The organism is Priestia aryabhattai B8W22, from assembly GCF_000956595.1.
Lineage (GTDB): Bacteria > Bacillota > Bacilli > Bacillales > Bacillaceae_H > Priestia > Priestia aryabhattai.
In genome coordinates, this window is record NZ_JYOO01000016.1 from 1 (window position 1) to 57,671 (window position 57,671).

Consider the following 57,671-nt stretch of genomic DNA (forward strand, 5'->3'; position numbering starts at 1 on the left):
ATGGTTTCATCTTTTCTAAATATGTTACGGCATCCGAAAATGAATCTACGGGTACAATTTTCATATCACTGTTTATTTTTTTAGCTGTCTTCACCGCTTCTCGGTAGTTAGAGCCAGCAGCTCCTTTTTCATTTGGTGCAAAGAAAATCTCTGCTCCTTCTTTATCTGCGGCTACAATCTTTTGCGAAATACCTCCGATTGGTCCTACCTCTCCTTTATCATTGATCGTCCCTGTACCTGCAACGCGGTGGCCTTTTGTCATGTCCTCTTTAACAAGCTGATTATAGATTTCAAGCGAGAACATCAGTCCTGCTGAAGGCCCTCCTATTTTTTCAGTATCAATATGTATACCTGGCTTGACTTTTAATTCTTGGTTCGTTTCTAAGGCAATTCCTAGGCCTACTCGTTTCGGCTCGTCAGGAAATGCTTTAACTTTTAAAGTATGTTTGCTTTCTTTGCCATTTCTTTTTACATAAATTGATACTGAATCTCCTGCTTTTTTAGTCGATACATAGTTGATTAAGTCCTCAGCAGTTTGAATTTTTTTCTCGTCTACTTTCGTCACTACATCTCCAACATGAAGTTTTCCATGTGCAGGCATATTTTCTACAACATATGTAACATATACGCCTTTATTGTGATAGGAAACGCTCTTTCCAGCTGCTTCATATGCTACTGAAATAGCGGCATTTTTTGACGTATCCATCATATGTAATTGCCTTGTCGAGTAATCTTCATCGCTTTCACCCTGCTGCAAAATTTGCTTTGTAGGGAAAATTTCATGAAAGTCCTGTATTTTCGCAAGACCATATGAAAGAGGAGTTGCTCTGCCCATTCTTACAGTTGTAAGCATAAACGTCCCTTTTTCATGGTATCCATCTTCTACCTTAATAATAGGCGCAAGTTCTTCTGCCATTCCAGGCTTTGTAATGTAGTACGGCAATGGATAAAAACAAAGCATTGCCACCACTGCAATAACAGCCAAATATACCAAAATTCTAATTCTAGATTTCACTTTTTTTGTTCTCCTTCCAATGATCAATTGCTTGTAGAATAGAAGGCAACTGCTCATGCGCTGCTTGTTCACCAATTGAAATCATTTCTTGAATGTTTGTAAACGCCCTGGAACTAAAGGTATCGAGATTAGGGCGAATCATAATGTCTGAAGCAATGGTCCGATGAGCTACTAGCTCATCTTGCAAAATATCTAAACTTTGCATAATGACATCAAAAATGGAGCTGATTTCTGCATTCACTTTCGCTTTTGATACATCGACTCCAATGACAATATCAGATCCCATCTCTTTTACAACAGATACAGGAATACGGTCCACTACCCCGCCGTCTACAAGCAATCGCCCATCAATTACTTCGGGAGCAAAGATTCCTGGAATTGAAATACTTGCTCTCACTGCTTCAGCGATAGGTCCTTTTTTAAACACCACTTTCTCTCCTGTTTTCAAATCTGTCGCTACGATGGCAAACGGTATAGATAACTGTTCAATGTTTCTATTTTGCGTAAAGGTGCGAACCAACGACTTTACTCTGTTGCCCGTAATAAATCCCATTTTGGGCACGGTAAAATCCAAATAATACTTTCGTTTGAACGTTAGCGCCATTTTATAAAGAGTTGCCAGTTCAATACCTGACGCATATAGTGCACCAACTAAAGCTCCCATGCTGCTGCCAGCTAGAAAATCAATAGGAATGTTATTTTCTGTTAGCGTTTTGATTACTCCTAAATGTGCAAAACCTCTAGCTCCACCTGAGCCTAACGCAACTCCTATTTTTGGGCTTTCCACTTTACCTGCCCCCTCGTTTTACCTTATAGACTTCTAAAAATGTAAAAACATTTGATGAGCTTCTCTATCATTGTTGCCCTGTCTTCAGTAGGACTATTCTTCATTTTCTATTTGTTCATTTGGTATGAAGCTAAAGATATGTTTTGCTCAATCCACGGTGGTTATTAAGCATTATACTATACTGAAGGTTGTTTTAAGAAATTCTTACTCTTCTCTTGCTGCGTATACGTTTTTTTACTCCTTGACTATCCTAGAGGTGCATTGATTTATGTATATGAATTGTATTTCCAAATGTGACAAGACGCCTTTTTATTCAGTATGAATTTATTTTCTCCTTACACATAGGCATAAAGTCGATGCATAGCTTCGTATATTGATATATAGAAGAACTTGTACATTTGCCTAAAACTCCTCATTTCATTCATATCAAAATGACGTGAGCTTAGAAAAGGAGATGAATCGTTCGTTGAATAAATCGATGGTGAAAACACTTCTGCTCGGGACGAGCGTAACACTTCTCGCTATTGCGCTTATCGTATATCCAAAAGAAGCGCTAGAAGGTTCAGTAAGAGGTCTCAACACATGGTGGAAGGTCGTCTTTCCTTCTCTCCTGCCCTTTTTTATTGTTTCAGAAATGCTTATTGGGTTTGGCGTAGTGAAGTTCATTGGGATCTTATTAGAGCCGTTTATGAGGCCTTTATTCCGAGTACCTGGAGTAGGGGGTTTTGCTTTAGCCATGGGCATGGCTTCTGGGTTTCCTTCCGGTGCAAAAATCACTTCCCGGCTGCGCCAAGAAAAGCAGCTAACAGCTACTGAAGCTGAAAGACTCGTATCATTTACTAACTCATCTAACCCTATTTTTATTTTTGGAGCTGTGGCAGTTGGCTTTTTTCACAATCCAGCTGTCGGTATCATATTAGCTCTCTCTCATTACATAGGGAATATTTGTGTAGGACTGGTGATGCGTTTTTATGGATCAGCAAAACCTAAAGGACAAGTAATTCAAAAACCTTCTTTATCGTTAGCTTTTCATGAAATGCATAAAACGCGATTAAAAGATAAGCGTCCTATCGGGAAGCTTTTAGGAGATGCGGTTACTTCTGCAGTTCAATCTCTCTTAATGATTGGCGGTTTTATCATTTTATTTTCTGTATTAAACAAACTTTTATATGTTACTCATATCACGGCCGTTTTAAGCAGTGGTCTAGCTTATTTATTTTCCCTTTGTCATATAGGGACTGAACTGAGCCTGCCCTTTATTTCGGGACTTTTTGAAATCACGCTAGGAAGCCGCCTAGCAAGCGAAGCACCGGACACGCTGCTGTTTCATCAAATTATTATCGTTAGCTTTGTATTAGGCTTTAGCGGTTTCTCCGTTCAAGCACAAGTGGCTAGCATACTCGCCGAAACAGATATTCGATTTTTCCCGTTTTTTATTGCACGCATTTTCCACGGGTGTTTTGCGGTAGTATTCACTATCTTTCTATGGGGTCCTCTTCGAGAATCCATTACTACTTTTCAAGCATCTGAAGGAGCACTGCCGGTTTTTTCTCACTTGGAGTCCGTTACGATTCTATCGCAGTGGCTAAACGTGTACGGTCCGCTCTTAACGATTTTTACGCTGTGCTGCTATATTTATATATATTCAAAACGAGCGTTTCTTCATCGTTCCTAGTAAAAAAGAACGTGACGTTTTCTTATCGGCAAAGAAAACGTCACGTTCTTTTTTTATCTTATTTTTGAGACAGCTGTTCAAATTTTTCCGCAAGCGCTTCTCTAACAGGGGGAGGAACTAATTCAGAAATATTCCCGCCATATTTAGCTACCTCTTTTACAATACTAGAACTCAAAAACGAGTATTGATTATTTGTCATCATAAATAATGTTTCGATTTCTTTATCTAATACGCGATTTACAGATGTGATTTGCATTTCGTACTCAAAGTCCGATACTGCACGCAAACCTCTTAAAATGGTCTTTGCCTGCTTTTCTTTTGCATATTCCATTAATAATCCACTGTACGACTCTACTACCACATTAGGAAGTGATTTTGTTACTTCTTTCAGCAAAGCTACTCGCTCTTCCCCTGTAAATAGAGGACTTTTTGAGGAGTTATTTAAAACAACCACATAAATCGTATCAAATACATTTGCGCCTCTTTTAATAATATCAAAATGTCCATTTGTAACTGGATCAAAGCTTCCTGGACAAACAGCTATACTGCCCATACGTATCCCCTTTCTACATCTAACAGCTCATTGATTTATTCAACTGATTCTTCTTTTTTGTATGTATAAATAGAAACACCAATGATACCGTACGTTTCGCTTTTTATTTTTTCAAATAAACCAATCTCATTATCTAAATGTACATCATGAGAATGCTCCGCTACAATAATTCCTGTTTTTTCTAGAAGATTTTCTTCACTTACCGTTTCGATAAGCGCTTTCAACTTTTGTGCTTTATACGGTGGATCAAGCAAAAGTAAATCGACAGTCAGCTCCCTTTTCTTTATCGCTTTCAGTGCACGCTCTGCATCATTTCGATACACTTCAGCGCGGTCTTCTAAGCGGCAGGATGCTAAGTTTGCTTTAATCGTCTGAATCGCTTTGCCATCCCGATCCACAAAAATGACTTTATCTATTCCTCGACTTAGAGCTTCAATTCCCAAGCCACCGCTTCCACCGAACAAATCAAGAGCTGTTCCACCTTCAAAAAACGGTCCAATCATATTAAAAATAGCTTCTTTCACCTTATCTGTTGTAGGGCGGGTTGAGTATCCTGGAACCGCCTTTAACGCATGGCCTTTATATAAACCTGCTACTACTCTCATCCTTATCACTACCTTACTTTTACTTCCTTATTCTTCATTATCCTAACATATTTTGAATTACAAAGACTAGCAAAAATCCTCAATTTATTCAATGCTGTATGCATTCTGTGCAATAACCCAGCAGCTTGCTTTTATGCTGGACTTTTACGACCGTGTCCTTAGATACACTGATTCTTTTCTAAAAGATACACCTATGCAGATCATTCAGCATTTCGTTCATAGCAGATTCCCTTTACTTTAATATGTCATCATAAACGTAAATTTACCCTTTTTTTCTGTCATATTATCAGTCTTTTATGTTTCAAAAGTGAATTTCACAAGACAGGTATATGAACGTTTAAAACGGACATACTGACTAGTAACAACATCATCTAACCGATGTTGTTGCCAACCGCGGAGAAGACTTACGTTTCCCCATAAGTTCTTCCTCCGGTTTCTCCTCTCCCTTTGCCTTCATCAAGGTGCTTGTAATCGCAGAGGTGATTACATCCCTTTGTTGAAGGGCCCTACAATGAGTAGTTGTAGGGATTTTTTTATTTACTCCTAAAATATTCAGTGATACATTAAACTACGTGAGTTTGCTTTTTTAATACATAGAGGGGGAAATACATATGATTCAGCGTTTTATTGAGCTCGGAGAAGGGTATTCAGATATTTATGAGCTGTTAGAGATTGTCAAAAGCAACAAACATCGTCTTGCTCATCTTATTATGCTACGAACAGTAAAAGAAGATCGACAAGTAGCTTCTTTTGTCGCTGTCTTGCATCCAACAGCTGAAGGGAATTTCCAACCGCTTTACGTTTGCCGAGAAGGAATTGTTTTAAAACAAAACGACAGCAAGCGCGTTGAGTTATTTAAACGAGCTGCTGAGGAAGCGGGAAAAGAAATTGTGGTACTCGATGTCAAACCATCTACTACTTTTCCAGAAACAGCACTATACTATCAGCACCTTATTGGCATTTTGCGAATGAACCGCTTTATTCCGCCAATGCAATAACCTCATCGCTGCCTATTCGTTTGCTAAGGCCAAGTAAAATAAAAAAAAGGAATGTACACTACATTCCTTTTTTGTTTAAATTCCTATCTTATAGTCATATTCCTTCGCTTTATCCGGCTTTGAATTTTCGAATTCTGTTTTTAAAAACGGCCGATAAGAAGGATCTACTTTCTTCACAAAAGGTAGAGACTGAAGTTTATGGATTGTTTTTTCAATGCCATCTTGGTTGCAATATAAGACAACATACTTTAATTCTTTAGATACGTAATGTACATTTCCGTACTTTCGCAATGCTTTTGCTTGCTTAACAGAATGCACATACGCCACAATTCCTTGACGTTCAACAAACATATTTAGTTCCCCTTTTGCATACGTTATATTGGTTTTCTTTATCATAAATTCTTTTATATGAAGTAGGTGCTTTATGTATGAATTTAGATGATATCTGGATGATCTTTCTTACTCATTTTAACGAGCACAGAGCTATTGAACAAGTCATTTTCAAAAAAATCACAAATATACCCTTTTTGTATATAAACACATCAATTGAGCGTAGAAAAATAGATGAGCTTCTAGAAGCTTCATCTATTTTTGCTACATCCAATACAAATGCTACGTGGCGCTCGAGTTTTGTCAGAAGTCAGCATCTTACTTATGTCTATCAGCACAGGTTTTACGTTCCACAGCGTAAAATGGCCTGCTGCGGAAATTCCTGTGCTGATTGCATTCGATTTATACAGTGAACGGCTTAAGCGCTGCACCCACAGCTTCCACCAGATCCGCAGCCGCCGCCGCAGCTGCTTCCCGTATCAAAAAACGGATTTCCCGTCGGTACTTTAACGTGCTCTGAAACAGCTTGACCAAGGATAACGCTAATTTCATCAAGCAGCTTTTGTAATTCATTTTCTGCTTTTTTGAACGCAGCGATTGTCGCGTGTAAATCAACTTGACGCTTTACATCACGTACTTGTCTCGTAACGGTTTTATAATCAGGATGATATTTCCCAAATCGCTGAACATCCTCATACTGTTCTTTTATTTTCACAAATTCAGCAATTAATGCCTGTGCATGTGAATCTTTATTTAATCTATATAAACATTGACGATAGTTCTCGGCTACGTCTGATTGTAACACCATGTTAGCTACGTGATCAGACTCATCGAGTAATTCAACAGTTCTCATTGTTGTCAGCATGGCTGTGCACCTCCGTTTTTATCTTATCACGTTTTGAATCTAAAGAAAAAGAACTTGCTAAAACAGCTTACACTGATTTACTACAAGTTCTACTTTTTAACTATATAATTTCAACCGTAAAGGTATTACTCACCTGATAACTTTCTTCTTTTGATTTCATTAGTTCAATCGTAACCGTATGAGATCCTTTTGGAAGATCACTTAAAACAAAGGCTGCTTGCTTCATTTCTTTAAATGGTATTCCATCTACTGTTATTTGAAGAAATCCACTCTCTGTTGAAAATGAAAACCCACTTAGAATACATTCAACGTATACGTTCTGTCCTTTCACATGCTGGTGGACCATCAGTGAAGGTTTTGCATTCGTTTCACCAAAAGTTTCAGCTGCCCGCGGTTGAGAGGAAATTTTAGTTTCAGGTTTTGGTTTATCATGGTTGCATCCTAGCAGAGAAACTACACATAAGGCCGTCGTTAATAGTAAGCGCATCATACCATTCCTTTATCATTCGTTTCTCCATAGTGTTTACAAACTCTTTGTTTTTACTCATGACGTGCAAAAATCTCTGCATCGCTATGTATGCAGAGATCATTGGTTTTTCATGGATTGAAACATATGAAACATCATATTTGCCATTTGAATCGAATTCGAAAATTTTTCGACTTTATGAGGAATCGTTTGTTTGTAGTAATGTTTGGATTCTAATTCAAATTTATCCAGTTCTTCAGGATTTCTAGATAAACGCCGGTACCACATTGGCTGTTCACGAACGAAGTCGTTGAGCTTAGGACGAGACTGCATATACTCGTATATATCCTTTCTCATTGCGCTTAATCTTTCCTAAAGCCAAATGGATTCCCTGGCCCGGAAGCTGCTCCTCCACCTGATGGCTTAGATGGTTGAAATTGCTGCAGTACTTGTTGAATATTCGAAATAGCGGAATTTACATTTGTGATATGATTTTGCATTTGATTCAAGTCCATGTTTTTCAGCGAGGATACAATTGTACCCATAATATCTTTTTTCTCCTCTGTTGCAGCAGCTGGTTCAGCCTTTGCACTTTCTTCTGAACGATATGCCTCCCACATTGGATCTTCTGCACCGAATAAATACCAATCTTCATAAAGCTCTTTCCACGTTTTTTGCTGCTTTCGAACCTGTTCTACTAATTTAGGATGTGATTTTACAAATTGTTTAAATTCCACAACGGACGGATGAAGCTCTCGTTTGGTTTCCTTCACAGTCACTCACCTCATACTTAAATATAGCCTACTATATCTTAGGAAAAGAGAGCTCGTTTCGTGCGCCTATTTCAAAAATTTTTTATAGCTGTTTTTTTGAAGAAGCACGAACTGTGAACCAGTATGTAATGAAAATAGATAAAATGCTTAGCCAAAATGTAAAATAACCAATTTCAGACATATACGCATTGAGCATGCTATATCTTGGCATCATAGAAAAAACGTAATCAATGATATCATTATGTACGGTCCATACAGCGGCAACAGCTAAATGCCATAATTTAATCCGGTAAAACGGTACGTATAAAAGCCCTTGAAAAGCCATTGCTGCATGAGAAACCATTAACATAAGCATCATCCAATCAATGTATCCTGTTAACACATAGACCAATACATTCATTATAACGGCCCAAATCCCGTATTTAAACAGCGTGATCATTGCTAAAGCTTCAAATAGTGAAAAATGTTTTCCAAGTAAAAGACCGATAAGTACAATAACAAAAAACAAGCTTGCCGTTGGACTATCAGGTACAAATAATAAAAACTTCTTAGGCGTTTCTGCTAATTGACTACCATACCAAATATATCCATATATTGTTCCTAGTATATTCACAATCAGCAAAAGCGTTAAAAAACGCTTATCTTTTAAGGTATACCATAACCAGGCCATTTAAAGAGTCTCCTTTACATTTAATCTCTTCTTTATTATGTACAGTTTTTGGACAATAGCAAGCACCTATCTCATTGATATAAACCATCACATTAAATAAATTCAAAAAAAAACCAGCCTTTTGGCTGATTTTCATTATTCTTTTCCTAAGTTGCCGACAAATTCCGAGAGCGTTTTCAATTCTTTATCTGAACCTTTGAAAACACCTTTTGGCATATTGCCTTTACCATTTTTTGCGATATTGGCGATTTCTTCAGGAGATAAATCAATTCCTGTTAAAGCCGGAGCCGCAGGGCCTCCCTGTAAATTATCACCATGACAGGTCAAGCACGTTTGCTCTTGCATAATTTTGTAGCCTTCTGAATTTTTGTCAATCGCTACTTCTTCTCTAATTTTCCCTTGCTCTTCGCGTGCTTTCCAATCCACCTGTGTCGCTGACTGCCACGTTAGGAAAAAGACTGCTGCTATAGCCAAAAGCATGAATCCTGTCGCAAACGGCCTCTTAGCCGGTCTTCTTTCTGGTCCTCGATCAATGAACGGGGCAAGCATTAATGCGCCAAATGCAATCCCCGGAATAATAAATGCACCTATAATATTATATGGACCAGAAGCAAATGAATACTTAAGCAATTGATATAGAAACAAAAAATACCAGTCGGGAAGAGGCAAGTACCCCGTATCAGTCGGATCGGCAATACGTTCAAGAGGAGATGGATGAGCGATTGTTAAACATAAATAACCGATTAAAAAAACTGCTCCTACCATCCATTCTTTTAGTAAAAAGTTTGGCCAGAATGCTTCTGTTTTCCCTGGAAATTCAGAGTAATCTTTTGGAATATTGGGTTTTCGTTCTGCAGGAACACGTGAATCTCCAACAAACTTCATCCCTTTACCACGATGCATGTTCTCCCTCCTTTTTCTCACTGTTCTAGTGAAAGTACTAACAACGGAGTATGTGCTTGATGCATATGATGACTAGTGTGATTGACTAATTGAATAAAGCGTATAAACTTTTATAGTGGTCCTGAAATTCCTTGTTTACGAATCATTAAGAAGTGGGCACCCATTAAGCCAAGTAGGGCTCCGGGCAAAAAGAATACGTGAATGGCGAAAAAGCGAGTTAGTGTTTGAGCACCAACGATGTCTGGATGTCCTGAGAGTAATGTCTTCACTTGCTGGCCTATAATTGGTGTGGATTCAGCAATTTGCAAACCTACTTTCGTTGCAAATAGCGCTTTCATATCCCACGGCAACAAATAACCTGTAAAACCTAAACCTAACATAACAAAGAAAATTAGCACACCCACAATCCAGTTTAACTCGCGGGGTTTTTTGTATGCTCCTTGGAAGAAAACACGAAGTGTATGTAAAAACATCATGACGATAACCAAACTTGCTCCCCAGTGATGCATACCTCGAACAATTTGTCCGAAAGCGACTTCATTTTGCAGATAATAAACGGATTCCCATGCATTTTTTATATCTGGTACATAATACATGGTTAAAAACATGCCTGATAAAATTTGAATAACGGTAACAAAAAACGTCAATCCACCAAAACAATAAACAAATGCTGAAAAGTGATGTGCAGGATTTACGTGCTCTGGCACTTCATGATCGGCCACATCTCGCCATAAAGGAGTAATATCTAGCCGTTCATCCACCCAGTCATAGATTTTATTCAACATTTTCTATGCCCCTCCTTGTGGTTTGGCTTTTCCTAGATACAACGTACCGCCTTTTACTTTTTGAACGTATACATCTAACGGTCCCATCGGTGGTGTCCCCGGTACATTTTTACCGCTTTTTTCATACATTCCCCCATGACAAGGGCAGTAGAAACGATGTGGATAGTTTTTGTCACCAGCCCAGTTAACCGTACAGCCTAAATGCTTACAAATTGGTGACAGCGCGACGATTTCACCTTTATCAGTTTTGTACACCCAAGCTGATCTTGGTTCTTCTGATTTATGCCACGCATCCACTTGCTTGATTTTAAAATCGACACGTTTCGGCTCTTTTGTAATGTCTTTAACCTGCGCTACAGCTACTAAATCCTGACCCGCTTCTTTTTCCAAAATTGGATCTACTGCAAAGCGCACCATTGGCATTAACATTCCAGCAGCCATAAATCCCCCTACACCAGTGAGCGTATAGTTTAAAAACTGTCGTCTTGATACCCGATCACCCATGCTTTTCCCCCCTTTAAAAAAGTTCAGTCCAGAGAATTTTGGACACATGATGGACCATTCTATTAAACTAGGACATAATCATGATATATTAATATTTCTGGAAGGTCAATACAATAAAAACCTAAAACATGGAAATAATCTTTATTTTTCTAAATTTTTCGTCATTATTTTGTTTGCGCTTCCATTACTTATTCTACAGTCTTTTTAAACACTCCATTTCTCTACAAAAATCGGCAGGAGCTGTTGAACTTGTTCATGTATGAGCGTATACTTATGCGACTCGTCTATATGCTCAAGCGGTAAAGCAGGTATCCAAATGCAGTGAGCCCCTATTTCTTTTTCATACTGCAGCCAGTCTCGGTCGCTAGTAAGCACAAAAAGATGTTTGACTTCATTGTCATTTATATGCTCATTCCAGCGAAGTAATGTTTCATAAACAGCAGCTACTCCATCTTTTTTTAAGTATGTAAAACTAGGTGTTAAAATCACTCTTCCTTTAAATTGCCTCTCTAACTCTTCAGTAAGAGCAGTCGTATATTCACTCATAGATGCAGTAAGCTTTAAATCTTCTCCAAAATCAATTGGAATGAGTGGAACCAATACGGTATCAACATAACTTTTGGATTGTAAATACACATCCATTTCCTTGGCCTGCAGCTTCAACTTTCTTCTCCTTCCAGCAAGCTTTCTAAGGCTTGTCTTATTTATTTTCCAAACTGAATAAGGAGATAAAAAAAGAGATTGACCTTTTTCTAAGAAGCTAGCCAATCTCTCGTTTATCTACTGTACATAATGGTTATTTAAATATTCGCTTAAGCGCTGAAATTCCTCTTTATCATTTTCATCTAATGCTTTATCAATTAGTTCCATGATTTTTGATCGTTGAAATTTCTGAATAGATTCTTCCAATATTTGCTCAGCTAATACTCTGTCTTTTTCATTTGTTTGATTAGCTTTTGGCATATACGGATTGTCTTCCAGTACAGCCACATATTGAGGCGATGAATACAACGATCGGAAGTTTAATTGAATATAAATGTCTTCTTCTCGATTCAAACGAATATCATGAAATGATTTTTCTGCATCGGTTGTCATGATATTTTCTTTATAAAAACGAAATGGAGGGTCTTCCACACAGTGCGTAGACATCACCATCCCGCGAGGACAAAACTGTGCTTGCTCAACGAAGTGAACTCGTTTCATCAATTGATCATGGCTCATCAAATAATTTAAAATCCATACACATTCTCTTCGCTTCAGCTGATAATTCGTTAAAAACCAGCGAACAAATTCTTTTTTCTCGTTGACAGTAACAGGGGTCGTCATATTCTCACTTCCCTCCTCTGTGTTTAAACTCTCAGTTAAAACACCTTTTACAGTTATTTATTCCACACGGCAGCAATAAAATCCTCTGAACTATTATTTATTCTTCTAATTGAAATAATATGTCTTGAATTTCATCTACTGTTGGATCCATAGCTAATAAGGCTTGGAAAATCCCCTTCGCTTTTGAGCGCTGTCCTTCTTCTAATAAGAAGTAGCCATACTCTTCTAAAAACGCATACTCTTCTTTAAAAACAGTGTATGCAGATTCGTAGTATTTTAGCGCTTCTTCATAATTTTCTAATTCCTGGTGAGCTTTTGCTAAATCCCATTCAAAATGAGGGTCATGCTCATTATATTCTTTAGCATGCTCGATATTCTCTACTACATCTTCATACCTCTCTTGACTCATATAAAGTTTAGAGAGAGTTAAAATGGCTTCAATATACCCTGGATCTAGTGCAATCGCTTGTTGAAATGCCGATTCAGCCTCTTCTTCTAGACCGCGCTTTAATGCAATCTTACCTTTAAAAAAGTATAGTTCTTTTTGAAATTCATCCTGTGCAATACCTTCGTTGACAGCCACCGCAGCCTCTTCTAGCATCTCTTCATGTTCATATGATTTTGCTAAATATAAATAAAGAGAATGGTACTCACGGTCTAACTCTTTTAGTTCTGTGAACTTTTCAATAGCGGTCTGATAATGACCTGCTTGATATGCTGAAATCGCATATTCAAATAGTGTGTTAATCTCAAGCTTATCTTTTAACGCTTGATCAAAGTAAGGAAGTGCTTCTTCGAACTGGCCGATACCTGCTAAACTTTCAGCTAATCGCTGACGAAGATCCGTACCGTTAAATTCTTTTTCAGTTTTTAGCAGCGTTTGATAAAAAGGAATTGCCTTTTGATAAATTCCTTGACTGCTGTAAAATTCACCGAGCCCAAAATCTATAACCGGCTCATTTGGCAGCATTTTTTTCGCTTCCATTAACTTTTGCTCACTTACTTCACTAAGGCCTTGCATTTGATATAAGTCAGCTACAAGAAGCAGAGCTGGCACGTAATTATCGTCTTCGCTGCTAATTTGATTTAAAATATGAATTGCTTCTTCTTCTTCTTCTAAATCAATGAGCATTTCAGCTTTTAATAAATACAGCTCGCCTTCTTCTGGATATTTAGCGATGAGCTCGTCTATTAAAGGCAGCGCATCATTTACTAGTCCCCACTCCTGCAGCTGTTCAGCCATTAAAAACTTTTCTTCGTCTGTAGCTTTATCTTTCAATTCATGAATAAGGGCAAGACCTTTTTCAATTTCATTGGATTCTACGTAACCTATCGCGCGGTCTAGTTCTTTCACACACAATTCTCCTTTATTATTACATTCACTTTTTATATAAAAATAAAACGAATTAATTTTCTATTTTCCCCAAACCGAAGCAAGAACACATGCTTCTATACACCATGATAAAATAGTTTGAGCGTTTGTTCAACAAATCAATTTGAATACGCTTACATTTTTTAGATAAAAACGAGATTGAGACGTGAAACCTACATTCCCCATCTCAATAAAAAATCCGAACGAATTTGATTCTTCATCAAGAATATCAATTTATCGTTCGGATTTCCCTTCAACCAAAATGCGTTTTTCCCGGCCTCTTTCTTATTCGCTTAGTTTATTAAGATCTTCAAAGAAAGTAGGATAAGAAACGTGAATGGCTTCACTTCTATTTAGCGTTACATCTCCTGTTGCAATGGCTGCTGCCACCGCAAGCATCATTCCAATTCGATGATCTCCGTAGCTGTCTACTTCACCGTGTTGTAAGACCGTCTTGCCTTCAATAATGAGTCCATCAGCTGTTGGAGCAATAGATGCACCAAGCTTGCTTAACTCCGTCGCAACCGTATCGATACGGTTCGTTTCTTTTACTTTTAGTTCTTCCGCATCTTTAATAACCGTTTTGCCAGTTGCCTGAGTCGCCAAAAGAGCGATTACTGGAATTTCATCAATTAAACGAGGAATTAAATCGCCCCCAATTTCAATCCCTTTCAACTGAGACGTTTCAATCGTCAAATCGCCAATAGGCTCTCCATTTTGAATACGTTCATTGGAAATTGTAAGGCATGCACCCATTTGCTGAAGCACATCAATAATACCTGTTCTTGTAGGATTGAGTCCGACGTTTTTCAAAACGATTCGGCTGTTTGGAACAATGGCTCCTGCAACAAGAAAGAATGCAGCTGAAGAAATGTCCCCAGGGACGTACACATCCGTTCCGCGCAGGGATTGTCCTCCTTCAATACTTACAGTCGTTCCATCTACCTCTACGTCTACTCCAAATGCGCGAAGCATACGCTCTGTATGGTCGCGTGATGTAAAAGGCTCGGTTACTTTTGTTGTGCCTTCGGCATGAAGTCCCGCAAGTAAAATCGCCGATTTTACTTGTGCACTTGCTACAGGAGAATGGTAATGAATTGCTTTTAATGCTCCTCCTCTAGTAGATAAAGGCGTATATTGGCCATGCTCACGCCCATCAATCTTTGCACCCATAGAGCGCAGCGGCACCGTAACGCGGCTCATTGGACGCTTGGCAATTGACTCATCTCCAATTAGAGACGTATGAAATGGCACACCGGCAAGAATCCCCAGCATTAAACGAGTAGTTGTTCCTGAATTTCCTACATCTAGGATGGAAGTAGGTTCACTTAATCCTTCGATACCTTTACCTTCCACTTCAACATACTCGCCTTCTCTTTTAATCGATACACCCATCTTTTCAAAACAAGAGATAGTACTCAAGCAATCTTCACCTGCTAAAAAATGATTAATCGTTGTTTTCCCTTCTGCCATCGCTCCGAACATCACAGCTCTGTGAGAAATCGACTTATCCCCGGGAATAGAAATTTCTCCTTGAAGAGATGAAAGATTCGTTTTTAATGGTTTTCCACTCATTTCATTCACACCTTTCGTACATTAAGAAATAAACGTCTGATATTGATGCTGATGGAGACACGCTCTTGCCCGCTTTCTATCTTCCTCTGTTTGAAAGCTCAAACGTAATACTCCGTATATGTCTTCTCGTGTTTCTAAAATTCGAATGTTTGTAATACTGATTTCATCTTCTGCTAAATAACCGGTCACTTCTGAGATAATACCCGGATAGTCAGGAACATCCACATAGAGATCGTAAAAGGATGGAATTGCTCCTTTGGTTCGTACAGGAAGCCGATCTCTAAATTGTTTTGCTTGTGAAAAATATGTATAGATATCGTTCGCATCTTTTCGTTCGATCATATTTCGCACGTCGTTCATTTCTTCAAGCCAGTGGTCAAACATTGACAGAAGCGCATCCTGGTTATGAAGCAAAATATCTCTCCACATCGCTGGACTGCTTGAAGCAATACGTGTAATATCACGAAACCCTCCAGCCGCAAGCTGCGAAACTAGCTGATTGTCTTGTTGGTAATATTCTGCTTGATGAACAAGGCTTGCAGCAATAATATGTGGAAAATGGCTAATGACACCCGCTAATTTATCATGTTCTTTTGGTGACATCACAATAATTTTAGCTTTTGTACCATTTAGCAATTCCTTTAAGCTGTCTAAAGCCTCCGAAGAAGTAGAAGGTGAAGGTGTTAATACATACATTGCATTTTCAAATAGATGAGCTTTAGAAGCAGCTACTCCGCTTTTATGAGACCCCGCCATTGGATGACCGCCGATAAACTCAATGCCTTTAGAAATAAGAACCTCGGCTGTCTTCACGACTTCTTCTTTTGTACTTCCTACGTCTGTTACGATGACAGACTGTTTGAGCGTAAAGTGTTCGAACTGTTTTAGTACTTCCGCTGCTTGGGTGACCGGAATGGCAATAACAATATAATCCGCTTGCTCAGCGCCTTGTTGCAGAGAAGAAGCCGCTTGGTCAATTACACCTAGAGTTTTAGCAAGCTCCAGCTGCTCTTGATTAATGTCAAAACCTATTACATCAAGATGATGATGCGTCTTTTTTATATTAAGTGCAAGAGATCCTCCAATTAATCCCAGGCCTATAACAAAAACATTTTCTTTCACTTTCCTTCACCTCATTGTACATATGAAGATGAGAGTGTGAAATCACACTCTCATCTTTTACTATATTAGGTATTAAGCTTTCGCCGTTTCTTGGTTAACAAACTGCTGAAGCAATTCAATGATTTGTTCATTTTGTTCTTTTGTTCCCACCGTAATACGAACGGAAGTTGGGAAGCCTAGTGCATTCCCTGAACGAACGATAAATCCGCGCTGCAATAAAAATTGAAACACTTCATCGCCTTGACGGCCAAAATCAATTAGAACAAAATTAGTGAAAGAAGGATAATAGTTTAAGCCATTCTTATCACAGAAAGCATAGTACTGCTGCAAACCTGCTTCATTTTTCTTTTTGCACTCTTCAATGAACGCTTGGTCTTCAAGAGCAACGATTGCTGCTTTTTGAGCCATGCGGCTTGTATTAAAAGGTTCACGAGCCGGCTCAATTTTTTGTAGCAATGATTCGTTTGCAATACCGTAACCAATACGCAAAGAAGCTAAGCCGTATGCTTTTGAAAATGTGCGAAGTACAATTAAGTTTTCGTATTGATTCAAAAGCTCTACCGTATTCGGATAGTCGGCTTGATCTGCTGCATACTCAAAATACGCTTCATCCATAACAATTAACGTATGCTTAGGAACTTGTTTCATAAAGGAAATTAACTCATCGCCCTTCACATACGTTCCCGTTGGGTTATTAGGACTGCATACCCATACAATTGTCGTATTTTCATCAATGGCACGAAGCATAGCATCTAAATCATGATCTCCACCGCGCAGCGGTACTTCACGAATTTCTGCACCTTCAATTACGGCATTATGCTTATATTGAGGAAATGATGGCGTTGGCATGACAGTATTTGTATCAGCCGATAGCAAAGCTCGGCAAATAATTTGAATGACTTCATCAGACCCATTTCCAAAAATCAGCTGATCTTGCTCTACACCTACGTGTTTTGCTACTGCTGCACGCAGTTCAGCTGCATAACCGTCTGGATAAAGCGCCATATTTTCAATTTCTGCAGCAATCGCCTCTTTTACTAAAGCAGAGCTGCCGTAAGGATTTTCATTGGATGCTAATTTTACAACGCGATCTAAATTAAATTCACGCTTCACTTCTTCAATTGGCTTACCTGGTTTATATGGAGATAAAGTTAGTAATTGTTCTTTTACTTTCACCGTGTTACACCTCGCATTTTTGTATAGGCGAAATGATGGATGCAACATACTCCTCAATTTGATTTAATCCGTCTCGGCGTGTATCCTTATTTAAAAGAACTTGTTCAAGCTGGCCAATTTTATTAACAATTGCACTTCCGATTACAATGCCGTCGCTGTGTTCTTTTAATACCTCTACTTGTTCGCTTGTTGAAATTCCAAAACCGACGGCAACCGGTATAGAAGCTGCTGCTTTCACATCTTCTAAAAAGGTGCCAATATCAGCTGGCAACGTAGAGCGAACCCCGGTAACGCCTAAAGACGACACGCAGTATAAGAAGCCCGTTGCATCTGCAGCAATTTTTTGAATACGCTCTTTAGATGTAGGAGCAACCATTGAAATATACACAACTTCATTTTCAGCGGCAAGCTCCCGGATACGGCCACTCTCTTCGTACGGTAAATCCGGAATTAGCACTCCATCTATTTCATTTTCTCGCATTAACGCGAAAAAGGATTCTAAACCTAATTGTAACACAGGATTAAAATAGGTAAAGAGAATTACCGGTATTTTCACACCTTTTTTTCTCATCACCGATACAAGCTTAATAGCTTTTGAAATAGACATGCCGCCAGATAAAGCTCTTTTAGACGCCTCTTGAATAATTGGACCATCTGCTAAAGGATCGGAATACGGTACGCCCAGCTCTAAAATAGAAGCACCTTGCTTTTGCAAAGACAAAGCAATCTCCACCGTTGCATCTTCATGAGGATCTCCCGCTGTAATAAATGGAATAAATAATGTTTCATGTTTAGGTAGTCTCGCTTCAAACGTATTCATGTTCTTCTTCCTTCCCTTCTAGCAAGTTTACTAATGTATGAACGTCCTTATCTCCTCGACCTGATAAGCAAATTAAAATGGTTTCTTCTTTCGTCATGCTTTTAGCCAGTTCAAATGCTTTTGCTAGCGCATGGGCGGATTCAATAGCCGGGATGATTCCCTCTGTTTTCGCCAATAGCTGAAGAGCTTCGATTGATTCATCATCCGTTACACTTTCATATTCTACTCGTCCAATAGATGAAAGGTGAGAATGCTCTGGACCGATACCCGGATAATCCAAACCTGCTGAAATAGAATAAGGCTCTGTAATTTGACCATTTTCATCTTGAAGTAAATACGTGAGCGTTCCGTGAATAACACCTTTTGTGCCTTTAGCCATTTTAGCAGCATGAAGGGCTGTATTTAGTCCTTTCCCCCCTGCTTCTACCCCAATCAAGCGTACATTTTCTTCTTTAATAAAATCATAAAACATGCCGATTGCATTACTGCCGCCTCCGACGCATGCCACGACAGCATTCGGAAGTTTTCCTTCTACCGCTGTAAACTGTTCTTTTGCTTCTTCTCCAATAATTTTTTGGAAATCTCGAACCATTTTAGGATAAGGATGCGGTCCAATTGCCGAACCAATTAAGTAAAAATGATCTTCACAGTGTTGAACCCAGTAGCGAATTGCTTCATTTGTTGCATCTTTTAGCGTTTTTGTTCCAGAAGTTGCAGGAATGACTTCTGCTCCTAGAAGCTTCATGCGAAAGACGTTCAACGCCTGACGTTCAATATCTTCTTCTCCCATGAATACTTTGCATTCCATTCCGAACTTTGCAGCTACTGTAGCTGTCGCTACCCCGTGCTGACCCGCTCCTGTTTCAGCAATAATTTTTGTTTTGCCCATACGTTTAGCCAGTAAAATCTGTCCAATGGCATTATTGATTTTGTGAGCACCCGTATGATTTAAGTCTTCACGTTTTAAATAAATTTTTGCTCCGCCGAGTGTTTCGGTAATATTATCAGCATATGTTAAAGCCGTTGGTCGCCCTGAGTAATTGACGAGTAAGGATAGATATTCATCTTTAAATGCTGGATCTTTCATTGCTTCATTCAAAGCTGCTTCTACTTCTTCAAGTGGTTTCATTAATGTTTCAGGTACGTATTTTCCGCCAAATTCACCAAAGCGGCCAAATTCATCAGGATGATTGTATGTCATAGTATGATCTTCCTTTCAATCTCTATAATTTTTGTATAGTCCTTCGTTCCATTTGTTTCAATACCGCCAGAAATATCAATCGCCCCAGGCTTGTAAGGTAACAAGTTCTCAATGTTAAAAGCATTGATTCCTCCAGCAATAAAGCATTTTTTACCTAACGTTCGTGCAGCTGATTCATACTGAGGAACGAAGCTCCAATCAAAAGCGACGCCCGTTCCTCCGAATTGTTCTTTAACCTTGCTGTCAATTACATAACCGTCAGCTTCTTCATATACATGCATTTGCTGCAGCGTCTCTTTATTGTGCGGGAGTGCTTTCCACACTTCATATCCACGCTGCTTTAACTCACGTACTTCAGCAGCTGTTTCTTGCCCGTGGCACTGAATAACCTCTAAATTTGTCACGGAGGCAATTTCAAGCATTTGATCCACCGGTGTATTAACAAATACCCCTACTAGCGAGACTTGTTTTTTTATTTCATCCGTTACAAACTCATTTACTCGTTCAGGCTTTACATATCGTTTACTTTTAGGGTAGAAAATAAAGCCAATGTGAGTAGCAGCCGACTTTTCGATTAAAGCTATATCTTGTTTTGATCGAATACCGCAATACTTAATAAGCATATTCACTTTCCCCAAACAGCTTTTCAATCGCTTTGGTTTGATTATCCTGTCTCATAAGCGATTCTCCTACTAAAATAACTTTTGCTCCAGCTTCTTTTACGTAGGAAACATCATCGTATAAGTAAATGCCGCTTTCACTCACTAACAGCTGATCTTTCGGAACGTGCTTGGCAATTTCTTTGGTCTGCTGCACGCTGGTTTCAAACGTATGAAGATTTCGATTATTAATGCCAATAATTTTCGGCGTAAATACAGCTAACAGCTGTTCGAGCGTTTCTAAAGAATGCACTTCTACTAAACAATCTAACTCTTTTTCAGCAGCTTGAAGATAAAGCTCTTGCAATTTTAATGGTTCAAGTGCTTCTCCAATGAGTAAAATAGCATCGGCACCAATTCGTGCACTTTCTTCCACTTGAATGGAATCAATGATGAAATCCTTGCGAAGTACAGGAATAGAGACATGCTGTTTAATATCACTTAAAAACGTTCGATGTCCTTGAAAATAGTGCTGATCCGTTAACACAGACAAAGCATCTGCTTTTCCTTCCTCGTAGGCTCTAGCAATTTCCACAGGCTGAAAATTCTCTTTTATTAATCCTTTGGAAGGAGAGGCTTTTTTTACTTCTGCAATAAGAGCCAGCTCTCGATTCGGATTTGATAAAGCTTCTAAAAATGATCGTTTTGTAACATTTTGCTGTTCCGGTAACTGTAGGTTTTGAATTTCTTCTTTTTTTGTTTCAATAATTTTATTGAGCATGTTCAACCACCTTTTTCGATTTCAATCGTTGTAATTGCGTGTATGCAGCACCTGATTCAATTGTTTCTAAAGCTACAGCTACTCCTTCTTCAAAAGTAGAAACGTTTCCGCTAACGTAAATAGCTGCAGCAGAGTTCAACACGACTGCATTTTTAGCAGTTACATTACTTTTATTTAAAAATAGAGATTCAATGAGCTCTGCACTCGATTTCGCGTCTTCTACCACCAAGTCTTCAAGCTTCCCTCTCTGTAAGAGTACATCTTCTGGTGCAAGCGTATATTCTGTAATGACATTGCCCTGTACTTCTACAACATCCGTTACATCCGTGGCACTAATTTCATCTAAACCATCTCTGCCCGCAACAAGCAGGACGTGATTCGCTCCCAGTACAACAAGCGCTTCTGCTAATTTCCGTGCAAGCTCAATAGAATAAACGCCGATTACTTGCTTTGTGCAGTTAGTAGGGTTTGCTAACGGACCTAATGCATTAAAAACGGTTCTAAACCCTAATTCCTTTCGAGTAGCAGCAACGTGCTTCATAGCAGGGTGATAAAGCGGCGCAAATAAAAAGGACATGTTGAGGTCAGCCACCGCATTTTTCACTTCTTTTTCATTTCCTTGAATCCATATATCCAGATGTTCTAACACGTCTGCACTTCCGCTTTTAGAAGACACGGCGCGATTCCCGTGTTTCGCAACCTTTACTCCGGCAGCAGATGCCACAATCGCACTAGCCGTCGAAATATTAAAAGTAGAGGCGCCGTCTCCTCCCGTACCGCACGTATCTACTACGTTTAATTCTTCTAGAGAAATAGCATTCATATTGTTTTTCATACCTCGGACAAACCCAACAATTTCATCGACGGTTTCTCCTCGGTACGTTAAGATGGTTAGCACGCTAGCAATTTGAGCTGCCGGGACTTTACCGTTCATAATATCATTCATAATTTTTTCTGCTTCTTCCGCTGAAAGTGACTCGCCGCGCAAACACTTTTTCAACAATCCTTTAAACATATACATCCTCCTTTTTATCGTAGATGTCTTGAGCTAATTGAATTGTTTTAATTAAAGCGCTAGCTTTATTGCGGGTTTCTTTCCACTCAAGCTCCGGTTTTGAGTCAGCAACCACTCCTGCTCCGGCCTGTATATAAGCGGTTTGGTCTTTCAAAAGAATGGTGCGAATCGCAATGCACGAATCAATGTTTCCATCAAATCCGAGATATGCTACGGTTCCTGCATATACATTTCGCGCAACTGGTTCAATTTCATTTAAGATTTGCATCGCCCGCACTTTTGGAGCGCCAGATACGGTACCCGCTGGAAATGCAGAAAGCAGCGCATCAATAGGATGTACTTTTTCATCCAGGCGTCCTGTCACTTTAGAAATCAAGTGCATGACGTGCGAAAAGTTAACCTGTTGCATTAATACTGGCGTTTGGACACTTCCATACTGTGCAACTCGGCCGATGTCATTTCTTGCTAAGTCCACGAGCATATAGTGTTCTGCCCGCTCTTTTTCATCGTTAATTAAGTCTTCATACAAGCGAGCATCTTCTTCTGCATCTCTGCCGCGTCTTCTCGTTCCTGCAATTGGATGAATTTCTAAATGGCCGTTTTCAATTTGAATCAATCGCTCAGGGGAACTTCCGATCAATTCCACTCCCTTTACTTTCACGTAAAATAAATAAGGAGAGGGATTAACTAATCGCAATACTCTGTAAATATCAAATCCAGCTACGGTCGTATCAATTTGAAATCTCTGCGACAATACGGCTTGAAAAACATCTCCGCTTTTAATGTATTCCTTAATTTTTTCCACATCTTGCACAAATTTATCTTTTTGGTATGACGATGTCACGCCTTCAAAGCTAACTTCGCGCTGCTCGCTTTCAAACATCATGGGCTTTTCTTTCACCGTCTGCGCTATTCTTTCAACATATCGATTGATCTCCGTTAGAGCTTCGTTATATTTTTCTTTTTTCTGCTGTTCTTTATCTTGCTCATCAAGCTGAATGTAATGAATCACCATAAGCTCTTTTGTTTGGTGATTATAAGCGAGCATCGTTTGACAATAGATAAAGTGAAAAGTAGGCATGTTCAAATCGTTTTGAGCATGTACGTTTACTTTTTCAATTTGCGATACTGCGTCGTAGCTGATAAACCCTACTGCTCCTCCTTTAAAAGGAAGTGCAAGGTCTGGTACTTTCACTTTCAGCTCTTGCTGAATTTTACAAAATACCTCTTTAAAGCTGTCTCCTTGCAGCACAGGTTGAAGCTGCTTGTTTTTCGCTAGATAGGTTCCGTTCTCTTCTTCTACATACAAAAATGGATTCAAGCCAATAAAAGAATAATTGGACCATGGTGATGATTCATCATTACTTTCAAGTAAATATACAGCTTCATCTTTTACCTGTTGAAAAAGATCAACAGGTGTCATGCTATCGATAAATATTTTTTTATGATTGGAATGGTTAAATACTTTGTAGAGTCTTCTAAAAAAGAAGTATACGTGTTCGTCATATCTTTCAATCCTCCATTTCATGGAGAATGAGAATAGATGAGGTGATATAAAAGAGGATATAATAAATAAACCCAAAGACACATCAAAAATGGGCCTTTGGGTATACGAATGGTAAAATTCACTCAACTAAACTCTGCTCAACTGTCTCATTCTCGTCTACCCTAATCTCAACTAAACTGTCTATTGTTTTCTCATAACTAAAATCTCTAAACTAACTTGTTACCAATTGTAGTACGTTTCAAATTCATTTGTCAACTACTATCTACTTGGCTTTTGAAGAAACTACGCTTGAAGCTCTTCATTCAGCAGCTTAAGAATTACTTCATCTTCTACTTGTTGAACAAAAGGTTTTCCTATGCCTTCAAGCAGTACCATATGAACATTGCTTGATTTGGACTTCTTGTCTGCTTTCATTCTCACGAGCAGCTTTTCAGCTGAAAGGTGGTTTGGAACAGACGTCTCATAGCCAAATTTTTCAAACCATTTCGCAATTTCAGCTACAGGGAACTCACTTTTCCCAAGCGTATTGCTGACTTTCATAGCAAACAGCATCCCAATGGCTACGCCTTCTCCGTGACTGATTTGTCCATAGCCGCACTCTGCTTCGATAGCATGACCTAACGTATGTCCAAAGTTCAGGTGAGCGCGAACGCCAGCTTCTGTCTCATCTTCTTTTACAACAGATGCTTTGACTAAAATACCGCTTTGGATAGCATAAATTAATTTTTCATCTTGTAAATCAGTCAGCGATTGTATATTTTGCTGAAGCCATTCATAAAATGCTTCATCGTGAATAAAAGCGTGTTTAATCACTTCTGCAAAACCGGAACGCCACTCTCTTTCAGGAAGCGTTTTAAGAAGATCAATGTCATAAACAACCGCTTCAGGCTGATAAAAAGCGCCAATCATATTTTTTCCAAGCTCATGATTAATGGCTACTTTACCACCTACAGCACTATCGTGAGCAAGAAGCGTCGTTGGCACTTGAATAAACGAAACCCCTCTCATGTATGTAGCGGCTACAAATCCAGCTAAATCGCCAACTACCCCTCCGCCGAAAGCAATAACGAGCGCATTGCGGTCAAGCTGCTGCTCGAGTGCAAATGTCTGACAATCGTAGTAATGTTGAAATGACTTTGCATGTTCACCGCTTGGCACTACGTATTTAGCCACTTTAAACTGCGTCTCAATCGCTTTTACAACCGCTTCTCCATAATATGCATCTACAGCTGAATCAGTGATGATTAACACGGACGACAGATTAGGTTTTACACTCTCAATAATAGAAGGCAGCTTTTTAATTAATCCATTTCCTAAATAAAGAGGATATGTTTTGGATAAAGTTTGAATATCAATTTGCAACATTAAAACTCCCTCGCATGTGCACGCATTTTCTCAATATTTTCAGCAATTAAATCAATTCGGTCTTGTCCAAACTGTTCGATTAGCGCATCAGCCAATTCCCAAGCTACAACGGCTTCTGCGACAACGCTTGCTGCCGGCACAGCGCAGCTGTCTGAACGTTCGATGCTTGCCTCGAAGGCTTCTTTTGTTTCAATATCAACACTTTTTAACGGCTTGTAAAGCGTTGGAATAGGTTTCATTACACCGCGTACTACAATTGGCATACCTGTTGTCATGCCGCCTTCAAAGCCGCCTAAGTTGTTTGTTTTACGGGTATATCCATTCTGTTCATCCCATAGAATTTCGTCATGAACTTCGCTTCCTGGTCTGCGAGCCGCTTCAAATCCAATCCCAAACTCAACGCCTTTAAATGCATTAATGCTCATAACGGCTGCAGCAATCTTCGCATCTAATTTACGATCGTAATGGACATAGCTGCCTACTCCTGCTGGCACGCCTTCAATAATAACTTCTACTACGCCTCCGATAGAATCGCCGTTTTTCTTAGCATCATCGATTGCTTGCATCATGTCTTTCTCAACAGCTGAGTCAAAACATCTTACTGGAGAAGCTTCAGTGACTTCTTGAAGTTGCTCTAAACTTTTGTATTGAGGCGGATTTGCCTGTACGCCGCCAATTTCTAATACATGTCCAGCTACAGAAATCCCGAACTGAGCAAGGATTTGACGAGCCACAGCACCTGCTGCTACCCTTACAGTTGTTTCACGAGCTGAAGAACGTTCTAATACATTTCTCATATCGCGATGACCATATTTAATAGCGCCGTTTAAATCGGCATGCCCTGGTCTTGGTCTTGAGATTTTACGCTTTACTTCTTCTGATTCTTCTTCAGAAATTGGCTCGATGCCCATAATTTTTGTCCAGTGTTTCCAGTCGTTATTTTCTACCGCTAACGTAATAGGAGATCCTAGCGTATAGCCGTGGCGGACACCGCTTAAAATTTCCGCTTGATCTTTTTCAATTTGCATACGTCTTCCGCGACCATGACCTTTTTGTCTTCGCGCTAAATCTGTATTGATGTCTTCGGCTGTTAAAGGAAGCCCTGCCGGAACACCTTCTAAAATAGTAGTCAACTGTGGACCGTGTGATTCTCCTGCTGTTAAATATCGCATAATCGTACCTCCGCTTAATATGTATTATTCGTCAGAATTTTTCCATTTTTAAATATGACTATACCATACTATAACATAAGAATATATAAAAAGTTTCACCTCCGCTTGTAAGAAATCGCTTCAAGTTATCTCAATTAAATGGTCTTTACTTTTCTGTAAAAAAACGTATCAGCCGTTTCAAATCCATACTTTTGCGGAGTAAAAACCTGCTCTGTGCTTCCTACAAATAAGATGCCGCCAGGTGCTAAAGCTCTGCTAAATTTTTCATATAAAGTATGCTTTGCTTCATCTGTAAAATAAATAAGCACATTTCGACAAACAATCAAGTCAACGTTTTTAGGAAAAGAGTCTGACAGTAAGTTATGTTTTTGAAAAACAACTGTTTTTTTGATTTTTTCATCTAATAAGTACCCGGTTCCTCTTTGTTGAAAGTACTTATTTTTCATCGAAACAGGCATTTCCTGAAGTGAACGTTCATCATAAAAGCCTACTTTTGCTTTTTCTATCACTTTTTCATCCAAATCGGTCGCCAATATAGAAATACGCGAAAGCGGAAAAAATGTTGATAAAACCATCGCTAGTGTATATGGCTCTTCCCCTGTTGAACAGGCAGCGCTCCACACTTTCAGATCTGTTTTTCCTTTTACAAGAGTCGGTAAAATTTTTTGCTCCAATATATCCCACCGCTGATAATTGCGATAAAACTCTGACACGTTAATCGTCATCCGATCTAAAAACTCCTCAAGCAGTTCGTTGTTACTGTTCATTGCTCGATAATATTCAAAAAAACTAGTAAATCCTTTTTTTTCATACAGCGAGGTGAGGCGGCGGTGCATTTGAGACTGCTTATATAGTGACAAATCAATGCCTGTTTTTGTTTTTATTTTCTCCACAAACGCGTCGTATTCATCTATCATTTTTGACTCTCCTTTCTCATTCCTATACATTTATGTTAGACGTATAAAGAAATAAAACCTTTATATACGCTTATCTTCTTATTAATATATCGGAATACATTATGAAAATGTTTATGTAAGGAAATCTTTGCACTTAATAGCCTAGAAGCCTATTTATAAACACAACAAAAAAGACGAATGAAAATTCATTCGTCTCTTTGCGCTATCTAGATTAGTAAATCCAAGCGTCTGCGTCTTTTTTATAGAAAGTCAGCTCTTCACTTTCAAAGAATAAGCTGATTTCACGCTCCGCACTTTCTGGTGAATCTGAGCCGTGAATAATATTCTTATCGACAATCAGTCCATAATCACCTCGAATAGTTCCAGGAAGCGCTTCTTGAGGGTTAGTTTTCCCCACCATTTGACGTGATACTGAAATCACGTTTTCACCTTCCCACACCATAGCAAAAACTGGACCTGATGTGATAAATTTCACTAACTCACCGAAGAAAGGTTTCTCTTTATGTTCACCGTAGTGTGTTTCAGCTAATTCCTGCGAAATATGCATAAGCTTAGCTCCAACTAATTGAAAACCTTTTTTCTCAAAGCGAGAAATAACCTCACCAATAATGCTTCTTTGTACCCCGTCTGGTTTGACCATTAAAAACGTTTTTTGTATCATTTTACTCTCCACCCCTGAAGTTCATGATATGTAAACAAGTTTTGAAAGCGCAATCACACCTCATGAAGATATTAACATTGTTTCGAGCAGTTTACAACTTATGAAAGTAAATAAATCAAAATTTCCGTTTTCCAATGTACTTCGCAATTTGATGCAGCGTTTTTTTCGCCTTGTTTGGCGGCAGTTCTTCTAAAATGCTCATCGCTTTTTGCAGATAACGATCGCTCATCTCAAATGAACGTTCAATGGCGTTAGAAGATTTAATATCAGAAATAATTTCATTGATCAGCTCTTGCTCATATTCCCTCTCGAAAAGCTGTTCTACTTTATCTCGAAACTCAGCATTTTCAATGGCATACAAAACTGGCAGCGTAATATTTCCTTGCAATAAGTCGCTGCCAACTGGTTTCCCAAGCTGTTCTTCTGATGAGATAAAATCTAAAATGTCATCGGTAATTTGAAATGACATTCCCACGTAATATCCAAACCAAAATAAACGTTTATGTATATCTTCAGGAGCTCCCGCTGCAATTGCGCCTAACTGACAGCTTGCAGCAATTAGCAGTGCCGTTTTACGTTTAATTCTACGCAGATACACGCGTAAGTTTTGGTTTAGGTTGTATTTGTCCTTAATCTGTTCAATTTCACCGAGCGTTAACTCCACCATCGTATTAGATAAAATTTTATGTGCTTCCACATCTTTAACCTCACTCATAACTTCAAGTGCACGAGCAAAGATGTAATCCCCAGTATACATAGCAATACGATTGTCCCATTTTGCCTTAATTGTTGGTTTTCCGCGTCGCTTATCAGCGTCATCAATAACATCATCATGAACAAGAGACGCCATATGAATCAGCTCAAGCGCTACTGCCACATGTTTGATTTGGTCGATGTTGTAATGCCCAAATTTAGCTGCCAACAAAACAAATACAGGGCGAATTCGTTTCCCCCCTGCTTGTAAAAGGTGAAGAGAAGCATCTGTGATAAGTGTTTCATCGGTATGAACAGTTTGTTCAAGTTCTTTCTCAATAAGGGTAATATCCGTATTCAAAAAAGCGTACATCATTTTTAGTTTCATTGGACTCACCTTGCATTATATATTCATTCTTTACTCCTTATCCTACAGGCTGTTGCACCTGTAGGACAAGCTTTTTCTCTTTTATCGTTTGTACCCTAGATGCATCGCTGCTACTCCACCTGTGTAAGATTTCACTTCAACATCTGTCAAACCGGCTTCACGGAACATATCAGCCAATTGCTTTTGACCTGGAAAGTCCCTAGCTGACTCTTGAAGCCATGAATATTCATCATAACTTTTAGCGACCATCTTTCCAAGCGCAGGCATAATATACTTAAAATAAAGCAAGTACATTTGTCGGTAGCCAATCATCGTTGGCTGAGACGTTTCAAGGCAAACCACTTTTCCGCCAGGTTTCACGACGCGCTGCATTTCCTTTAAAACTTGAAGGTAATCAGGCACGTTGCGCAGTCCGAATCCAATTGTTACATAGTCAAATGAATTATCTTCAAAAGGAAGTTCCATTGCATTGCCATGTAGTAAGGTAATATTTGAAAAAGGTGAGTTTTTTACTTTCTCTTCACCAATCTTTAGCATATTTTGACTAAAATCCAGGCCAACTGCCTCTCCTGTTTCTCCAACTGCTTCAGCCATAGCTAGCGTCCAATCCGCAGTTCCGCAACAAACATCTAAAGCTTTTGTTCCTTTTTGAACATTCATTCGCTTCATCGTATCTTTGCGCCATGCCTTATGACGCTGAAAACTAATAACAGAATTCATTTGATCATAATTTTTGTATATTTTTTCAAATACGCCATGGACACGCTGTTCTTTTGATTGCTGCATATCTCTATCCTTCTCCTACGACATTTTTCAACACTTCTAAGCTAGATGTAAGTTCATCTAAGTGCTCTCTTAAAGACTCATTCATTGCAAATTCACTTCGGAAGTATCCTCTAACAATATTTACAGACTGTTGAGTATACGAATAAAGGTATTCTTTTATTTGTTCTTGATTCATGCCAATTTGTTTGCAATAGTTTAGCAAGAGAGTAGGCTCTTTATGCTGTAATGACTTTAATTGCTTTAATATCCCGTTCAAATACGCTGCATGTTTTAAAAGTTCTTTCCACTCTTCACGTTCAAAATAGTCACATAAGCATCTTACAAACGATGATTCTGCTGCTAAAAAACTATTCATAACGTCGTGTGGATTAGTAGAGCGATTGTTATAAATGTGTATCTTAGCGATATTAATTTCTTTAATAGCAGATGCTATAACTTTCATTAAATTCAGCTGGCTGCTTTGAGCTAAATAGTAATAGTACAGGCCGCTGTAATAATCTCCGGCCAAAACTACCAGCTGCCGCTCATGCAGCTTCCCTTCATTTCCGCTAACATTTTGAGTGGAGACTAGATCGTGGGTATCAAGTGCGGTTTGAACGAGCATCACAGATAGCACAGAGCTGTTCTTTTTTTCTTCTTCCATTGAAAGAGTATCTAAGAACGAACACATGTACAGTAATCTATTTTCATCAATACGCGGATGATGAATATATTTTTTTACATATGGATGACTTAATTCAACATGAAGCTGTTCTTTCATGTTGGCCACAATATCATAGATGGTTTTTACGCTCATCATCCTTGTCTCCCTTTCCATCAACTATTTGTTTAAAGTTCTTTTAACTCCAAATCGATAGTGTCAATTATAACATAATTACATTATAAAATATCCTTTAAATTCTTTTGAAGCTTTTTCACGGTTTAAATCCTTTAGCTGCTCATCCGCTTGAACACCGTTCATCTACATACCATCTTGATTTCTTAGATAGTAATTTAAGATATTGCTTTTAGTTTCACCATGTTTTTCCTGTTCTTATTCATCTATTTTAAATATAAATAAAAGCAGGAAAATCCCTGCTTATTTTTTCGTATCGGATTCAATTTCTCCGTGAACAGTCTGAACGACGGCTTTGCCACGAATTTTAATTGCTGATGTATGCTCAGTAAACTGCGCAATCATCACTTCGCCTTTATCTAGTTTTTCTGAATGATGAAATCGCGTATCTGCTCCTCGCGTTAAGCCAATTACGTTAACTCCATCTTCGACCGCTTTAATGACAATATACTCTGGCGTTCCTTTTTGTGTCATATTCTCTTCTCCTTCATCATCCACATTATGATTTAATCAATGATAAAACTTCAGCTCTAGAACTTGCATCGTGTTCTAACACTCCACGCACAGCAGAAGTGATTGTCATAGCCCCAGGCTTTTTAATGCCTCGCATGGTCATACACATGTGCTCTGCTTCCACTACTACCATTACCCCGTGAGGCTCTAATGTTTCTACAATAGAATCCGCCACTGTAGATGTAATTCTCTCCTGAAGCTGAGGACGTTTCGCAACAGCTTCTACCGCTCTTGCCAGCTTACTTAAACCGGTCACTCGTCCGCCTTTTGGAATATACGCAACATGAGCTTTTCCGTAAAAAGGCACTAAGTGGTGTTCACACATAGAGTAAAAAGGAATATCTTTTACAAGCACTAGCTCTTCATGATCTTCTCCAAAAACTGTTTTAAAATGCTCTTTTGGATCTTCATTCAACCCGGAAAAGACTTCCTCATACATTTTAGCTACTCGCTTTGGTGTATCTAATAATCCTTCACGGTTTGGATCTTCGCCAATTGCTTCTAAAATTAGTCTCACAGCTTGTTCGATCTGTGGTTTATTTACAGATGACATGTTGTTGCCCTCCAATTCGTTGCATTACGACTTTATGAAAAAAATTCTAGCATATGTATATACCAAAGGCAAAAAAGAAAGGTCGCAAATGTGCGACCTTTCAAAGCTCTTCATCAACGGCTATGAATAAAGCCATTTTATGTAGATATTATTTTACAGCATCTTTAAGAGCTTTACCTGGTTTGAATGCAGGAACTTTGCTAGCAGGAATTTCGATTTCTTCGCCAGTTTGTGGATTGCGTCCTTTACGAGCAGCACGTTCACGTACTTCGAAGTTACCAAAACCGATAAGTTGAACTTTGTCCTCAGCTTTTAAAGCTTCTAAAATTGTATCGAAAACAGCATCAACTGCTTTTGTAGCATCCTTTTTTGAAAGCTCACTTGCTTCTGCAACAGCATTAATTAATTCTGTCTTGTTCATGCCATTCACCTCCTCCCAAAATCGGATCATATAATAACTAAAAACCTTGTTAGAAAAGGAATCTAGTAATTCGTTATATCTCATTCTTTAACAAAACAAATGGATATTATACATAACCTATGTATCGACAAGCCTAATCATAAACGATTGAACTAAATAATTCAATGTTTTTCATTCATCTGCCGTGTGTATGTAGTGAAAACAGTATGATCGATCGATTTCTGTTAAAAGATTAACATATTGAACAAGGCATAGCAAGCAGAAAATAACGCAGGAATAGGATAACCACGCGATCTATCACAATATATGTAAAGTTTTGTATGATCTATCCAAAAAGAAGAGGCTCCTTTATGAGGAGCCTAACGTTATATTCTTATAAAATAATCGCGATTAAACCTCCAGATCCTTCGTTAATAATCCGTTCTAGCGTTTCTTTTAACTTATATCGCGCATTTTCAGGCATCAGCGACAGCTTTCCTTGAATCCCTTCTCTTACGATTGAACTTAGAGAGCGGCCAAATATATCTGAATTCCAAATTGAAAGCGGATCATCTTCAAAGTCTTGCATCAAATAACGAACTAATTCTTCACTTTGCTTCTCCGTTCCGATAATCGGCGCAAATTCTGATTCTACATCCACTTTAATCATGTGTATAGAAGGTGCTACTGCTTTTAAACGAACTCCAAAACGCGATCCTTGGCGAATAATTTCAGGTTCATCAAGGCTCATATCTGAAAGCGAAGGTGCAGCTACACCATAACCCGTTTGTTTAACCATACGAAGTGCATCAGAGACTTGATCATACTCAGTTTTTGCATGCACAAAGTCTTGCATTAGCTGCAGCAAATGATCTCTTCCGCGAATTTCTACTCCCACGATTTCTTTCAAAATCTGATCATATAAGTCATCTGGAGCGTATAAGTCAATTTCGGCAATTCCCTGCCCCATCTCAATTCCGGCTAATCGAGCCTGATCGATAAACTCAAACTGGCTAAATTGCTCTACTACCCGTTCAACGTCTCTCAGCCTCTTAATATCTTTTACCGTTTCTTTAACGGCTTCTTGATAGCTTTCACGCAGCCAATGTTTATCTTTTAAAACCATTACCCAGCTTGGTAGATTAACGTTGACTTCTAACACAGGGAACTCGTATAGCGCTTCTCTTAATACGTTCATCACATCAGTGTCGCGCATGCTTTCCACACTCATCGCTAATACTGGGATATCATATTTTTCATTAAGCTTTGCACGAAGCTTTTCTGTATCAGGATGATATGGCTGTACGGTATTAATGACCATGATAAATGGTTTGCCTACTTCTTTTAGCTCATTAATGACGCGCTCTTCTGCTTCCACGTAATCTTGACGAGGTATATCTCCAATTGAGCCATCTGTTGTAATGACGACACCAATCGTTGAGTGTTCTTGAATGACCTTTCTCGTTCCAATTTCAGCCGCTTCATGAAATGGAATTGGTTCCTCATACCAAGGTGTATTGATCATTCGAGGTCCATTTTCATCTTCGTACCCTTTAGCGCCTGGCACTGTATATCCTACACAATCTACTAACCGTATGTTAACTTCTAGCCCGTCATCTACCAAAACATTAACTGCTTGATTCGGTACGAATTTCGGCTCAGTTGTCATAATCGTTTTTCCAGCTGCACTTTGTGGTAGTTCATCTTGTGTGCGAGCTCTTTCTGCCTCGTTCTCGATGTGAGGCAGGACCACCAGCTCCATAAATTTTTTAATAAATGTAGATTTTCCTGTTCGAACTGCTCCCACCACACCTAAATATATATCGCCTCCTGTACGTTCAGCGATATCTTTAAATACATCCACCTTTTCCAAAAGATCCCCTCCGATCTATGAGTTCATGGAATATGACATCCATTGCGAGAGTAAATTAGGACACTATATAGTTATGACGTTGTCCTATTAAAATATGACTTTTGATAGAAAAATTTATGATTTTTTTCATGCACATGCTGACTTAGTCATTCTGATTTTCATTATTGGTGTACAAGAAAGAGAAAACCCCTTCTCTCTGAATATTATTCAAGGAGAAGGGGTTCATGACTTATTTTTTTAAAAATATTGGTTCATTCTTATTGTTGACTGTATAAGGAAGAGAGTAAGCAGGTACAAAATCACTGTTTTCCACAAGGAGCTTTCGGATATCTTCACCCGGTTTGTAGGAGCTTTTATGCTTTTGAATGGCATCATACAAATCAGGACGATAATCTACAAATACATCTCCCTGCCCATTAACAATTAACGAAAGACTATTACCTGTATACGGGCTAGTAACGACAGGAGGTTCTTTCATATTCAATTTCTTATAGTTAATAGAGAATACGCCGGGAGCGATGACGTCTTTAAACGGTACGTACCCTTTATGGTTTTGGCGGTATATATTCAAATGTACATTAACATCTTGAATCGTATCCGCCATCCGTAAGTCTAATAATTTAACCGTAGGCTTTGTTTCTGCATCCACAAGCACGTACGCAAATATCCCTCCGCTTTCATACGAATTCCCAGGTGCGTCTTGCATGTATCTAGGAACAATTTTCGTAAAGTCAATCGGATATTTTTGATAAATCGGCGTGTCCATATCTTTCGTTTTTATCGGCAATAAGCCTCCGCTTTCTTGTTTAAATTGATCAACGGCCGTTTGCACGGAAGCAACTTGATCTTTATAAGGAACTTGATTTTGAGACATTCTTTCCGTCGGGTACAAACAACCGGATAATACAAAAATGGTTAACCCAACAATAGACGTTAGCATGAATTTTTTCATTTTTCTCACCCTACCATATGTACATTAAGCATCTGTCGGACCGCTGAATACAACAATTACCATAATAAGACCTGCTACAATCATGAGCGAATAGGCAATGAAAGCGAGTACAATTTTACCAACGCGGTTCGTGATTTTATAACGACTAAAGTAAATAGAAAATACCGCAATAAACATAAATACAATGGAACCCAATGAAATCCACATCTTTAACAAACCTGGCGACAAATTGCATCCACTCCTTTTTTCACCGTTATTATAACATAAGGACTTATAGTTAAGACGGATATTAATAGAACATTCTAAATTCACTATTTATTTATCTTCCATTGATTTACGCTCTATAGTAATTACTTTCCTATTAAATTGACAAATTCCTGCTTTTTCACATAAAAAAAATCGAAGCGAAGGGGGCTCTTCGCTTCGACCATAACTAAATATTCCCATACTAACAGTTCTACTCATCTTTATTTACACGTTATTTTATGCAAGTAAATGATTTTGGGTATCACCAATTGCCTATTTTTTCATATTTCTTTGCACTTAATTTAATTTTTCTCCTAAAACATTCGCTAAATCTTCCATTTCATGTGTTTTAGTACGAGACATAAGCGCGTCTACTGCATCTTTTGCCTTCACATCATTAAACAGTACATTATATAAAGCATCAGCAATCGGCATTTTCACGTCGTATTTTTGAGATAGCTGGTAAGCTGCTTTCGTCGTGCGTACACCTTCTACAACCATTCCCATATTTTCTAATACTTCGTCTAAATTTTTGCCTTTTCCAAGAAGATTACCAGCGCGCCAATTTCGAGAATGAACGCTTGTACACGTTACAATCAAGTCTCCAATCCCGGTTAAACCTGAGAATGTCAGAGGATTGGCGCCAAGCACCGTACCTAAACGAGCGATTTCAGCTAAGCCACGAGTCATAAGAGCGGCCTTCGCATTGTCACCATATCCAAGTCCATCCGTGATACCAGCAGCAAGAGCAATAATATTTTTTAACGCTCCACCAATTTCCACACCAATCACATCAGGATTTGTGTAAACACGGAAGTACTGTTGATTATTAAATAAATCCTGCACTTTTTCTGCTGCTTGTATATTTGTTGAAGCTGAGGTCACGGTTGTCGGCTGCCTTCTGCTTACTTCTTCAGCATGACTCGGACCTGATAAGACAACGATGTCTTTTGTATCAATTTCTTGTTGAATCATTTGAGATATACGTAAAAGAGAATCCGGTTCAATTCCTTTACTTACGTGAACAATTGTAAACAGTTCATCGGTAAGGGATTTTAGCTGTTGCAACACTTCACGAATGGCCTTCGTTGGAACAGCTAAAATGAGGGTTTCAACACCCTCTATTGCCTTTTCTAATGACGTAAAACCTTTAATCTGAGAAGGAAGCTCTACACCAGGCAGATATTTTTCATTCTGATGCGTCTCGTTGATTTGATCAATGACTTGTTGTCTATGTCCCCAAATGCGAACATCGTGTCCATTTTCTGCCAATACGAAAGCTAATGCAGTTCCCCAACTCCCTGCTCCTAGTACAGCTATTCTTTCCACGCCGATCACATCCTCTGTTATTTTCTTGGTCTTGCAATAATTTTAATTGGAGTTCCTTCGAATCCAAAAGCTTCACGAAGCTTATTTTCTAAGAAACGTTTATATGAAAAATGCATTAGCTCAGGATCATTTACAAACACAACAAAAGTTGGCGGCTTGATTGCTACTTGAGTTGTGTAATAGATTTTTAAGCGGTTGCCGTTGTGAGTAGGCGTAGGGTTCATTGCTACTGCATCCATAATTACATCATTTAAGATGCTTGTTTCTACACGTACCGCATGGCTTTCGCTTGCAAGATCAATCATTGGCAATAGCGTATGCGTACGTTTTTTCGTTTTAGCTGAAAGGAATACAATTGGAGCATATGTTAAGAACTGAAAATGCTCGCGTATATTTTCTTCAAATTTTTTCATTGTTTTTTCATCTTTTTCTACTGTATCCCATTTGTTCACAACGATTACAACAGCTTTTCCAGCTTCTTGTGCATAGCCAGCAATCTTCTTATCTTGTTCAATAATACCCTCTTCAGCATTTAATACAATTAAGACAACGTCTGAGCGTTCAATTGCCTTTAATGCGCGAAGTACGCTGTATTTTTCAGTACTCTCGTACACTTTTCCACGCTTTCTCATTCCAGCTGTGTCAATAACAACATATTCTTGATCTTCTTTTGTAAACTTCGTATCAATAGCATCGCGTGTCGTACCGGCGAGATCACTGACAATAACACGGTCTTCACCTAGAAGAGCATTAACTAATGAAGATTTCCCTACGTTAGGACGACCAATCAATGAAAATTTAATGACGTCTTCTCCGTAATCTTCGTCTTTTTCTTTTGGAAAGTGCTTAGCTGCCTCGTCTAGCAGGTCACCTAAACCTAAACCATGCGTTCCTGAGATTGGGAACGGTTCTCCATATCCTAGTGCGTAAAAATCATAGATTAATTCTCTCATGTCAGGATTATCTACTTTATTAACGGCTAGGACGACGGGCTTTTTGGATTTGTATAAAATTTTCGCCACTTCTTCATCAGCTGCAGTAATTCCATCGCGTCCATTCACTAGAAAAATGATTACGTCCGCTTCATCAATTGCAATTTCTGCCTGCTGTTTGATCTGTTCTAAAAATGGCTCATCTCCAATATCAATACCACCAGTATCAATAATGTTAAAGTCCATATTTAGCCACTCACCTGAACTATAGATACGATCACGAGTTACACCCGGAATATCTTCTACAATAGATACTCGCTCTCCTACAATTCGGTTGAAAATTGTTGATTTTCCTACGTTGGGACGACCAACAATCGCAATAATTGGTTTTGGCATACGATTCTTCCCTTTCCTTGATCTTTTTTATGTATCGGCAACCAGTCTTTAATCGACTAAAGGTATTTATCTACATGTACAAATAAATAAGATCATTCTTTTTTCAAAAATCGAGGCCATGCAGCGTGGCATGACCTCTACTAATCGATCATAAGCGATAAAGCAGGATTTTTATCAGCTCTTTCTTACACTGAACTGATTAACTGCCTACCCGCTGAATAAGCATTACTCTTTCAATCAAACAATTTTATCAAAAATCACCGGTAACAACAATATAATTTTACGAAATCTCTTCTTCTATTTGTAAGTACTTTGCTTTTGCCTGTGAGACTTCAGCACGTACAAATCTAAATAAGCAGAGAAATAAACCAGCATCTCCCAGATAAACATCGCTCCTACTGCTGTTGCTAAAACGTCGAGTGTACGAAGAGACCCTACTTCATAAGATGCGATATCCCGAATGACAACTGCGTATAAAAAATCTCCTCCAACTACACCTAAAATGATCGCTGCGAACCTTTTTTCGGCATCTTTAATCACCATAAAGCAAATATATAAGATAAGTCCAGTCAAAATCCACTTACGATCAATAAAAATCCAGACAGGATCATAGAGCTCAAGTAAACAAAAACTAGCATAGGCAATTATTATAATGCCGCATACAATAACATAATATAACTGCTGAAATCTGCTGTAGCCTGAAGCATAAACACACGCTACTCCCACTAAAAACAAAGCGGTGTAGCTACATGAAAACTGAATCATATGCATGTTCATTCCGCTTAGGAGTATACTGATTAATATAATGGCTGCTACCTTCCAACGCCTAGCTGTTTTAGGCATAAGAAAAGTCGCAACAATCCATCCCATCCACGAAAGCCAATAAAAGAAAATTCCGTCCACTGAATATGGCACCTCCCCTATCTGTCATCAGTATGTATCAATTTTGGAAAACTTAATCGGAGTTTTAGAATAGAACCGGTTATTTTGGACAACCTATCAGAAAAAAGGAGGGAATCTAAAATGGGAAAAGATCGTCAAGAGAAAAAATTAAAGGAATCAAAACGAGTTGAATCTGACCGTGATCAAGGACTTCACTATCCGGGAGCAACTAGCTTGCAAAGTCCTGAAGAAGCGCGCGAGTTAAATGAACATAAATAAAAAAATGCGCTGACTAAGTCAGCGCATTTTTCATTTTAAAACTGGATGTGAAACAGGATAAGAACGTTCTTTCTGTCCTGTAAACAAAAAGAGAAGTCCTCCCACTAACAATAGTGCTCCTGACAAATAAAATCCAAATTCCATACTTCCAAGTTTATCTGCAAAATATCCGGTAATGTAAGGTGCAAAGATCGATGACAGCATGCCGCTGAAGTTGAAAAAACCGTACACTTTAGAGTACATGGACGATGGAGTAATATCCGCCATATACGAAATCAAAATAGGATCTAATGCTAATTTCCCTATCAGACCGTACACAATTAAGCCGATTAATAGCCAAGAATAACTCTGTGTATAGGGAATAAAAAATTGACATAAAGCGCCCGCTACTGACAAACTGACAATTAATGCTTTTTTATTTGCAATTCGATCCGATATATAACCAAAGAAGATTGCTCCTGGTATAGACGCCCAAGGTACTAAAGATGCTATAATGCCTGTTTGAGACCCTTCTAAGCCTCGCGAGTGCTGCAAATAATAAGGAAGCCACGTCAGCATCCCAAAAAATCCGTAAAGAGAGCAGAAGATTAAAATGTATACGAAAATATGATTTCTTGTAAATAATACTTTTAGCGACTGCTTTATTTCTTTACTTGGCGAATTTCTTTCTTGATCCCTTTGCTTATCTTTTACAAAGAAAGCTATTAAAATAGCTATTACTATCGTCGGAATAGCAAATAAGTAAAAAGTAAACTGCCAGTCTTTTTCTAACGTATATGTAATGTATGTAGAACCGATAAAACCAAGTGATATACCAAACGCCATTCCACTATTGATGAGCGCAGATACTAGACCTCGGTATCGTTCGGACGTGATGCTTGAAGAAATTCCGTATTGTGAACCATAATACGTTCCTTCTCCAAGTCCTGTCAGCGCCCGCATGAGCAAGAACATACCGAAAGTAGTTGTAAGTCCTGTAAAGAATGTGGCAACTCCAAACAAGATGTATCCAGCTACTAAAATCTTAACGCGACCAAATCGGTCTGCCAAAAAACCCGTTGGAATCTGCATAGCTGCATACGCTGCAAAAAACACGGTAGACATTAGCCCAAGTTCCGCTTTATTAAGATCCCACTGCGCACCGATATCTCCCATAATCGGAGATAAGATATTACGATCTGCATACATAAAAACCCAGCCTAAAAAGAAAAGAAAAATTGTAAATATAGGATGCCCCTTTTTCATTACGCCACCTCTTTTTTCTGGTTTTTCTGTCTATTTAACTCATTATAAGGGGCCAACGTTTGGGATTTCATGCTTTTTGTCATGTCTTCTGCCAACATTTTTTGATTTTTTAAATGAAAACGCGATCATTTATTTTCTAAAAAAAATAAAAAAGCACGCAGTCAGCTGCATGCTTTTTTATGATCTGTTATTAAATGTTTCTATAGATACATTTCGCTGAGTCAGCCAGCTATGGGTATCCCCTGTAATAACTAGAGGCATTTGCTGAAGCTTAGCAATAGAAGTTGCTCCTAACGCAGCCATGATGAACGTTAACTCCTCATGCAGCTCGGCTATCTCTTCTATAACTGCTTCTAAACCAGACTTCATTAAAATGGATAAAAAATATCCTGCCATTCCCGTTGCAGAAGCTCCTAACGCAATAGACTTAGCAACATCCATAGAGGTTTGAATACCTCCTGAACCAATAATGGATATACCTTCTACGTGCTGAGATACTTCTGCTAAAGAAGCTGCTGTTGAAATTCCCCAGTCATTAAAGAAGTGAAAATGTTTTGCTCGTCTTTCATTTTCGATTTTCGAAAAATTGGTACCACCGTATCCACCAATATCAACGATTTTAACACCAACATCTTTAAGTTTTTGCACTGCTTGAGCGCTCATCCCAAAACCTACTTCTTTGACAATTACAGGAACGGTTACTTCTCGGACAATTCGTTCAATACGACGTAATGCATCGGTAAAATCACGATCTCCCTCTGGCATGACCAGTTCTTGTATAACATTTAAATGAATTTGAAGTCCATTTGCTTCAAGCATATCAACCGCTTTTTTAGCTTGTTCAACTGTCGCTTCACTGCCTAGGTTGGCAAAAATAATTCCGTTAGGGTTTTCTTGACGCACTACTCTGTATGATTGTTCTTCCTTTTCATCTTTAATCGCAGCCATCTGCGATCCAACGGCCATTGCTAATTGACCATGATGAGCAATTTGAGCAAACGAACGGTTAATCCGTTCCGTTTCTTGTCCGCCTCCGCCCGTCATAGCATTTATAAAAATTGGCGAACTTAACAAAAGTTCGCCAATTTTTGTATCAATATGAACATCGTGCACGCCTGTATTTGGTAAGCTATTATGAACGAAGCGAATATCATCTAGCCCGTGCAGCCGATGCTGTCCCGTTTGAATCGCATGATGAATGTGATCAATTTTACGTTTTGCTCTGCTCACAAATCATCACCATTACTTATCTTAATTTTTTTAATTGATCTCCAATCATATCACCTAATTGGAAGCCTTTTGACTCTTCTTGTAATTCATAGTCACCGTAATCCTCTTGCTCTTCTTCCTCAAGGTCACGAATGCTTAACGAAACGCGTCGTTCTTGTTCATTCACATCAAGTACTTTTACCGTCACTTTTTCGCCTTCAGAAAGCACTTCATGCGGTGTCCCGATATGCTTATGTGAAATTTGAGAAATGTGTACAAGTCCTTCTACTCCAGGTAGAACTTCCACAAAAGCTCCAAAAGATACAAGTCTTTTAACAGTTCCATCTACTACATCACCTTGGCGAAGCTTCGTAGAAATGTTGGACCATGGACCTTCTAACGTATCTTTAATAGATAATGAAACACGCCCCGTTGATTTGTCAACAGATAATACTTTGACTTTCACAGTATCTCCCTCAGCTACTACGTCTGAAGGTTTTTCTACACGCGTATGTGAAAGCTGAGAAATATGCACTAACCCATCTACTCCGCCTACATCTACAAACGCACCAAAGTCTGTTAAGCGCTGAACGGTTCCTTCTAAAACCTGACCTTCTTTTAATGACTCAAGAACATTTTCTTTTTGTTGTACAAGCTCTTCTTCTACAACTGCACGATGCGAAAGGATCACGCGATTTTTTTCTTTATCTAATTCCACTACTTTGACTGTAAGAGTTTGATCTTGATATTCTGCAAAATCATCCACGAAATGAGTTTCAACAAGAGAAGCTGGAATGAACCCTCTTACACCAATATCTACTACTAATCCGCCTTTGACAATTTCTTTGACTACCGCTTCAAACACTTCACCTGAAGAAAGTTTTGCTTCTAAACCGTCCCATGCTTTTTCAGCATCTACAGCCCGTTTAGATAACACAAGCAAATCGTCTTCCACTTTAATTACTTTCGCTTCGACTTCGGCACCTTCTTGGATTACATCGCCTGCTTTTTCAATATGTAAGCTCGCTAATTCACTAATTGGAATAATACCGTCTAGTTTGCTGTTAGGTACATCTACATACACTTGCTTTTCTTCTACTTTTGTAATAGTACCTTTTACTGTTTCTCCTACTTCTAATGACGTTACCTCTACTTGATTCATATCTTCTGTCATCGTCTTTTCCTCCTCCAATATCCATCTACAATATGTATTCCCTTGTAAGAGTTCTTCACTCTTTTAGCTCATCATTATTGTATATAGCTCTGTATAGAAAAAACTCTCTTTGTTACTAACTTCTAATAAATAGAATCTTTTGTCAAGTCATAAGGTTACAAACTATTGATATTTTTCAATTAATTCACCAATGCTTTTCATAATAACTTCGGTTACTTCTTCGGCTGATGCCTTTCGTTCACGAAGTTCATCCATCTGAATTTGGGGTCCGTACACTACTTTTAACCTTGCAAAACGCTTATATGGACCAATAACAGCACAAGGAACAACAGCTGCTTTTGAACGCAAGGCAAAAAAGCCTACTCCAGCCATCCCTTTTCCTAATTTCCCATCTTTGCTTCTTGTGCCTTCTGGAAATAATCCAAGCACTTTTCCTTCTTTTAAAATCTTTAACCCTTGGCGCAAAGCTTCACGATCTGCCATCCCCCGCTTTACAGGGAATGTTTCTAACTTTGGCAGAACCGTCTTCAGAAAAGGTGCTTTAAACAGCTCTGCTTTTGCCATAAACGAAATAGGCCTTGGACATGTCACACCTACAGTAGGCGGATCTAAGTTGTCAATATGATTTGAACAAAGCAAAACTCCGCCATCTGAAGGGATATTTTCTGCACCGATTACTTCATAACGATAAACTGGTGTTAAAATACCTTTTACAATGCCACGTGCAAACATATAAAAGCTCAAAATCATCCAATCCTTTCTTTTGTAATAGAAAGTATTTTTTCTACAACTCCTTCAATCGATAAGGAAGTTGTATCGATTTCAATTGCATCTTCAGCTTTTTTAAGAGGTGCTACTTCACGCTCAGAATCCAGCTTGTCTCTGCGGGCAATTTCTTCTTTTAAACGCTCTAAATTTGATTCAAAACCTTTTTTTATGTTTTCGTCATGGCGTCGCTGTGCTCTTTCATCCACAGACGCTAATAAAAAGATTTTAACTTCTGCCTGAGGAAGCACGTGTGTGCCGATATCACGTCCATCCATTACAACGCCTCCATCTTTAGCAAGACCCTGCTGTCTCGTTACCATCTCTTCACGAACTGCACGATGTTTCGCTACGATGGATACAGAGTTAGTTACTTCTGCGGAACGAATTTCACTTGTAACATTCTGTCCATTTAAGATGACTACCTGTCCAGATTCAGACGGTTTTAAATCGATTACTGTTTCGTTAAGCAAATGCAATAGCTCTTCTTCATTTTGTAAATCTATCTGGTTTTTCTGCGCTTGATACGTTAGAGCACGATACATCGCTCCTGTATCAACATAAATATATGATAAGGTTTCTGCTATAATCTTTGCCACTGTACTTTTCCCAGCAGCTGCAGGACCGTCAATCGCGATTGAAATTTGTTTTTCCATAAGTGCCTCCCTTAATTTCAAAACAGGAACAAACCACTTTCATCTTTTATACAATGAGCCATTTTATATAAAACGTTTATAAACGAAAAAAAGAGCAGGGGGTCTTCTCCTGCCTGGTGTTCACTGCATGTTTCTTTCCTAGTTATTTTACCATACGTCCGACTACTGGTCGAATGTTTCAATAATTTTATTAAAATTATTTTTGCTAACTCCCTCATACTGAATAACCTTTGAAAAATATGTACTGTGACTGCTAGATAGTAAAATACATTGGGCAATTATTAAAAACACAAATTGAATAACCACTAATTTAATTAAAATTCGTTCTATTCGATTCATCTTTTTCTCCTTTTGTAAGAAGTAATACCTTTGCTTACAGTTTAGGAAAGAGAAGTTTTTTTTATACGTTAAAGAAGACCTTTTCTCCTTAGGTCGAGCTGACGCTTTAAGGTATAACGAATCATCATTTCTTTCGTTTGTTTTTCCATATCCATAAATTTAATAGATACCTGACCTACTTTACAAGAAGTCGGGGCGGTAATTCGTACAACTTCCCCTTTTAATTTAAGATGCTGCAAAGCTCCCTCACGATTAGGAAGACTTAATCGTACAACAACGGAATCTTTTTCATTAAAAAGCAGCGAGTGATGGAAGGAGCCGGCTATTCCACCTGCACTAATGTTTTTAGTCATGATTTCCATTACGTCCTGCTGTTCTTGTTCACTTTCTATCACCGCCTTCACTGTAAGCGGCACACGGAAAAAATTTCTTCTTTGGATGGATTTTAACTTTTTATCACCCGGGTAAAAGAGCTTCACAACAGGCATGCTTTTTATTTCACGCCCTGTTACTTCAGTTGGAAAGGTGTATACATTTTGATCATATCCAATAAACGTAGCCAGTAATTTTGTACCTTTTAGTAAAAAAGCACTTCGCTGCGTTTCTTCATTTAGCGGATAGCTAATATAAATCACGTCTTCCGTAAACTCAACTACCTTACATCGATACGTTTGTTGCAATGTAGGCTCTCTGTGCCCGCTCTCTAACGTCAACCTCATTCCCGCTCTTATCATCTTCTCTCCCCTTCAGTTCCACTATATACACTTTTTCCCTCTATTTAAACATAGTTAAATATATTTATTTTGTAAATAAAAATTAGTTATTTAGACTCAAAAAATCTTATAAAACACAAAAAAAACCGGTGTCTATAGACACCGGTTTCTCAGCTTTATAGTTCATTATATAAAGGTTCTGAGTTTTGCAGTTTTTCGACTTTTTCTTCAAATCCCGTATCGGCATTGATAAAAATACGATACGTATCATTTTTTATTGTCCCTAAAAACTCATAGCATAGCACTTCTTCGTTTAAATCATTCGTAATAATTGCCAAGCGGTCTTCCATCACTTTTACATTCGAGTTCAGCTTGGTTTTTGCCTGTTCTTTCGAAATTTCAGGTTGTGGAATATCTCTTGTACGATGTTTTAATAAGAAGTCTTTAGCTGAGAAACCAATCACAGATCCATCTTCTAAAGACATTTTCATTTTAACTGAATCCGGATAAATCCGAACTCCACTTTCCGTCTGCTCTACGAATGTAAAGACTCCCATGTTATCATATTGAGCGCTTTCAGCCATCACTAGGCTTTCAAAACGATGATCTTTTAAAAACTTATTCGCTTTGTTCATTGCATCGTTTAGACTAATATTTTGTTTTTTAATATCTCGATCTTCGAGCACCCAAAGCGGATATCCGCCTTTTTGTGTAATATCCATATACGTTTCTTGTTTAGTCTTTGGATCTGTAATGGTTAAGCTGTACACCTCATAATCGGCATCTTTTCCGCTCTTTACAATATGAATTTGTTCATTTCCTTTTAAATTCAAAAACGAACGCGCCACTTGTTTTGCAACATCTTCACTAACTTCTCTGCCTTTTAATTGATGAAAAGCATTTTTTTCCTGTTCATTCGTTGCATTCATAACGCCCAAATCTGTTTCGGCAAAAGAATCCATACTTTTTTCAACGGTTTTTAATCCGTCAATAATCGTATTGTCCCCTTGTTTTTCTTTTGTAGCTAGGGCTAGCTCAACATCCATCCAGCGCAAATTATTATCAATGACTAGATGCTGTACTTGGCGCATTTCATTTTGAATTTCGCCTGACTGATCATAAAGCGAATTTAACGTTTTATACTCTTTATCTGTTAAGGGTGATTTGCTTAGATCCCTTACCGCCACTTTGTACGTAAAGTCCCCAACATCTGAAAGAAACTCTTCTGTTTTATTGAACGGCAAAAGCGATAAAGGCAGCTGCCCTACATTGTTATGAGCTTCAGAAGTTAAACGCCATACTTCTGCAAGCGCGGGCGAAAGCTGATCTCTCGAACTCATGGCGAGCGTGCCACCGATTTTATCATTTAATAAATCTAGCTGATATGACAAATCATGAAATGCTCGTTGATACGTATTCTCCGCTTGAAGCAGCACAGCATCTTTTTCTTGATGTTCGCTGTACCCCCAATACCCTACACCTACAACACCAATAGCTAATAATACAATTAAAATTGTTCGAATCATGTTTCCTTCACCTCTCTTTATCGACAGAAAATGTGTTTCCCGATTTGCTTAATTTGAGGACGTGACCAAATCCACGCGCTTGTTGCTGTATCCGGATTAAAGTAATAGATAGCATTCCCAGTAGGATCCCATCCGTTAATAGCATCCATAACCGCTTTTTTAGATGTTGGGTTGGGTTCAAGCCAAATTTGCCCATCTGCTACGGCAGTAAATGCACGCGGTTCAAAAATAACTCCAGCAACTGTGTTTGGAAATGCCGGACTGTTAACTCGGTTTAAAATAACGGCTGCTACGGCTACTTGACCATTATATGGTTCACCCCGTGCTTCACCATGTACGGCATTTGCCATGAGCTGAATATCATTTTGTGAAAACCCGCTCGGTACATTCACCGCTGTTGGCTTTTGTGCTTTTTCTTTCTGTTGTTCAGAACTTCCGTTAGACGTATTACGCTGCGGCTGACTGGCAGGTTTTTTTGCTTGAGAAGATCCGCTTTGTGCTTTTTGCTGACCATTGTTCCCGCTGCTTTTTCCACTGCTACTGCTTCCTTTAGACTGCTGATCAAGAGGCTTACCGCCATAATGCGTAAACTTATTTCCTTTTCTAATTTGATTTTTCACATAGCTTTCGTGATATTTTGTTGCGTTGGCTAATTTAATCTTTGTTTGCCAGCCTGCTAAACCGTCAATCTTTTTAATGCCAAATTCATATTGAAAATTGCGCAGTGCCCAGTATGTGCTCCATCCAAATACACCGTCAATTTTCCCGTTATAATAACCTAAATACTGAAGTCTCGACTGCAGCTCAATAACGTCATCTCCAACTGCTCCGTGTTGAATGACTTGATTTGAAAACGCGTGAGCGGCCTTTGGGCTCACAACGGACGCTGCAATAAATGAACATATGCATATGAGACATGCATACTTTTTAAAACATCGAAATGATAACATGACAAAACCTCCTACATCGTATGTAACTGATAAGATGATAGGAGTATTTTTTGTAAAGGTTGTTTTTTTATACAAGATGCGCAAAATTTACCGAAATGAAAAAACTCAGCTCGTAAATCTCTCAAAAAAGATTTACAAGCTGAGCCTAGACAATCGATGGCTGTTTGGCCTTTTTTACTTTTCTTAACGCCAGCCACCATAAATAAATCATAAATGGAATAATAATAAATACCCAATGATCCATTGTTTTTAAAATATAATCATACGTTCCATGTAAAATGAGCGGCACAAATACGGAGTACAGCGTCCACTTCGTTTTTTCCTTTCCTTCAGAAAACTTTGCTTTCCCTAAATAATATCCCATAATGACACCGAATAAAGCATGACTAGATACGGGTAAAAAGGCTCTTCCTAACGCTGATTCTAAACCATTTGCAAATAAATATAAAATATTTTCAACGGTAGCAAAACCTAATGAAACAGCTGCCCCGTAAACAATTCCATCATAATGCTCATCAAATTCCACGTGCTGATAAATCGTGAAATATAAAATGAACCATTTGAAAAATTCTTCTAAAAAGCTTGTCGTGAAAAATGCTTCAAGAAAAGGTGATTGAAAAACGTGCTCTTCACCAAATACATATTGTATAAACATAATTGGCAAAACAAGCATTGCTCCAAAAATAAATGTTTTTAATACCATTGAAATAGGCTCAGTTTCATATTCATCTTTCAAATAAAAAAAACTTAACAATGCCAATCCTGGCGCAATGCCTGCAGATACAATCGCCAACATAAATAGCGCCTCATCTCCTCTATTTTTTTAATAGTAACATGTTATCTTTATGATGATAATCTCCGTCTATAATGTCCTTATCTTTATATGTAAATGCTCACATAACTTGCTGTCGATTTACAAAGCCTAACAAAGACCTTAAACAAGTATACCAAAAAATGTATCATACTTATATGAAAAATTGAAAGGAGCTCTCTATGAAAACTGTTTATATTCTTCACACCGGCGGCACAATTTCTATGAAAGAAGACATGGCAACTGGATCGGTAACACCAGATATTCAAAACCCGCTTCACCGCTCAACATCATCTGTTTCAGGTATGGCCAATGTAATCGTAGAAGAAGCATTTCATCTGCCTTCTCCTCACATTACTCCTAAGGAAATGCTTATACTTTCAAAAAAAATACGCGATAAAATTGATGAAGGCAAAATTGATGCAGTCGTGTTAACCCACGGCACGGACACGCTGGAAGAAACCGCTTATTTTTTAGATTTAACAGTGCATACAGATATTCCAATTGTCTTAACTGGAGCCATGAGATCAAGCAATGAAATTGGTTCAGACGGTCCTTATAATTTTATATCCGCGGTTCGGGTGGCTATTAGTGACGGTGCAAAAGGAAAAGGTGTCTTAGTTGTGATGAACGATGAAATTCATACCGCTGAGAATGTGACCAAGACCCACACAAGCAACGTGGCGACATTTCAAAGCCCTCAGTACGGGCCAATAGGATTAATCACAAAACGCGGCGTATCTTTTCACCACATGCCTACAGAACATGAATTTTATCCTGTTAATCAGATAGATAAACAAATCACTTTATTAAAAGCTTATGCAGGAATGGATGACCATTTATTTCAAGCAGTGGCTTCAATGAATGTTGATGGACTTGTAATTGAAGCTCTCGGTCAAGGAAATCTACCTCCCCTTACACTTCCGGGGATTCAGTTGCTTTTGAAGCGAAAGATACCCATCGTGCTCGTTTCTCGCTGTTTTAATGGAATTGCTCAAGATGTATATGGATATGAAGGCGGTGGCAAGCAGTTAAAAGAGATGGGCGTTATTTTTTCAAATGGCTTAAATGGTCCTAAAGCACGCATTAAGCTGTTAGTTGCTCTCCAAGTAACAAAGAATCACGATGAATTGCAGCAGCTGTTTAATCATTAGTAAAACAACGCATAGAAGCCTATGCGTTGTTTTTGTTGAGAATATGAGAAGCGATTGATTTCCCATGAAAACGTCCATTTTCAATAAAAATCTCATTAGCATTATTTCCTGCAGCAATCACACCAGCGATATAAATTCCTTCCACGTTTGTTTCCATCGTCTCTTCGTTAAAAGAAGGGCGGCCTGTTTCATCATCTAATTCCACACCCATTTTTGTTAAAAACGAGTGATCAGGGTGATAGCCAGTCATGGCAAAAACGAAATCGTTACTAATTGTAGACTCTTTCCCTTCCTGCTCATATGTTACCGTGTCATCCGTTATCTTTGTTACATGAGCATTAAAATGCATCCCAATCGTTCCATTTCGAACCAGCGCTTCGAATTCAGGCAATATCCAAGGTTTTACGCTCGGGGAGTAATCTGAGCCACGATAAATAACCGTCACCCTTGCATCACACTTCACCAATTCCAGAGCTGCATCGACGCTAGAGTTTTTTCCGCCTATAACGACTACATCTTTATCAAAGTAAGGATGCGCTTCTTTGAAATAATGAAATACCTTTGATAAATCTTCACCAGGAACATTCATATAATTAGGATGATCGTAATAGCCCGTAGCTATAATGACATTCTCCGCTTCATATGTCTCTTTAGATGTTGTGACAATAATTTGGTTTTCCGCTTGTTTGTCTACTTGCAAGACACGTTCAAACGGCTGAATTCGAACTTGCTTGCGCTTCACCACTTCTCGGTAGTAAGCAAGAGCTTGGTTGCGCACAGGCTTGCGATTTTCGGTAATAAAAGGGACATCCCCAATTTCTAGTTTTTCACTTGAACTAAAAAACGTTTGGTGGGTCGGATAGTTATAAATTGCATTCACAATATTCCCTTTTTCAATTACAAGGGCATCAATACCTGTATGTTGAAGCTCAATAGCTGCTGAAAGCCCGCATGGTCCTCCGCCAACAATAATTACTTTTTCTTTCTTCATGCCTGTCACTCCTTCAGTTGTAAACGCACCTTTTTTTTATTTTAACGCAGTGTAAAACAAAAAAATCTCCTCATTAATGATAGGAGATTTTTTCTATTTACGCAATTGTTCTGCTGTTCTGCTGTTCTGTTTTTAAATCCAGCCTCTGAAACGAGAGCCTTCCGCCATTTTTCTTACGCCTATCATATAAGCAGCTAGGCGCATGTCGACCTTTCGAGTTGTAGAAGTTTCGTAGATGTTATTAAATGATTTAACCATTACTTTTTCAAGCTTTTCTTCTACTTCTTCTTCCGTCCAATAATAACCTTGGTTATTTTGCACCCATTCAAAATAAGAAACTGTTACACCGCCCGCACTTGCCAAAACGTCTGGAACTAATAAAATCCCTCTCTCTGACAAGATGCGCGTTGCTTCAAGAGTTGTTGGTCCATTTGCTGCTTCTACCACAATACTCGCTTGAATGTTATGGGCATTTTCTTCTGTAATTTGATTTTCAATCGCAGCTGGAACTAGGATGTCACAGTCAAGTTCAAGCAGCTCTTTGTTGCTGATTGTATTATTGAATAATTTCGTTACTGTACCAAAGCTATCGCGTCGATCCAATAAATAATCAATGTCTAAACCATTAGGATCGTGCAGCGCTCCGTATGCATCAGATATCCCTACAATTTTAGCGCCAGCGTCGTGCATGAACTTAGCTAAAAAGCTTCCTGCATTTCCAAACCCTTGTACTACTACCCGTGCACCTTGTAATTCAATGCCTCGTTTTTTCGCTGCTTCACGAATACAAATAGTTACTCCTTTTGCAGTCGCTGTTTCACGGCCGTGCGAACCACCTAAGACAAGGGGCTTTCCAGTAATAAAGCCAGGCGAGTTAAATTCATCAATCCGGCTGTATTCATCCATCATCCAAGCCATAATTTGTGAATTTGTAAACACATCCGGCGCTGGAATATCCTTTGTTGGTCCAACAATTTGGCTAATCGCACGAACATATCCGCGGCTTAAACGTTCTAATTCTCCAAAAGACATATTTCGAGGATCACACACAATTCCACCTTTTCCTCCACCGTAAGGAAGGTCAACGATTCCACATTTCAAACTCATCCATATAGATAAGGCTTTTACTTCTTTTTCAGTTACGTTTGGGTGAAAACGAATTCCACCTTTCGTAGGACCAACTGCATCATTATGCTGCGCTCGGTGACCTGTAAAAATCTTAACTGATCCGTCATCCATACGAACAGGAATTTTCACTGTCATCATTCGTAATGGCTCTTTTAATAGTTCATACACTTCATCAGGATAGCCTAGTTTTTCTAACGCTTTATGTATCACTGTTTGTGTAGATTTTAAAACATCATGCTTCTCTTCTTGGCTATTTTTACTGTCTTGCATCTTGTCGGCTACCATCTGTAAACCTCCTAAAATGTATCGAAAATTATTCGTTTTTAATTGAATGGTGCTTCTTTCATGACATAGTATACACCCTTAGTTTTACATTGCAAAGGAAAATATCGAACTTTTAGTATTTTTTGTGTTCTTATAAGAAAACGCTTCCAATAACTTTACAAGGTATGCTACAATGTTTTAAGTCTGCCTCTTTTCTAGTATGCGTTAATCGTCTTAAAAAAATAAAAAACACCCGGTGATAAAGAGCACTTTTAACAACTTTGTACAAGCTGAAAGTGCAGCCACTCTTATTTTAATAAAAGTGCTTTATCCTTCACGGGTGTAATTATTTCAATTAAACAGTTAAGAAAAGACAGAGTTAATATACTCCAGAGCTCTCTTTTCTACTAATATTTTTCCATATTCATTTACGCGGTGCTTTGTAATTGTAGAGGGATTTCCATACTCCGCCAAAACCGCAATCATATTCCCAACTTCAGCTGGTGACAGCATGTGATAATCCAACAGCACGTAAAAACGTTTTTCGAATGAATAGAGCACGCTATCCGTATCGTAAAAGTTTGACATGCGTTTGGTCAGCTGAATGACATCTTCAAATGAATCAAACTCAAAAAACATGTCTTCGCTTTCATCTAGCATGACCTGCATTTCAATGAAGTCCTCGAACTCGTCTTCATCGAACTCACCGTAGCTGGTTTCTTCTTCATACTGCTTTGTCACAAATACAACCATTCCCTGTGCTTGAAGTGAAAAAACTTCTACCGAAAGAGAATTTGTAGGTTCAAAGTTCAGTTCTTGAGAAGCTTGCTCTATCATCTCACGAAAGAGCTGTTTTACTTTGAATGTATCTGTCCATAGATCTTCTTTTGTTAACCCTCTTTCTGTTAAATCATCGTAGGTCAAAAAAACTTTTAGCTTATTATAGTTTAATCGTTCAAGCCTCATTAGCGTCCCTCCCCGCTTGCACTCATAACCACATGGTTCGATAATGCAGTATATGTATTTTTTGGAAAACGGTTCGTGATGTTTACTTACGAGTTTACAGGTTTATGACAGGAAAGACAAGCTATTCTCAATCAATTTCTGCTAATTTTTTTGTTAGCCAGCTGTTCCACTCTTCTTTTGTATTTCCTAAAATAAACGGCTCGGTCTCGCCTTTTCTTTTGCTATCTAAACCATCAAATACATAACCGCCTAATCCTACTTTAAGATGCGGGAATTTCTTTATCATTTGGTTCGTCAAATTTAGTGTTTTCTCGGCATTTTCCATCATTGTGCATGACATAAATAAAAACGTTGGGTCTACTTCCTTAACAATTAACTCAACATCTTTATCTTCAATGCTGCTTCCTAAATAAATAACCTCAAACCCTTTACGGCGTAAAAATAGCGTAAAGACTAGGAGTCCTACTTCATGTGTCTCATTAGGTCCGCATACAGCAATCGCTTTAGGCAACAAGCCATTTGAAGGCAGCGAATAAAAAATCATGCTGATACGCGTTTTTAATACTTGAGTCGTATAATGCTCATGAGCACTTGTAATTTGCCCTTTTTCCCACATATCTCCAACCGTCACGAGTAGAGAACCCAAAATATCAATAACCACTTTTTCTACCGAATACAGACTAAAAGCATGATTAATTAAATCCTGTGCTTTTCCTTCTTCAAAAGATAAAAGCATTGTTAACAGCTCATCCCTAATTTTTTGAGGGGAATCTACTTCTCCTTCTTCTTCAAACGTTCCTACTGTACTACTTTCCGTTTCTAATAACGAAACCGCTTGACTAATGGTAAAACCTCCGCTCACTTTTTCCGTGAGCCATTTTAATTTCCGCAAATCTTCCTCTGTATATAACCGATGCCCCGATTCATTGCGGACAGGATTTAAAATTTGATAACGTCGTTCCCATGCACGCAAAGTTCCCGGCTGGATCCCGACCATATTTGAGATGGCTTTAATATTATACTTCCCTTCGTGAGCCATACGTAACCTCCAACTACTCTTCGTGAACTGTTTCTATTAATTGAATTATAGGATAAGTTATCCTGTGTGTAAAATTTGTATATGCTATGTAAAGAGTTTGTTCAAGGCTATTCTTTCCTTTTTAAAGTGATATAATGCGTTTGTGCTCTAGCTTGTAAACGGAGAGGCAGGGAGGTTGTACCATATCCGTTACTAACAAAAAGAGGAATCTGTCTTTTCTCTTTCAGTCCTCCTAATTCATACATACCAAAATTAAATAAGCGTATCTGTCCTCCGTGTGTATGTCCGCTCAAAATTAAATCTACTTTTGATTCTTCATCTACATAATAGATAACATCAGGATTGTGGCTTAGAAGAATGGTAAGCTGTTCAGGTTCAATGGAAGAAACAGCTCTCTTTAGATTCATTTCACCTTCTGATAAGTCATCTACTCCCGCAAAATTGCATGTAGTACCATGTTTAGAAACTGCAATGACATGCTCGTTTTTAAGGGCAATGACTCCTTCATCCTTAAGCATCTGCTTCAATTGCATTTGACTTACTTCGTAATCATTATTTCCCCATACAAAATAGACCGGTCCAAGCGTTTTAAGCTTTTGAATATTTTGACGAGCACGCAATAAAGGTACTCCTCCTTCTAGTAAGTCACCGCCTATGATCACAAAATCTACTTCACCAGGTATTTTTCCCAACAGCTTCGAAGAAACTGTTCGCTTATGGATATCCGATATAAAAAACAGGTGTAAAGACTGCTGATTTTCGGGAAATGTTGATAAATGAATCGTTCTTTCTTCTACATATGTACGATGGGCTTCTGAAAACATAAAAATCAGCAGGCCTATGCCTAACGCTAAAATAATTAAAAAAATAACCATCTGTTCTCCTTCTTTTCATTTTATACACGGTGTGTTTCTGTTAAAGAAGAAAGGGCATAAATTGTCGCAATTGTTAACAAACCTACTACTTGATAAAGCGCAATTGTACTTAACGATAAAATCCCTATCACACATAAACATGAAACAAGATATTCATGCCATTTTACTTTATAGCCTTTTAGAAACAACCGACTTTGCAGAAACACTTTACGAACTGCCGCCGACAGACAAAAAAGAGCCGTGAAAAATAAGATTATAATACCAAACACATCTAACGGATGTAAAATCATTTGAATAAGTAAATAGGTTAACGAGGCTTTTGAGCCTGCAGCCGTTAAACTGCTGATATAATAACTGCATAACCACGCAGCCAGCAAGTTAAACCAATCTCTCACAAAAAAACCCCCTTCACTAAACTTCTATGTAAAAAGAGGCTTTTTCATGCGATTCTATTTGTTTTCATGATATAAATTAATTCCATAGGTGGACTGCATCCAGCGGAACGTTTCTTTTCGGTGCTCCCATGTTTCAGGCGTCGCCCATAGCTCTTTGCTTCTTTTAATAATCTCACAGCGCAAATCTTGAAAAGTCTTTTCTGCTTTCTCGCTTTTTTTCTGCAGCTGTACAGTATAAAAGTAAAGGGAGACGGTAAGCAATAGAAACATCAAATGCCCTATGTTGCCTAACAAAAATGAGAAAAATTCGCTAAACGTTGTAAAAAAACCGCTTTGAAATATGAAAAAAAAGTAGCTAATGACAGCCGTTACACTGGCTAAAAACAAGAGCTTCCATTTTTTCTCTTTAGCTTTCAGCTTATTAACCGTCTCTTTTCTTTTGATAACGCTCGCTAATATATATTGAAGTGTTTCATCGCTTTCAAAGTCTATCAACTTGTTCCCCAACATTCCACCCCCTCGTATGCTAGTACAACATATGAGTGAATATAAAAGATTATGTGGATAACACTGAAAATAATGGCTGTTTCCTTAACCTTTACTGCATTAGTTCTTCTGGCTGTACAGATTTCCCTTTTGACTTTCGTATCTGCAGGCCTAATAAAAAATCAATGAGAAAATGAGTGAAAATCGTGACATACAAATTTTCAGTCCACCAAAACAGTAGCCCTATTAAAAAGCTTAAAACCACAACCGAAATAAAAAGAAACCACTTTTTTAAATATCGAATGTGAACGAGTGCAAATACGATACTCGCCCAAAAAAGGCCAAACTGAACTTGTATAACCCCTCGAAATAATATTTCTTCTGAACATGCAACGATTAGGCAAATAAAGGCTAGATGAGGAACAGAACGATTAGCAAATAAACGTTCATTGATCCCTCCGTCGTCATATAAATGTTCAGGTACATATTTCATTAGAAGCATATCTCCTCCTACCACCAAGAGAGCTGTGCCTCCCCCGTACAATAAAATAGAAGCCCAATCCAGCTCAAAAAACTGTAAAAAGGAATGCCACGAATCAAATGTAAAAAAACCGATGCCTAAAGCAATAAAGCAGATGAGCAGCTGCGTTACATATAAATTTTTAACCAGCTCTGCATCCGTCATAGATGAAATAAGCTCTTGCTGTGATTTTGCCATTATATCTCTCCTTGACGAAGCAAACGAGCTAATTCTAATTCCCAGCCTTGAAATGTCCATTGCTCTTGCTCACCATTTGTTTTTTTATAGGCTTCTAAATCCAATCCGCAGCAATCGCAACAATTCTGAAGCTCTGATTTTCCCAGCTCATTGAAATAGCCAAGGAGCACCTGCCGACGGCATTCTTTTGCCTCAACAAACCCCTTCATGGCACGGTACTTGTCATGTTTGTTCCGAAGACGTTTATTTACAGCTGCAACAATCGTTTCATGCAGCGATTCAGGAATTTTCCAGGGTTCAACATGTTCATTTTTTACTACATTTTCTCTGTGCAAATAATAACGAATAAATCGCCAATGTGTTTCTTGAATACCCACCGTATAAAGAAAATGAGACTCTACTTGTTTTAAAGGAATGGCCTGATCATGGTTTCGTAAATACGACAAGCAGTATAAGATGGTATCTGAAGAAGGAAGCTCAATTTCAAGTAAAGAATGAGCAAAATCATCGTCTCCTTCAGCATAAAGCAAAATCGCAATACTGTTTTGCTGATCGCGTCCACTTCTTCCAATTTCCTGTACGTATGCTTCTAGCTGCGTAGGTGCATGAAAATGAATAACAAAGCGAACATTCGATTTGTTAACCCCCATTCCAAATGCACTTGTGCAGCAAATGATATCAAGCTGATTTTCTAAAAATTGCTGTTGAACAAGCATTCTTTCATTCGGTTCCATTCCCCCGTGGTAATACTGCACTCGCTGTATCCCATTTTCCTTTAGAAGCTGTGTTAATGCTTCTGTCCAAGATCGGCTGGAACAATAGATAATTCCCGGACTTTGCAGTTCACTAACGTACATCAGCAACTTCTCTTTTTTCTCTTCAATACTTGCAACAAAATCAACTTTCATCGCAATATTACTTCGATTCATGGAATAGATGTGCTCGTTGACCACAGGCAGCGATAAGTAGCGCTTAATATCTTCCACTACTTCCTTAGTCGCAGTTCCCGTTAATGCCAGACATAGCGGACTGCCAAGTTCCTTCCATATATCTCCTAACTGAAGATAATCCAAACGGAAATCATGTCCCCACTGAGAAATACAGTGCGCCTCGTCCACAACGAAAAGGCCTACCTTTGCCTGCTTTAATGCTTCTACTACAACAGCATTTTGCAAAATTTCAGGAGATGCATAAATAAAACGATAAAAAGCTAAATCTTTTAGCGCCCGTCGTTTTTCTTCTTGTTGTAGGAAACTATTTAAGGCAATAACTCGCTTTTCTCCGCTTGCCTTTAGTTGTTGAACTTGATCTTCCATCAGTGAAATTAAAGGAGATACAATCAGCACCGGTCGGTTCAACAAATAAGCTGGGAGCTGATAGCACAATGATTTTCCTGTTCCTGTAGGAAGAACCGCTAACACATTATGACCTGTTAAAATATCTTGAATAATCTCTTTTTGTCCTAGCCGAAATTGGCTATAGCCAAATTGTTTCTGTAGAAGTTGTTCTATCTTCACATCAAACACCACTTTTTTTAGTATCAGGTAAAATGCTTTGCTAATACGAGACGAATCTGAAAATAGGTAACGTCGTCTTTTACTTCTTCCTTTATCATCTTTAATTTATTTGTACGCAAACCTTCAAAAGCCGAGATAATTTCTTCCTGCTGCTT

65 protein-coding genes and 1 pseudogene (1 of these 66 running past the window's edge) are annotated in these 57,671 nt (G+C 38.5%); 5 read left to right on the forward strand and 61 right to left on the reverse strand.

Annotated features, from left to right (window positions below; all coding sequences use genetic code 11):
* Both N178_RS13665 and N178_RS13670 read right to left on the reverse strand, forming a co-directional pair.
* Positions 1-1,015 (reverse strand): SepM family pheromone-processing serine protease (locus tag N178_RS13665; protein WP_310878416.1); only part of this gene is annotated, 1,015 nt, incomplete at its 3' end.
* The gene (locus tag N178_RS13670; RefSeq protein ID WP_045292862.1) at positions 1,005-1,802 is read right to left on the reverse strand and encodes a patatin-like phospholipase family protein; all 798 of its coding nucleotides are present in this window, start codon (positions 1,800-1,802) and stop codon (positions 1,005-1,007) included. The genes N178_RS13665 and N178_RS13670, both read right to left, overlap by 11 nt.
* Positions 1,803-2,268: 466 nt before the next feature.
* On the opposite strand from N178_RS13670, the gene ylbJ reads away from it, so the two are divergent.
* Positions 2,269-3,477, forward strand: coding sequence for a sporulation integral membrane protein YlbJ (gene ylbJ / locus N178_RS13675; RefSeq protein ID WP_045292864.1), 1,209 nt, complete (start codon positions 2,269-2,271; stop codon positions 3,475-3,477).
* 58 nt (positions 3,478-3,535) lie between these two features.
* Here ylbJ and coaD read toward each other — a convergent pair whose 3' ends face one another.
* Both coaD and rsmD read right to left on the reverse strand, forming a co-directional pair.
* Positions 3,536-4,030: a pantetheine-phosphate adenylyltransferase gene (gene coaD / locus N178_RS13680; protein WP_013058982.1), complete on the reverse strand. Its 495-nt coding sequence runs from the start codon at positions 4,028-4,030 to the stop codon at positions 3,536-3,538.
* Positions 4,031-4,065: 35 nt separating this feature from the next.
* A complete protein-coding gene (gene rsmD, locus N178_RS13685; protein WP_045292866.1) occupies positions 4,066-4,635 on the reverse strand; it encodes a 16S rRNA (guanine(966)-N(2))-methyltransferase RsmD in 570 nt (189 codons plus the stop codon).
* A gap of 611 nt (positions 4,636-5,246) precedes the next feature.
* Between rsmD and N178_RS13690 the strand changes: the two genes are divergently transcribed.
* Positions 5,247-5,633 (forward strand): DUF7147 family protein, encoded by a 387-nt coding sequence (locus N178_RS13690; protein WP_013084871.1) that lies wholly within the window; start codon positions 5,247-5,249, stop codon positions 5,631-5,633.
* 75 nt (positions 5,634-5,708) lie between these two features.
* On the opposite strand, the gene N178_RS13695 is transcribed toward N178_RS13690, so the two are convergent.
* Positions 5,709-5,984 (reverse strand): YlbG family protein, encoded by a 276-nt coding sequence (locus N178_RS13695; protein WP_013058985.1) that lies wholly within the window; start codon positions 5,982-5,984, stop codon positions 5,709-5,711.
* Positions 5,985-6,061: 77 nt separating this feature from the next.
* Between N178_RS13695 and N178_RS13700 the strand changes: the two genes are divergently transcribed.
* A complete protein-coding gene (locus N178_RS13700) occupies positions 6,062-6,376 on the forward strand; it encodes a hypothetical protein (protein ID WP_045292867.1) in 315 nt (104 codons plus the stop codon).
* 5 nt (positions 6,377-6,381) lie between these two features.
* Here N178_RS13700 and N178_RS13705 read toward each other — a convergent pair whose 3' ends face one another.
* The 36 genes and pseudogenes from N178_RS13705 to N178_RS13880 all read right to left on the reverse strand — a co-directional run bounded on the left by N178_RS13705 (position 6,382) and on the right by N178_RS13880 (position 38,337).
* A complete protein-coding gene (locus N178_RS13705; RefSeq protein WP_045292869.1) occupies positions 6,382-6,828 on the reverse strand; it encodes a YlbF/YmcA family competence regulator in 447 nt (148 codons plus the stop codon).
* 100 nt (positions 6,829-6,928) lie between these two features.
* A complete protein-coding gene (locus N178_RS13710) occupies positions 6,929-7,315 on the reverse strand; it encodes a carbohydrate-binding protein (RefSeq protein ID WP_045292871.1) in 387 nt (128 codons plus the stop codon).
* 99 nt (positions 7,316-7,414) lie between these two features.
* Positions 7,415-7,651: a YlbE-like family protein gene (locus tag N178_RS13715; protein WP_045292872.1), complete on the reverse strand. Its 237-nt coding sequence runs from the start codon at positions 7,649-7,651 to the stop codon at positions 7,415-7,417.
* Positions 7,652-7,656: 5 nt separating this feature from the next.
* Positions 7,657-8,067 carry a YlbD family protein gene (ylbD, locus tag N178_RS13720; RefSeq protein WP_013058989.1) on the reverse strand — a complete coding sequence of 137 codons (411 nt, stop codon included), beginning with the start codon at positions 8,065-8,067 and terminating at the stop codon, positions 7,657-7,659.
* Between the two features lie 82 nt (positions 8,068-8,149).
* Positions 8,150-8,737: a lipoprotein heptaprenylglyceryl N-acetyltransferase LhaT gene (lhaT, locus tag N178_RS13725; RefSeq protein ID WP_045292874.1), complete on the reverse strand. Its 588-nt coding sequence runs from the start codon at positions 8,735-8,737 to the stop codon at positions 8,150-8,152.
* A gap of 135 nt (positions 8,738-8,872) precedes the next feature.
* Complete coding sequence (locus N178_RS13730) at positions 8,873-9,640, reverse strand: menaquinol-cytochrome c reductase cytochrome b/c subunit (RefSeq protein WP_013058991.1); 768 nt, start codon at positions 9,638-9,640, stop codon at positions 8,873-8,875.
* Positions 9,641-9,750: 110 nt separating this feature from the next.
* On the reverse strand, positions 9,751-10,425 hold the full coding sequence (gene qcrB, locus N178_RS13735; RefSeq protein WP_013058992.1) for a menaquinol-cytochrome c reductase cytochrome b subunit: 675 nt from the start codon (positions 10,423-10,425) through the stop codon (positions 9,751-9,753).
* A gap of 3 nt (positions 10,426-10,428) precedes the next feature.
* Entirely contained in the window at positions 10,429-10,929 is a 501-nt protein-coding gene (locus N178_RS13740) for a QcrA and Rieske domain-containing protein (RefSeq protein ID WP_013058993.1), read from the reverse strand.
* 204 nt (positions 10,930-11,133) lie between these two features.
* Complete coding sequence (locus N178_RS13745) at positions 11,134-11,592, reverse strand: YpiF family protein (RefSeq protein WP_224357771.1); 459 nt, start codon at positions 11,590-11,592, stop codon at positions 11,134-11,136.
* Between the two features lie 117 nt (positions 11,593-11,709).
* Positions 11,710-12,255, reverse strand: a complete 546-nt coding sequence (locus tag N178_RS13750; protein ID WP_013058996.1) for a ReoY family proteolytic degradation factor — start codon at positions 12,253-12,255, stop codon at positions 11,710-11,712.
* 97 nt (positions 12,256-12,352) lie between these two features.
* Complete coding sequence (locus N178_RS13755; RefSeq protein ID WP_153255001.1) at positions 12,353-13,615, reverse strand: tetratricopeptide repeat protein; 1,263 nt, start codon at positions 13,613-13,615, stop codon at positions 12,353-12,355.
* Positions 13,616-13,912: 297 nt separating this feature from the next.
* Positions 13,913-15,202 carry a 3-phosphoshikimate 1-carboxyvinyltransferase gene (aroA, locus tag N178_RS13760; RefSeq protein WP_045292878.1) on the reverse strand — a complete coding sequence of 430 codons (1,290 nt, stop codon included), beginning with the start codon at positions 15,200-15,202 and terminating at the stop codon, positions 13,913-13,915.
* Positions 15,203-15,223: 21 nt separating this feature from the next.
* Complete coding sequence (locus N178_RS13765) at positions 15,224-16,324, reverse strand: prephenate dehydrogenase (RefSeq protein WP_045292880.1); 1,101 nt, start codon at positions 16,322-16,324, stop codon at positions 15,224-15,226.
* Positions 16,325-16,396: 72 nt separating this feature from the next.
* Positions 16,397-17,500, reverse strand: a complete 1,104-nt coding sequence (gene hisC, locus N178_RS13770; RefSeq protein WP_045292883.1) for a histidinol-phosphate transaminase — start codon at positions 17,498-17,500, stop codon at positions 16,397-16,399.
* Positions 17,501-17,504: 4 nt separating this feature from the next.
* Entirely contained in the window at positions 17,505-18,320 is an 816-nt protein-coding gene (trpA, locus tag N178_RS13775; protein WP_045292885.1) for a tryptophan synthase subunit alpha, read from the reverse strand.
* Positions 18,307-19,521: a tryptophan synthase subunit beta gene (gene trpB / locus N178_RS13780; protein WP_045292887.1), complete on the reverse strand. Its 1,215-nt coding sequence runs from the start codon at positions 19,519-19,521 to the stop codon at positions 18,307-18,309. The genes trpA and trpB overlap by 14 nt, the downstream gene beginning before the upstream one ends.
* A complete protein-coding gene (locus N178_RS13785; RefSeq protein WP_045292889.1) occupies positions 19,518-20,144 on the reverse strand; it encodes a phosphoribosylanthranilate isomerase in 627 nt (208 codons plus the stop codon). Before N178_RS13785 ends, trpB begins: the two co-directional genes overlap by 4 nt.
* The gene (gene trpC / locus N178_RS13790; RefSeq protein ID WP_045292891.1) at positions 20,134-20,901 is read right to left on the reverse strand and encodes an indole-3-glycerol phosphate synthase TrpC; all 768 of its coding nucleotides are present in this window, start codon (positions 20,899-20,901) and stop codon (positions 20,134-20,136) included. The genes N178_RS13785 and trpC overlap by 11 nt, the downstream gene beginning before the upstream one ends.
* The gene (gene trpD, locus N178_RS13795; protein ID WP_045292893.1) at positions 20,891-21,916 is read right to left on the reverse strand and encodes an anthranilate phosphoribosyltransferase; all 1,026 of its coding nucleotides are present in this window, start codon (positions 21,914-21,916) and stop codon (positions 20,891-20,893) included. The genes trpC and trpD overlap by 11 nt, the downstream gene beginning before the upstream one ends.
* Positions 21,909-23,422 (reverse strand): annotated as a pseudogene (trpE, locus tag N178_RS13800) (anthranilate synthase component I). Before trpE ends, trpD begins: the two are co-directional and overlap by 8 nt.
* A gap of 283 nt (positions 23,423-23,705) precedes the next feature.
* A complete protein-coding gene (aroB, locus tag N178_RS13805) occupies positions 23,706-24,788 on the reverse strand; it encodes a 3-dehydroquinate synthase (RefSeq protein ID WP_045292895.1) in 1,083 nt (360 codons plus the stop codon).
* On the reverse strand, positions 24,788-25,960 hold the full coding sequence (gene aroC, locus N178_RS13810) for a chorismate synthase (RefSeq protein WP_045292897.1): 1,173 nt from the start codon (positions 25,958-25,960) through the stop codon (positions 24,788-24,790). The genes aroB and aroC overlap by 1 nt, the downstream gene beginning before the upstream one ends.
* A gap of 134 nt (positions 25,961-26,094) precedes the next feature.
* The gene (locus tag N178_RS13815) at positions 26,095-26,877 is read right to left on the reverse strand and encodes a CheR family methyltransferase (protein ID WP_045292899.1); all 783 of its coding nucleotides are present in this window, start codon (positions 26,875-26,877) and stop codon (positions 26,095-26,097) included.
* A 211-nt stretch (positions 26,878-27,088) separates the two neighbouring features.
* The gene (gene ndk, locus N178_RS13820; protein WP_013059010.1) at positions 27,089-27,538 is read right to left on the reverse strand and encodes a nucleoside-diphosphate kinase; all 450 of its coding nucleotides are present in this window, start codon (positions 27,536-27,538) and stop codon (positions 27,089-27,091) included.
* Positions 27,539-27,653: 115 nt separating this feature from the next.
* Positions 27,654-28,619 carry a heptaprenyl diphosphate synthase component II gene (gene hepT / locus N178_RS13825; protein ID WP_013084891.1) on the reverse strand — a complete coding sequence of 322 codons (966 nt, stop codon included), beginning with the start codon at positions 28,617-28,619 and terminating at the stop codon, positions 27,654-27,656.
* Between the two features lie 81 nt (positions 28,620-28,700).
* The gene (locus N178_RS13830) at positions 28,701-29,405 is read right to left on the reverse strand and encodes a demethylmenaquinone methyltransferase (RefSeq protein ID WP_013059012.1); all 705 of its coding nucleotides are present in this window, start codon (positions 29,403-29,405) and stop codon (positions 28,701-28,703) included.
* Positions 29,406-29,409: 4 nt separating this feature from the next.
* Positions 29,410-30,204, reverse strand: coding sequence for a heptaprenyl diphosphate synthase component 1 (locus N178_RS13835; RefSeq protein WP_045292900.1), 795 nt, complete (start codon positions 30,202-30,204; stop codon positions 29,410-29,412).
* Positions 30,205-30,483: 279 nt separating this feature from the next.
* The gene (gene mtrB, locus N178_RS13840) at positions 30,484-30,714 is read right to left on the reverse strand and encodes a trp RNA-binding attenuation protein MtrB (RefSeq protein WP_028411509.1); all 231 of its coding nucleotides are present in this window, start codon (positions 30,712-30,714) and stop codon (positions 30,484-30,486) included.
* A gap of 25 nt (positions 30,715-30,739) precedes the next feature.
* On the reverse strand, positions 30,740-31,306 hold the full coding sequence (folE, locus tag N178_RS13845) for a GTP cyclohydrolase I FolE (RefSeq protein WP_013059015.1): 567 nt from the start codon (positions 31,304-31,306) through the stop codon (positions 30,740-30,742).
* Between the two features lie 148 nt (positions 31,307-31,454).
* Entirely contained in the window at positions 31,455-31,727 is a 273-nt protein-coding gene (locus tag N178_RS13850; protein WP_013059016.1) for an HU family DNA-binding protein, read from the reverse strand.
* Positions 31,728-32,100: 373 nt separating this feature from the next.
* A complete protein-coding gene (gene spoIVA, locus N178_RS13855) occupies positions 32,101-33,579 on the reverse strand; it encodes a stage IV sporulation protein A (RefSeq protein ID WP_013059017.1) in 1,479 nt (492 codons plus the stop codon).
* A gap of 229 nt (positions 33,580-33,808) precedes the next feature.
* A complete protein-coding gene (locus N178_RS13860; RefSeq protein WP_045292901.1) occupies positions 33,809-34,531 on the reverse strand; it encodes a hypothetical protein in 723 nt (240 codons plus the stop codon).
* Between the two features lie 24 nt (positions 34,532-34,555).
* Positions 34,556-34,759, reverse strand: coding sequence for a DUF2768 domain-containing protein (locus tag N178_RS13865; RefSeq protein WP_028411511.1), 204 nt, complete (start codon positions 34,757-34,759; stop codon positions 34,556-34,558).
* 315 nt (positions 34,760-35,074) lie between these two features.
* Positions 35,075-36,106 carry an NAD(P)H-dependent glycerol-3-phosphate dehydrogenase gene (locus N178_RS13870; protein ID WP_045292903.1) on the reverse strand — a complete coding sequence of 344 codons (1,032 nt, stop codon included), beginning with the start codon at positions 36,104-36,106 and terminating at the stop codon, positions 35,075-35,077.
* A 17-nt stretch (positions 36,107-36,123) separates the two neighbouring features.
* Positions 36,124-37,434 carry a ribosome biogenesis GTPase Der gene (gene der / locus N178_RS13875; protein WP_045292905.1) on the reverse strand — a complete coding sequence of 437 codons (1,311 nt, stop codon included), beginning with the start codon at positions 37,432-37,434 and terminating at the stop codon, positions 36,124-36,126.
* A 297-nt stretch (positions 37,435-37,731) separates the two neighbouring features.
* Positions 37,732-38,337, reverse strand: coding sequence for a YphA family membrane protein (locus N178_RS13880; RefSeq protein ID WP_045292907.1), 606 nt, complete (start codon positions 38,335-38,337; stop codon positions 37,732-37,734).
* A gap of 120 nt (positions 38,338-38,457) precedes the next feature.
* On the opposite strand from N178_RS13880, the gene N178_RS25995 reads away from it, so the two are divergent.
* Positions 38,458-38,595: a YpzI family protein gene (locus N178_RS25995; protein ID WP_013059024.1), complete on the forward strand. Its 138-nt coding sequence runs from the start codon at positions 38,458-38,460 to the stop codon at positions 38,593-38,595.
* 30 nt (positions 38,596-38,625) lie between these two features.
* Here the strand turns inward: N178_RS25995 and N178_RS13885 are convergent, their stop codons facing one another.
* The 10 genes from N178_RS13885 to prsW all read right to left on the reverse strand — a co-directional run bounded on the left by N178_RS13885 (position 38,626) and on the right by prsW (position 47,968).
* A complete protein-coding gene (locus N178_RS13885) occupies positions 38,626-39,840 on the reverse strand; it encodes an MFS transporter (RefSeq protein ID WP_045292909.1) in 1,215 nt (404 codons plus the stop codon).
* Between the two features lie 177 nt (positions 39,841-40,017).
* Positions 40,018-41,070, reverse strand: a complete 1,053-nt coding sequence (fni, locus tag N178_RS13890; protein ID WP_045292910.1) for a type 2 isopentenyl-diphosphate Delta-isomerase — start codon at positions 41,068-41,070, stop codon at positions 40,018-40,020.
* Between the two features lie 16 nt (positions 41,071-41,086).
* The gene (gene rpsA, locus N178_RS13895) at positions 41,087-42,223 is read right to left on the reverse strand and encodes a 30S ribosomal protein S1 (protein ID WP_029714590.1); all 1,137 of its coding nucleotides are present in this window, start codon (positions 42,221-42,223) and stop codon (positions 41,087-41,089) included.
* 162 nt (positions 42,224-42,385) lie between these two features.
* Positions 42,386-42,973 (reverse strand): lysophospholipid acyltransferase family protein, encoded by a 588-nt coding sequence (locus tag N178_RS13900; protein WP_045292912.1) that lies wholly within the window; start codon positions 42,971-42,973, stop codon positions 42,386-42,388.
* Positions 42,970-43,644 carry a (d)CMP kinase gene (cmk, locus tag N178_RS13905; RefSeq protein WP_045292914.1) on the reverse strand — a complete coding sequence of 225 codons (675 nt, stop codon included), beginning with the start codon at positions 43,642-43,644 and terminating at the stop codon, positions 42,970-42,972. Before cmk ends, N178_RS13900 begins: the two co-directional genes overlap by 4 nt.
* A gap of 162 nt (positions 43,645-43,806) precedes the next feature.
* Complete coding sequence (locus N178_RS26745) at positions 43,807-43,983, reverse strand: YpfB family protein (RefSeq protein ID WP_013059030.1); 177 nt, start codon at positions 43,981-43,983, stop codon at positions 43,807-43,809.
* 68 nt (positions 43,984-44,051) lie between these two features.
* The gene (locus N178_RS13910; protein ID WP_045292915.1) at positions 44,052-44,717 is read right to left on the reverse strand and encodes a flagellar brake protein; all 666 of its coding nucleotides are present in this window, start codon (positions 44,715-44,717) and stop codon (positions 44,052-44,054) included.
* Positions 44,718-44,872: 155 nt separating this feature from the next.
* The gene (ypeB, locus tag N178_RS13915) at positions 44,873-46,222 is read right to left on the reverse strand and encodes a germination protein YpeB (RefSeq protein ID WP_045292916.1); all 1,350 of its coding nucleotides are present in this window, start codon (positions 46,220-46,222) and stop codon (positions 44,873-44,875) included.
* 17 nt (positions 46,223-46,239) lie between these two features.
* Positions 46,240-47,172 carry a spore cortex-lytic enzyme gene (gene sleB / locus N178_RS13920; RefSeq protein WP_045292918.1) on the reverse strand — a complete coding sequence of 311 codons (933 nt, stop codon included), beginning with the start codon at positions 47,170-47,172 and terminating at the stop codon, positions 46,240-46,242.
* 145 nt (positions 47,173-47,317) lie between these two features.
* Entirely contained in the window at positions 47,318-47,968 is a 651-nt protein-coding gene (prsW, locus tag N178_RS13925) for a glutamic-type intramembrane protease PrsW (RefSeq protein ID WP_034649053.1), read from the reverse strand.
* A 197-nt stretch (positions 47,969-48,165) separates the two neighbouring features.
* Here prsW and N178_RS13930 point away from each other — a divergent pair, with 197 nt between their 5' ends.
* Entirely contained in the window at positions 48,166-49,137 is a 972-nt protein-coding gene (locus N178_RS13930) for an asparaginase (RefSeq protein ID WP_045292922.1), read from the forward strand.
* 19 nt (positions 49,138-49,156) lie between these two features.
* Here N178_RS13930 and N178_RS13935 read toward each other — a convergent pair whose 3' ends face one another.
* The 10 genes from N178_RS13935 to N178_RS13980 all read right to left on the reverse strand — a co-directional run.
* On the reverse strand, positions 49,157-50,128 hold the full coding sequence (locus N178_RS13935; RefSeq protein WP_034649048.1) for a YpdA family putative bacillithiol disulfide reductase: 972 nt from the start codon (positions 50,126-50,128) through the stop codon (positions 49,157-49,159).
* A gap of 132 nt (positions 50,129-50,260) precedes the next feature.
* A complete protein-coding gene (locus tag N178_RS13940) occupies positions 50,261-51,526 on the reverse strand; it encodes a Glu/Leu/Phe/Val family dehydrogenase (RefSeq protein ID WP_370506064.1) in 1,266 nt (421 codons plus the stop codon).
* Positions 51,527-51,883: 357 nt separating this feature from the next.
* Positions 51,884-52,486 carry a genetic competence negative regulator gene (locus N178_RS13945; RefSeq protein ID WP_045292925.1) on the reverse strand — a complete coding sequence of 201 codons (603 nt, stop codon included), beginning with the start codon at positions 52,484-52,486 and terminating at the stop codon, positions 51,884-51,886.
* Between the two features lie 127 nt (positions 52,487-52,613).
* Positions 52,614-53,525 carry a MerR family transcriptional regulator gene (locus N178_RS13950; RefSeq protein WP_045292927.1) on the reverse strand — a complete coding sequence of 304 codons (912 nt, stop codon included), beginning with the start codon at positions 53,523-53,525 and terminating at the stop codon, positions 52,614-52,616.
* Positions 53,526-53,632: 107 nt separating this feature from the next.
* Positions 53,633-54,400 carry a metallophosphoesterase gene (locus tag N178_RS13955; protein ID WP_045292929.1) on the reverse strand — a complete coding sequence of 256 codons (768 nt, stop codon included), beginning with the start codon at positions 54,398-54,400 and terminating at the stop codon, positions 53,633-53,635.
* 20 nt (positions 54,401-54,420) lie between these two features.
* Positions 54,421-54,795 (reverse strand): hypothetical protein, encoded by a 375-nt coding sequence (locus tag N178_RS13960; RefSeq protein WP_029714579.1) that lies wholly within the window; start codon positions 54,793-54,795, stop codon positions 54,421-54,423.
* A 54-nt stretch (positions 54,796-54,849) separates the two neighbouring features.
* Complete coding sequence (locus N178_RS13965) at positions 54,850-55,305, reverse strand: DUF2663 family protein (RefSeq protein WP_045292931.1); 456 nt, start codon at positions 55,303-55,305, stop codon at positions 54,850-54,852.
* Between the two features lie 88 nt (positions 55,306-55,393).
* A complete protein-coding gene (locus N178_RS13970; protein ID WP_045292932.1) occupies positions 55,394-55,999 on the reverse strand; it encodes a CPBP family intramembrane glutamic endopeptidase in 606 nt (201 codons plus the stop codon).
* Positions 55,999-57,516 carry a RecQ family ATP-dependent DNA helicase gene (locus N178_RS13975; RefSeq protein WP_045292935.1) on the reverse strand — a complete coding sequence of 506 codons (1,518 nt, stop codon included), beginning with the start codon at positions 57,514-57,516 and terminating at the stop codon, positions 55,999-56,001. The genes N178_RS13970 and N178_RS13975 overlap by 1 nt, the downstream gene beginning before the upstream one ends.
* Before the next feature lie 23 nt (positions 57,517-57,539).
* Positions 57,540-57,671, reverse strand: the final stretch of a protein-coding gene (locus N178_RS13980) for a YpbB family protein (RefSeq protein ID WP_045292936.1). The gene runs 918 nt beyond the window's last position; only the last 132 of its 1,050 coding nucleotides appear in the window; the start codon falls outside the window, past its right edge; its stop codon occupies positions 57,540-57,542.

Excerpts from the sequence above, each read along its gene's own strand:
- N178_RS13955 (WP_045292929.1), bottom strand. The coding sequence starts at position 54,400 with ATGGTTATTTTTTTAATTATTTTAGCGTTAGGCATAGGCCTGCTGATT.
- der (WP_045292905.1), bottom strand. The coding sequence starts at position 37,434 with ATGCCAAAACCAATTATTGCGATTGTTGGTCGTCCCAACGTAGGAAAA.
- cmk (WP_045292914.1), bottom strand. The coding sequence starts at position 43,644 with ATGGAAAAACAAATTTCAATCGCGATTGACGGTCCTGCAGCTGCTGGG.
- N178_RS13830 (WP_013059012.1), bottom strand. The coding sequence starts at position 29,405 with ATGCAGCAATCAAAAGAACAGCGTGTCCATGGCGTATTTGAAAAAATA.
- N178_RS13690 (WP_013084871.1), top strand. The coding sequence starts at position 5,247 with ATGATTCAGCGTTTTATTGAGCTCGGAGAAGGGTATTCAGATATTTAT.
- aroA (WP_045292878.1), bottom strand. The coding sequence starts at position 15,202 with ATGAGTGGAAAACCATTAAAAACGAATCTTTCATCTCTTCAAGGAGAA.
- N178_RS13710 (WP_045292871.1), bottom strand. The coding sequence starts at position 7,315 with ATGCGCTTACTATTAACGACGGCCTTATGTGTAGTTTCTCTGCTAGGA.
- aroC (WP_045292897.1), bottom strand. The coding sequence starts at position 25,960 with ATGCGATATTTAACAGCAGGAGAATCACACGGTCCACAGTTGACTACT.
- N178_RS13740 (WP_013058993.1), bottom strand. The coding sequence starts at position 10,929 with ATGGGTGATCGGGTATCAAGACGACAGTTTTTAAACTATACGCTCACT.
- trpA (WP_045292885.1), bottom strand. The coding sequence starts at position 18,320 with ATGAATACGTTTGAAGCGAGACTACCTAAACATGAAACATTATTTATT.
- trpD (WP_045292893.1), bottom strand. The coding sequence starts at position 21,916 with ATGTTTAAAGGATTGTTGAAAAAGTGTTTGCGCGGCGAGTCACTTTCA.
- N178_RS13900 (WP_045292912.1), bottom strand. The coding sequence starts at position 42,973 with ATGATTTTGAGCTTTTATATGTTTGCACGTGGCATTGTAAAAGGTATT.
- sleB (WP_045292918.1), bottom strand. The coding sequence starts at position 47,172 with ATGTTATCATTTCGATGTTTTAAAAAGTATGCATGTCTCATATGCATA.
- N178_RS25995 (WP_013059024.1), top strand. The coding sequence starts at position 38,458 with ATGGGAAAAGATCGTCAAGAGAAAAAATTAAAGGAATCAAAACGAGTT.
- folE (WP_013059015.1), bottom strand. The coding sequence starts at position 31,306 with ATGTCATCTGTAAATAAACCACAGATCGAACAAGCTGTGAGACTAATT.
- N178_RS13940 (WP_370506064.1), bottom strand. The coding sequence starts at position 51,526 with ATGCAAGACAGTAAAAATAGCCAAGAAGAGAAGCATGATGTTTTAAAA.
- N178_RS13700 (WP_045292867.1), top strand. The coding sequence starts at position 6,062 with ATGAATTTAGATGATATCTGGATGATCTTTCTTACTCATTTTAACGAG.
- N178_RS13815 (WP_045292899.1), bottom strand. The coding sequence starts at position 26,877 with ATGATAGATGAATACGACGCGTTTGTGGAGAAAATAAAAACAAAAACA.
- N178_RS13715 (WP_045292872.1), bottom strand. The coding sequence starts at position 7,651 with ATGAGAAAGGATATATACGAGTATATGCAGTCTCGTCCTAAGCTCAAC.
- N178_RS13935 (WP_034649048.1), bottom strand. The coding sequence starts at position 50,128 with ATGAAGAAAGAAAAAGTAATTATTGTTGGCGGAGGACCATGCGGGCTT.
- hepT (WP_013084891.1), bottom strand. The coding sequence starts at position 28,619 with ATGAAACTAAAAATGATGTACGCTTTTTTGAATACGGATATTACCCTT.
- prsW (WP_034649053.1), bottom strand. The coding sequence starts at position 47,968 with ATGTTGGCGATTGTATCTGCAGGCATTGCGCCAGGATTGGCATTGTTA.
- aroB (WP_045292895.1), bottom strand. The coding sequence starts at position 24,788 with ATGTTGCAAATTGATATTCAAACTTTATCCAAAACATATCCTCTTTAT.
- trpC (WP_045292891.1), bottom strand. The coding sequence starts at position 20,901 with ATGCTCAATAAAATTATTGAAACAAAAAAAGAAGAAATTCAAAACCTA.
- N178_RS13785 (WP_045292889.1), bottom strand. The coding sequence starts at position 20,144 with ATGCTTATTAAGTATTGCGGTATTCGATCAAAACAAGATATAGCTTTA.
- qcrB (WP_013058992.1), bottom strand. The coding sequence starts at position 10,425 with ATGTTGAATAAAATCTATGACTGGGTGGATGAACGGCTAGATATTACT.
- coaD (WP_013058982.1), bottom strand. The coding sequence starts at position 4,030 with ATGGGCAGTATAGCTGTTTGTCCAGGAAGCTTTGATCCAGTTACAAAT.
- N178_RS13970 (WP_045292932.1), bottom strand. The coding sequence starts at position 55,999 with ATGGCAAAATCACAGCAAGAGCTTATTTCATCTATGACGGATGCAGAG.
- N178_RS13930 (WP_045292922.1), top strand. The coding sequence starts at position 48,166 with ATGAAAACTGTTTATATTCTTCACACCGGCGGCACAATTTCTATGAAA.
- N178_RS13695 (WP_013058985.1), bottom strand. The coding sequence starts at position 5,984 with ATGTTTGTTGAACGTCAAGGAATTGTGGCGTATGTGCATTCTGTTAAG.
- N178_RS13705 (WP_045292869.1), bottom strand. The coding sequence starts at position 6,828 with ATGCTGACAACAATGAGAACTGTTGAATTACTCGATGAGTCTGATCAC.
- N178_RS13850 (WP_013059016.1), bottom strand. The coding sequence starts at position 31,727 with ATGAACAAGACAGAATTAATTAATGCTGTTGCAGAAGCAAGTGAGCTT.
- N178_RS26745 (WP_013059030.1), bottom strand. The coding sequence starts at position 43,983 with ATGAATCGAATAGAACGAATTTTAATTAAATTAGTGGTTATTCAATTT.
- N178_RS13730 (WP_013058991.1), bottom strand. The coding sequence starts at position 9,640 with ATGCATCGTGGTAAAGGGATGAAGTTTGTTGGAGATTCACGTGTTCCT.
- N178_RS13835 (WP_045292900.1), bottom strand. The coding sequence starts at position 30,204 with ATGATGAGCGTAAAAACCATCTATGATATTGTGGCCAACATGAAAGAA.
- rsmD (WP_045292866.1), bottom strand. The coding sequence starts at position 4,635 with ATGAGAGTAGTAGCAGGTTTATATAAAGGCCATGCGTTAAAGGCGGTT.
- N178_RS13950 (WP_045292927.1), bottom strand. The coding sequence starts at position 53,525 with ATGGCTCACGAAGGGAAGTATAATATTAAAGCCATCTCAAATATGGTC.
- N178_RS13965 (WP_045292931.1), bottom strand. The coding sequence starts at position 55,305 with ATGTTGGGGAACAAGTTGATAGACTTTGAAAGCGATGAAACACTTCAA.
- trpB (WP_045292887.1), bottom strand. The coding sequence starts at position 19,521 with ATGACATACAATCATCCTGATGAATTTGGCCGCTTTGGTGAATTTGGC.
- N178_RS13885 (WP_045292909.1), bottom strand. The coding sequence starts at position 39,840 with ATGAAAAAGGGGCATCCTATATTTACAATTTTTCTTTTCTTTTTAGGC.
- mtrB (WP_028411509.1), bottom strand. The coding sequence starts at position 30,714 with ATGACACAAAAAGGAACGCCAGAGTATATTGTCATTAAAGCGGTCGAA.
- rpsA (WP_029714590.1), bottom strand. The coding sequence starts at position 42,223 with ATGACAGAAGATATGAATCAAGTAGAGGTAACGTCATTAGAAGTAGGA.
- ypeB (WP_045292916.1), bottom strand. The coding sequence starts at position 46,222 with ATGATTCGAACAATTTTAATTGTATTATTAGCTATTGGTGTTGTAGGT.
- N178_RS13750 (WP_013058996.1), bottom strand. The coding sequence starts at position 12,255 with ATGACGACCCCTGTTACTGTCAACGAGAAAAAAGAATTTGTTCGCTGG.
- N178_RS13910 (WP_045292915.1), bottom strand. The coding sequence starts at position 44,717 with ATGATAAGAGCGGGAATGAGGTTGACGTTAGAGAGCGGGCACAGAGAG.
- N178_RS13945 (WP_045292925.1), bottom strand. The coding sequence starts at position 52,486 with ATGAGGCTTGAACGATTAAACTATAATAAGCTAAAAGTTTTTTTGACC.
- N178_RS13860 (WP_045292901.1), bottom strand. The coding sequence starts at position 34,531 with ATGAAAAAATTCATGCTAACGTCTATTGTTGGGTTAACCATTTTTGTA.
- ndk (WP_013059010.1), bottom strand. The coding sequence starts at position 27,538 with ATGATACAAAAAACGTTTTTAATGGTCAAACCAGACGGGGTACAAAGA.
- lhaT (WP_045292874.1), bottom strand. The coding sequence starts at position 8,737 with ATGGCCTGGTTATGGTATACCTTAAAAGATAAGCGTTTTTTAACGCTT.